The organism is Agrobacterium sp. LMR679 (assembly GCF_027157905.1).
Classification (GTDB): domain Bacteria; phylum Pseudomonadota; class Alphaproteobacteria; order Rhizobiales; family Rhizobiaceae; genus Agrobacterium; species Agrobacterium leguminum.
Window position 1 is genome coordinate 772,501 of the sequence record NZ_JAPVOJ010000002.1, and the last position, 57,671, is coordinate 830,171.

Sequence of the window (57,671 nt, forward strand, 5' to 3'; positions counted from 1 at the left end):
ACTATTATAAAGCGGTCATCGCCAACCTGCTCGCCGACATTATCCGCGACGGTATCGATGCGCGAATCTACGCGCCGGCCGAGATTTCGCCCCTCGCCGAAACCGTGCTCCACGCGCTGACCAGCGTGATTCATCCCGTCCTCATTGCCCAGGAAGATATCGGCAATTTAGCAACACGTTGCGATCAACTCGTCGATTTAATCGACGCGGGATTGCGCAATCCGCTTGCTAAGTGACGATTCCCAATTTACGTCACCTTCTCGCAATTGCTTGCGAAGCGCAAAAGCCTGCGCTTCTATGCGCGTGGCGGTCCGGACAGAATGAGCGAATCGGGTCCTTCCAAGGCCTTCGCCTGTCGTGTCTGCTTCCGGACGCGCATCCGCCGAGCGACATTGCGCTTATAGTTGAATGCGATCGATACGCAGGGAAGAACAATGAGCCGACGTATTTTACCCCTATTTGCTTCTCTGTGTGTAACCGCGCTTCTGGCGGGTTGCAGCGATGGCGGCGAGAGCAGCCAGAACGCCGCCCAGAGCGCCGAGCGTCCGCCGTCTCCGGTCAGCATCATCCTGATGAAGACCAGCGAGTATCCCTTGACCACCGTTCTGCCCGGCCGCGCCAGCGCGTTCCAGACAGCGGAAATCCGCCCGCGCGTCACCGGCATCATCCGTGAAATTCCCTTCAAGGAAGGCAGTGAGGTCAAGCAGGGCGATGTTCTCTACCAGATCGAGGACAATACCTATCTGGCGGAGGTAGCACAGGCCAAGGCAAGCGTGGCGAAAGCGGAAGCCAGCATTCCGAGCGCCCAGGCGAACCTTGCCCGTTACGAACGCCTGGTCAACAGCGGCGCAACGCAGATCGAATATGAAAACGCCAAGGTGACGCTGCTGCAGGCGCAAGCCGATGTGGCCCAGACCAAGGCGGCGCTGGAAACGGCGGAAATCAACCTCGATCTCACCAAGGTCCGCGCCCCCTTCGACGGCATCACCAGCGCAACCGCCTTCAGCATCGGCAATGTGGTGACGGCCAACCAGACGACAGCTTTGACGACGCTGCGCCGCATCGATCCGATCTATATCGACCTGATGGAATCCAGCATCAATCTTCTGCGTCTGAAAAAGGCGATCTCGTCAGGCCAGCTCGGCGGCGATACGAAGGAGACCGGCATTCACCTGACGCTGGAAGACGGCACGGAATACAAGCATGACGGCAAGATCGACATGTCGGACATGGCCGTGAGCGAAACCACGGGCACCTTCTCCATCCGCGCCCTCTTCGGAAACCCGGACGATCTTCTGCTTCCCGGCACCTATGTCCGCGCCACGCTGACCATCGGCAAGGAAAAAGGCTTCCGCATTCCGCAGCGCGCCGCGAGCCGGAACGCCAATGGCGAACTGACCGCGAAATTCGTGACGGCGGAAAACAAGGTGGAAACCCGCACCTTCCCGTCCAGCCAGCAGTCGGGCAATGCCTGGCTGGTGACGGAAAACGTCAAGGATGGCGACAAGCTCATCGTCGACGGCTTCCAGTGGATCGCCGACGGTGCGACGGTCGCACCCGTTGAAGTGACCATCGATGATCGCGGTATCGTCGTTCTGCCGCAGCAAGCTCAGCCTGCCGCCGCCCCCTCGAAATAAGCATGAGCACGAAACCCTCGGTCGAAGCTCGTAAAAGGTAAGGCAGGACTGCCATGGCCCATTTCTTCATCCGGCGCCCCGTTTTTGCATGGGTTATCGCCATCGTCATCATGCTGGGCGGCGCATTGGCGATCGCGACGCTCTCCATCTCGCAATATCCCGATATTGCGCCGACGACGGTGCGTGTCAGCGCAACCTATAACGGCGCGAGCGCCGAGACAGTCGAAAAATCGGTGACGACCATCATCGAGGACGGCATGACCGGCCTTGACGACCTCACCTATATGACCTCGTCGTCCTCAACGGGCAGCGCCGAAGTGACGCTGACCTTCGGCAATACCATCCTGCCGGACATCGCGCAGGTTCAGGTGCAGAACAAGCTGCAGCTTGTCCAGTCACAACTGCCTGACACCGTGCAGCAACAAGGTCTTCAGGTCAGCCGATCCACATCCAGTATTCTGATGGTTGGCGCGCTGATCTCGACCGACGGCAAGCGCAACTCCGCCGATCTCGGCGACGTGTTCTCCTCGCGTGTCGAAGACCAGATCAAACGCCTCGAAGGCGTGGGCAGCATCAACGTCTTCGGTTCAGAATATGCGATGCGCATCTGGCTGGATCCGTTCAAGCTCAACAAGTACCAGCTGACCACGGCCGACGTGACCAGCGCCATCGAAAGCCAGAACACCCAGGTTTCGGTCGGTTCGCTTGGCGCGGTGCCCGCCGTCAAGGGTCAGCAGCTTAACGTAACGGTGACGGCGCAGAGCCAGCTCACCACTGTTGCCGATTTCGAATCGGTCATCCTGAAAGTCGAGAAGGATGGTGCTACCGTTCGCCTCAGCGATGTAGCCCGCATTGAAATCGGCCAGGAAACCTATGGCGGCGATTCCCGTTCAAACGGCCGTCCTTCGGCCGGTTTCGCGGTCAACCTTGCCACGGGTGCCAACGCGCTCGATACGGCAGCGCGCGTAAAGTCGGCGCTTTCCGCTGTCGAAGGTTCGCTGCCCGAGGGTGTTTCGATCGAATATCCCTACGACACGACGCCCTTCGTGCAATTGTCGATCGAGAAAGTGGTGCACACGCTGATCGAGGCTATCATCCTCGTTTTCGTCGTGCTTCTGGTGTTCCTGCAAAACCTCAGAGCCACCTTCATTCCGATGATCGCGGTCCCCGTCGTACTGCTCGGCACCTTCGGTATCCTTGCGCTGACAGGATATTCCATCAACACGCTCACCATGTTCGCCATGGTTCTGGCCATCGGCCTTCTCGTCGATGACGCCATCGTCGTCGTCGAAAACGTCGAACGAATCATGTCGGAAGAGGGCTTGTCGCCGGTCGAGGCGACCGAAAAATCAATGGGTGAAATCACCGGTGCGATCATCGGCATCGCGCTCGTGCTCACCGCCGTGTTCATTCCGATGGCCTTCTTCGGTGGATCGACGGGCATCATCTACCGCCAGTTCTCGGTCACCATCGTTTCGGCCATGCTGCTTTCGGCAGTGGTCGCCATCGTTCTGACGCCGGCGCTCTGCGCCACGATGCTGAAGCCGATCGACCATCACAAGAAGCAGCGCGGACCGGGCGCCTGGTTCAACCGCGGCTTCGGCAAGACGACGGATGGTTATGTTTCCTCCATCGGCTACCTGCTGAAACGGCCTCTCCGCGTAATGATTATTTTCGCGATCGTGATCGGCGGCTGCGCATGGTTCTTCAGCAAGCTGCCCAGCTCGTTCCTGCCACAGGAAGACCAGGGCGTGCTGTTGACGATCATCCAGACGCCGACCGGTTCGAACATCGAGCGCACCAACGAGGTGGTGAAGCAGGTCGAAAGCTACTTCCGTGAAAAGGAAGCCGCCAATGTCGAATCGGTTTTCGGCGTTCTCGGCTTCAGCTTCAGCGGTTCGGGCCAGAACAACGCCATCGTCTTCACCAAGCTCAAGGATTTCGCCGAGAGAACGGCGCCCGACCAACACGCCGGCGCCATCGTGCAGCGTGCGATGGGCACCTTCTTCGGGTTCCGCGATGCTCAGGTGTTCCCGCTTCTGCCGCCGGCAATTCAGGGCATGGGCACATCGAGCGGTTTCTCGATGTATCTCGTGGATAGCGGCCGCAACGGCACCGAGGCACTGACCGCCACGTCCAAGGAACTGATCGCGCTGGCGACCAGCAATCCGAAGGTCAGCTCGCTCAGAAGCGACAGCCAGGACAACGAAACGCAGATGAAGATCATTCTCGATCAGGAAAAGATGGGAGCCATGGGGGTCGATCTCTCCTCCGTGAACCTCATGCTGTCGACGATCTTTGCCGGCCGGGATGTCAACGACTTCACGCTGAACGGCGAGCTCAAGCCCGTTTACGTTCAGGGTGATGCGCCCTACCGCATGCAGCCGGACGACCTGAAGTTCTGGTATGCCCGCAATACCAGCGGCGAGATGGTGCCTTTCTCTTCCTTCAGCGAAGTGAAATGGATCAATGCTCCGCCGTCTCTCGCCCGCTTCAACGGCACGGGCGCGATCTCGCTCGAAGGTACCGCTGGTGCAGGCGTTGCATCCGGTGACGCCATGGACGAGATGGAACGGCTGACGGCGAGCCTGCCGGGCGGTTACACCGTGGCATGGCAGGGCATCTCCTATCAGGAGCGGCTTTCGGGTTCACAGGCGCCGATGCTCTATGCGCTGTCGGTTCTGATCGTGTTCCTTTGCCTTGCCGCTCTTTATGAAAGCTGGTCGATCCCATTCTCGGTCATCATGGCCGTGCCGGTGGGCGTCCTCGGCGCATTGACCGCGGCGCATTTCTTCGGCCAGTCGAACGACGTCTACTTCAAGGTGGGCCTGCTGACGACCATCGGCCTTGCGGCGAAAAACGCGATCCTGATCGTCGAATTCGCCAAGGAAAGGCAGGAGCATGGACTGAGCCTGATGGAAGCGACGCTGGAAGCGGCAAAGCTGCGCCTGCGTCCGATCATCATGACGTCGCTGGCCTTCATCCTGGGTGTCGTGCCTCTCGCCATCGCAACCGGAGCGGGTTCAGCCGCGCAAAATGCAATCGGTATCGGGGTGCTGGGTGGTATGCTTTCTGCAACACTGCTCGGAATTTTCTTCGTTCCGTCCTTTTTCGTCATCATTCGTCGCCTTTCAAGGCGTTAACAAAACAAAAATGGGCTGTGCCAACCGTTAATACGCTGCTAGAAATGTTGCCGATTTGGCAAATGCACGTTTCTACGGCATATCGACCGCGCAGCCCATTTGTCAGCAAGCCGCGCTCGGTAAGCCAACCAGAGAATTGGGAAAATTACATGCTGTCTATTCGCGCTACTCTTCCCCTGACAATGCTGCTGCTCTCAGGCTGTGTTGTCGGGCCCGACCACAAGACGCCGGAAATTCAATTGCCGGGAAAGTTTGCGGAAGCCGGAAAAACCAGTAATGGCGACATCAGCAGCGTTGCGTGGTGGACAGCCTTTAACGATAGCCGCCTCAATGGTTACGTTTCCACTGGCCTGAGCCAGAACCTGACCGTGATGCAGGCGATCGAGCGCATCAATCAGGCGGAAGCCCAGGTTATCTCGGCCGGCGCGGGCGGTCTGCCGAGCCTGACGGCAAACGGCAGCCACACGACCAGCCAGACCAAGGGCAGCTACCGTGATGTTCCCGTCACCAACGTGTCGTCGGGCAGTCTCAGCGTCTCCTGGCTGCTCGATCTCTTCGGCCGCTATCGCCGCGCCACGGAAAGCGCCAATGCATCGCTCGATGCCGCTTACTCCACCGTCGATGTTCAGCGCCTGACGCTGATTTCCTCGGTCGCCGCAGCCTATATCGACGTGCGCTATTATCAGGAGCGCCTGGCGATTGCCCGTCAGAACCTCAGCTCCCGCCGCGAAACGCTGGACCTGACCAAGCTGCAGCTTGAAGCAGGCGCGGCCTCCCGCCTCGATGTCGTCCAGTCCGAAGGTCTGGTCAACTCGACGCTGTCCGACATTCCCGGCCTCGAAACCAACTTCCGCAAGGCGGCGCATCGCATCGCCACGCTTCTCGGCCTGCCGGCCTCATCTCTGATTTCCGAATTGCAGAAGGGCGCACGCCAGCCGGTTGCCCGCAGCATTCCGCGCACCGGCATCCCGGCCGATCTCATCCGCAACCGTCCGGACATTCGTGTCGCCGAACGCAATCTCGCCGCCGCAGTTGCCTCAATCGGTGTCGCGGAAGCGCAGCTCTATCCAAGCATCGAGCTCGGCGGCTCGATCACGCCAAGCTACAATTTCCTGAGCGGTGGCGGCAGGGGAACGGCCAATAGCTGGTCCTTCGGTCCGAGCCTCGTTCTGCCGATTCTCGATGGCGGCAGCATCCGCGCCAATATCGATCTGGCCAACTCCCAGGCGCGTGAGGAATATCTCGTCTGGAAGCAGACGGTGCTGACCGCTGTGGAAGAAGTCGAAAACGCTTTGGCCGCTGTCACCCGCGATCAGCGCACGGCCGATGCATTGCGCAAGACCGTGGCGTCCTATCAGGAAGCGTTGCAGCTTTCGACGGCCAGCTACCGCGACGGCGCCTCCTCGCTGCTCGACGTTCTCGATGCGCAGCGCCAGGTTTCCACCGCACAGGCAAGCCTTGCACAGGCTGTTCAGCAGACCGCGCAGGACTACGTCTCGCTGAACGTAGCGCTCGGTGGCGGTTACGCCGTTGGCCAGACCACGGCTCCGAAGAAGGCGCCCGGCCCAACCCGGACCGCGGCAAAGGCCATGTAAGATACGCCGCAAGGCAAAGAAAAAGCCCGCGTCTCGACGCGGGCTTTTTTATTATTCGTGACACAAAAAAAGCACCGGTCTCCCGGTGCTTCTGTCTAACCGGCCGTCAGGCTCAGTTCTTGGCGCGCTCGACGTAGGAATTGTCTTCCGTCGCGATGACCACGCGGATACCAGCATCGATATGCGGCGGCACCATGGTGCGGATGCCGTTGGAAAGAATGGCCGGCTTGTAGGAAGAAGACGCCGTCTGGCCCTTAACGACCGGCTCGGTTTCCGTGATTTCCAGCGTGACGTGGCGCGGCAGTTCGACGGCCAGCGGATTGCCTTCATGAATGGAAAGAATGCAGGTCATGCCTTCCTGCAGATAGGCCTTCTGATCGCCCATCGTTTCGGCATCGACCACAACCTGATCGTAGTTCTCCGGGTTCATGAAGTGGAAGCCTTCGCCATCTTCATAAAGGAACTGGAAGTTCAGGTCTTCAACGAAAGCGCGCTCGACCTGCTCGGTGGTGCGCCAGCGCTCGGAGACCTTCACGCCGTCAACGATGCGGCGCATGTCCACCTGCGTGACCGGCGTGCCCTTGCCGGGGTGAAAGTTCTGCGCGGTAAGAACGACGTAAAGCTTGCCGTCCACGTCGAGAACATTGCCCTTGCGGACGGATGAGGCGATAACCTTGACCATATGACTTCCTTGTAACTCGATGAAATGCGTCGTAAAGGACTGCGCGGCAGCACCGGCCCCGGCAGACGTTTTGTCTTTTTTCTGGGGCGCAACTACCTTAAATCCGCACGAATTGCCAGCCTTCTACAGCAATTCGCGGAAGAGTGCCTAGCGGTTTTCCGCCCGGAATAGCTTTAAATGACGCGATAAGGCGTTTTGCGGGCCGTTTATCCGCAATTGAGCGCCGCAGAGAAGACGGAAAAGAACAGAGAATGCGCGCAAGCAACGAGACAATGTCGCCATGGTGGACGCCGGACGTCCACGCCGACCGCCGCGCATTTCTCATTGGGCGCAATGCGATCCAGTCGGCTTTTCGCGGCTATTTCGCCAGCGCCGATTTTCTTGAGGTCGACACTGCTGCATTGCAGATTTCCCCCGGCAACGAAGCGCATCTGCATGCTTTCGCCACACAGGGCCTGACGCCGGCCGGCGACGCCGTGCCGCTTTATCTGCACACCTCGCCTGAATTCGCCTGCAAGAAGCTGCTCGCCGCCGGCGAAAAACGCATCACCTGTTTTGCCCATGTTTACCGAAACCGGGAACGAGGCCCCCTGCACCATCCGGAATTCACCATGCTGGAATGGTACCGGGTCGGCGAAACCTATGAGAGCCTGATGAAGGACAGCGCCAATCTTCTGGCACTGGCAGCCGAAACCGCAAAGACGAAGAATTTCACCTATCGCGGCCGCAGCGTTGATCCCTTCCTCGAGCCGGAACGGGTCAGTGTCGCCGAAGCCTTCGAGCGATATGCGAGCGTCGACCTGCTAGCCACCATCAGCCGAAACGGCGAAACCGACGCTCGCCATCTTGCGGCGAACCTCACCGATGCCGGCATCCGCGTGGCCGATGACGATACCTGGGCGGATATGTTCAGCCGCGTCATCGTGGAGCGGGTGGAGCCGGAACTGGGTTTCGGCAGGGCGACCATTCTCGATGAATATCCGACCTGTGAGGCGGCCCTTGCCCGCAAGTCACCCAAGGATGCGCGCGTGGCGGAGCGTTTCGAGCTATATGCCTGCGGCGTTGAACTCGCCAATGCCTTCGGCGAATTGACCGACGCCGCCGAGCAGAGGCGGCGTTTCGAAATGGAAATGGCCGAGAAGCAGCGGGTTTACGGCGAAACCTATCCGCTGGACGAGGATTTTCTGGCCGCGCTGGCAATCATGCCGCCGGCAAGCGGCATAGCGCTTGGTTTCGACCGGCTGGTGATGCTGGCAACCGGCGCGCCCCGTATCGATCTCGTCATGTGGGCCCCAGTCGCGGAATATGGACGATGACAGGGCTTGAGACCATCAAGACAGCCGAAGCACTTCTCGAAGCGGGGCTTATCGAAGCCGAAGCGCTCGAGACGCTGCGCACTGTGATGCAACGTTACGCCCTCGCCATCACGCCATCGATTGCCGGGCTGATCGACAGCCGCGACCCGCGGGATCCCATCGCCCGACAATTCGTTCCTGACCCGGCCGAACTCGTTCATCTTCCTGAAGAACGGGACGATCCGATTGGCGACGACGCGCACAGCCCCGTCCATGGCATCGTCCACCGTTATCCCGACCGGGCGCTTTTAAAGGCAGTGCATGTCTGCCCCGTTTATTGCCGCTTCTGTTTCCGCCGGGAGATGGTCGGACCGCAAGGCAACGGCATGATGAGCCCGGCGGAACTTGACGCCGCATTCGGCTATATAAAGGCCAATCCCGCCATCTGGGAGGTCATCCTGACCGGTGGCGATCCGCTGGTGCTTTCCCCACGGCGCTTGTCCGACCTGATGACGCGCCTGAAAGACATACCGCATGTGAAGATCGTCCGCTTCCACACCCGCGTGCCGGTTGTCGATCCCGACCGTATCGACGCGGCGCTGATCGATGCGCTGAAGGCCAGCGGCAAAACCACCTATGTGGCCCTGCACGCGAATCATTCCCGTGAACTCAGCGAAGCCGCAAGGCAGGCTTCGGCGCGCCTGATCGATGCCGGCATCGCCATGGTCAGCCAGACGGTCCTTTTGAAAGGCGTCAATGACGACCCGGCGGTTCTTGCCGAGTTGATGCGCGCCTTTGTCGAGACCCGTATCAAGCCTTATTACCTGCATCATCCCGATCTTGCGCCCGGCACCAGCCATTTCCGGCTGACGATAGAAGAGGGGCAGCGAATCGTTTCCGCTTTGCGGGGGCATGTCTCCGGCCTTTGCCAGCCGACCTATGTTCTCGACATTCCCGGCGGCCACGGCAAAGCGGCAATTGGCAGAAATGCGGCCGAAAAAACCCGCGATGGCTGTTATTCCGTTTCCGACTTCAACGGAAACGATCATGTTTATCCGCCGCCAGCCACCGGCGACGATTAAAAAATACATAAAAAGCCTGCTACAGCGGGCTTTTCGCGGCGGCAGCCGACGAAAACAAAAATTTCACATTTCCGCCCCTCTCCTGTCATCATAAAGAAAAATATTCTACCTATAACAATCAGCATTGATTTTAGTGCTGGTCTGGATTATCAGTATGGAACTGGAGAACGAGTCTCCTGATTCCGGGCCAACACCAATACAGGGAGTGTGTCATGTCAAAACATATCAACATCAACGCAATCCTTGGTTTTGAGTCCTGGAACGCTGGATTTAAATCCACGTGTTCCCGCTGCTGTCGAATGTGACTTAACGGTCTCAATTTACTGAAAATCAGTTCGACAACATGCTGTGTGAAGTAGCCACAGCGGGAGTATATCTATGCAGAAGCAAGTTATTGAATTCGCTGGCGAACCCGTCGGCATCGTCATCCCGGATAATGACCGGTTGAAGTTCATCGCGGTGAAGTTCCACGTTCACGACCTGGACGAACAGAAGTTCGACAGCGCCGACGACGTGCGGATTGCGATCCGCGATCTCGTGCGCAACCGGAATCTGGCCGCGGTCGCCTGATGCGGGAAAACTTTCGCCCGCTCACAGAACCGTCAAAATCAGAGCGCGCCAAATATCGGACCCCGAACAGCGGCCCGATGGCGCGCTTTTTTCTCGGTTGACAAGCCATCTACCCGCCTGGCACCAGCCATTCAGGGTGTATCAAAAGCTCTGATGCACTAAGCGAAAAAGCGCCTGAAAATCAGGACTAGAGCCGAACGCCACGTACGCGATCTTCCTGACGCACCCAACTCTTCCCTCATTCCTGTGCTCGTCACAGAAATCTAGCCAGATCAAGTCCTTGGGCTGAGAAGCCTCTCCCTCCGCGCAGACGCGCGTCGACTGGATTCCTGTCACAAGCACAGGGATGAGGGCCGAGCTTGTATCGAAGGTTCGAATTGCGGGTCAGAATGCAGTAAAGGTCAGCGTCGTCAGAGAACGCACGATTCCCGGAATATTGACGATGTTCTGGTTGATGAATTTGCCGATGTCTTCTTCCTGCGGCAGATAGATTTTCAGCAGCAGATCATATTCACCGCTGGTGGAATAAAGCTCGGAAACCAGTTCCGTTTTATAGATGGCGTCGGCGACATCATAGGTCTTGCCGGGCTCACATTGAAGCTGAACGAAAATGGGCTTCACGGACATCTCCCGTATTTGAACTTTCGGTGCATGGCTGCTCGCGCCACGCGTCATGGCGCACTATTGGCTGAGCAGCGTCCGTCTTGCAAGGCCGCTTACCGGTTTACGCCGAAAACTCCGCGGTACTGCCGTTCGCGCCAGTTGCGGCCTCGGAAACGATCCACCGCCGAAAACTTTCGAGCGGCGCGTAACCGGCGCGATCCGGCATGCAGGCGAGGTAATAGGCTTCCTCGTTCTCCACTTCCCCCGCAACGGCCGCTACCAGACGACCACTTCGCAACTCCTCCTCGATCATGAAAGAAGGAATGAGCGACGCCCCAACCCCGGCGCTCGCCGCCTCGGCAATCGTCGTAAACTGATCGAAAAGCATGCCATGCACATTGTCGAAACCAACGTCATGGCTGCGAAACCATTGTTCCCAGGCATCCGGCCGTGTCGTCATGTGCAGCAACGGGACATGCAGCAGATCGTCCGGCCTTGAAAGCCCGTGTCGCGCCTTGAAGGCGGGGCTGCATATCGGAATGACCTTTTCATGCATCAGGAAAACCAGCTCGGTACCCGGCCAATGCGGCAATCCGAAATGGATGGCCGCATCGACTGTGTCGGTGCGGAAATCGAACAGCGATGACCGCGTCAGAAGATTGACCGAAACGCCGGGGTGTCTGGCGATGAAATCGGGAAGGCGCGGCACAAGCCAGCGCGTGCCGAAGCTCGGCAGAACCCCGAGGTTGAGCGTGCCGCCATCCGGATTGGCGCGCAGATTGAGCGAGGCCGTCGATATGCGCCGCAACGCCTCGCGGATTTCCCGCGCATAGCCCTCCCCCGCCCTTGTCAGCCGGATCGTCTGCCGCTCGCGCAGGAACAGCGCCACGCCAAGCTGCTCTTCGAGCGCCAGGATTTGACGGCTGACCGCACCCTGCGTCAGCCCCAGTTCCCGCGCCGCAGCGGTGACGCTGCCCGTCCGGGAAGCAGCTTCGAAAGCCGCCAGCAGCGAAAGCGACGGCAGAAAACGACGTGGCGGCAGGACCATATTCCCTCACGGAATGAACTCTTGACGATATGTCGATATTCAACAGGCAAGACCGCTTGTAAAGTCTTATAAACAAGGGCTTGTCACTCATACGAAGAACAAATGAACTGGCCCGGAACATGGTGGAACGATGTATGATGACCCCCGCTCGCACGGCCTCTGGGAAAAGACCGCGCCGCAACCGCCCGTAACGCCCGCCTTGCAGGGCGCAGCGACTGCTGATGTCGTCGTCGTCGGAGGTGGCTTCACCGGCCAGTCCGCCGCCCTTCATCTTGCCGAACGCGGTGTGGATGTCGTTCTTCTCGAAGCAAGGGAAATCGGCTTCGGCGGCGCAGGCCGCAATGTCGGCCTCATCAATGGCGGCATGTGGGTCATGCCGAAAGAGCTGCCCGGCGTGCTGGGCGAGGTTTACGGCGAACGCCTGCTCGATCTTCTGGGCAATGCCCCGCTTCTCGTGCGTGAACTGGTGGAAAAACACGCAATTCCCTGCGAGATCGAAAAAAACGGCACGCTCCATTGCGCCGTCGGAGAAAAAGGGCTCGCCGAAATCCGTGAGCGCTGCGAACAATGGGCGGAGAGAGGCGCACCCGTCCGTATCCTCGATGCCGAAGAGACAGCGAGACGTACCGGCAGCACGGGCTATTCCGGTGCGCTTCTGGACACACGCGCCGGCACGATACAGCCGCTTGCCTATGTTCGAGGCCTTGCCGCAGCCGCCCAGAAAGCGGGCGTGCGCCTGCACACCGAAAGCCCCGTGATAGCGACCGAACGCAGCGACGGAAAATGGGTGGTGAAGACGCCGCAAGGGTCTGTAACCGCCAACTGGATCGTTGTAGCCACCGAAGCCTATAGCACCGGCCCATGGCAGATCGTTCGCGATGAACAGGTCTACCTGCCCTATTTCAATTTCGCGACGAGACCACTCGGCGATAACCTGCAAAAGAGCATCCTGCCCGGTCGTGAGGGCTGCTGGGATACGAAGGAGATTCTCTCATCCTTCCGCATGGACAAAGCCGGCCGGCTGATCTTCGGTAGCGTCGGCGCCCTGCGCGGCACCGGAGCCGCCATTCATCGTGCCTGGGCGAAGCGCTCGCTGAAGCGGCTTTTCCCGCAGCTCAGGGATACGGAATTCGAATGTGAATGGTACGGCCAAATCGGCATGACGGACAATGCCGTGCCCCGCTTTCACAAATTCGCTGAAAATGTCGTCGGCTTTGCAGGCTATAACGGCCGCGGCATCGCGCCGGGCACGGCCTTTGGCAAGGTCATTGCGCAGCATATTCTCGGTCAGATTGCTGAAGCCGAATTGCCGCTGCCTTTGACGGAGCCGAAAGCGCAAGCTTTCCGGGCGGTGAAGGAAGCCTATTATGAGGCAGGCGCACAGATCGCCCATTTCGCCGGCGAGCGTTTTTGATCCGGACACAGAGCCGCTTCTAGGGAACGACATCATCCTTGGGCTTGTCCCAAGGATCTAATCACGTTCAATAAAATGGAAACGTTGCAGATGCGCGGGACAAGCTCCAGCATGACGAGGAGAGCCTTTCGAGCTTAACAACCCCTCTACACAGACACCCCGGCAACCTCTTTTCCCCATCCCATCGATATATCCTTGAAAATATAATGATTGCCCTATAGGCCTATCGATATATTCACCAGAATATCTCGAACCGGGGGTAACAGACCATGAGACTTTTGCGTCGCAGCTTCTTCAAAACCATTGCCGCAGCCACATCCTTCTGGATGGCGGCCTCATTCGCAGCCGTTCCGGCCCATGCAGCCGAAAAAGTCACGGTGTTTGCCGCCGCGAGCATGAAAAACGCGCTCGATGCCCTCAACGCCGAATGGGCGAAGGAAAGCGGTAACGAAGCAACCGTTTCTTATGCAGCAAGCTCGGCGCTGGCCAAGCAGATCGAGCAGGGCGCACCGGCGGATATCTTCGTTTCGGCCGACCTTGCATGGATGGACTATGTCGCCGAAAAAAAGCTGATCAAAGCTGACAGCCGCTCCAATCTTCTCGGCAACCGCATCGTTCTCGTCGCTCCCGCAGACAAGGCAAAGCCGGTCGAGATCAAGCAGGGCTTCGATCTTGCCGCTCTGGTGGGCGATGGCCGTCTGGCCATGGGTGCGGTCGATTCCGTGCCGGCGGGCAAATACGGCAAGGCCGCTCTGGAAAAGCTCGGGGTCTGGTCCTCCGTCGAACAGAAGGTCGCCGGCGCGGAGAGCGTGCGTGCGGCCCTGCTGCTCGTCTCGCGCGGCGAAGCACCCTATGGCATCGTCTACCAGACCGACGCCGCCGCCGATCCGGGTGTGAAGATCGTCGGCACCTTCCCGGAAGACAGCCATCCGCCGATCATCTACCCGGTGGCCATTCTTTCGGAAGCCAAGTCTCCGGCAGCAAAAGCCTATCTGGATTTCCTGAAATCGGCCAAGGCAACGCCCTTCTTCGAAAAGCAAGGCTTTACCGTTTTGAAATAAACTGCCTTTCGTGGCCCCAACCTATGGGCCGCGAGAGATGACGATTGCAGGATATGGCATTGCATTGGTGGACACTCAGCCCTGAAGAATGGACGGCGATCAGGCTCAGCCTGTGGGTGTCGTCCATCGCCATGCTTGCCAGCCTGCCTTTCGGCATTCTGGTCGCCGTGGCGCTGGCGCGCGGCCGCTTCTGGGGCAAGTCTCTCCTCAACGGCATCGTCCACCTGCCGCTCATCCTGCCGCCCGTCGTCACCGGCTTTCTGCTGCTCGTCCTGTTCGGCCGCAGGGGCGCGATCGGGCACTTTCTCGATAGCTGGTTCGGCATCGTCTTTTCCTTCCGCTGGACCGGGGCGGCGCTCGCCTGCGCCGTCATGGCCTTTCCCCTGATGGTGCGTTCCATCCGTCTCTCCATAGAAGCGGTGGACCGCAAGCTGGAAGAGGCCGCGGGAACCTTGGGCGCAAGCCCGGTCTGGGTGTTCCTCACCGTCACCCTGCCCTTGACCCTGCCTGGCATCATCGCCGGCATGATCCTGGCTTTCGCCAAGGCCATGGGCGAATTCGGCGCGACCATCACCTTCGTGTCCAATATTCCTGGCGAGACCCAGACTTTGTCCGCCGCCATCTATACCTTCACCCAGGTTCCGGGCGGCGATGCCGGCGCCTTGCGGCTAACCATTGTCTCCGTCGTGATTTCCATGCTCGCTTTGCTCGTCTCGGAGTTTCTGGCCCGCATCGTCGGCAAACGGGTAAGCATGGAATGACGCTTTCGGTCGCCACCCGCCATCGCCTGGGTTCTTTCGAACTCGATGCGTCATTCACCTCCGAAGGCGGCGTCACCGCGCTGTTCGGACGCTCCGGCTCCGGCAAAACCTCGATGATCCGAATCATAGCGGGCCTGTTGCGGCCGGATGAGGGACAGGTTTTGCTCGATGGAGAAGTGCTGGCCGATAGCGGAACACGGCTGTTCCTGCCGGCTCATAAACGCCGCTTCGGTTATGTTTTTCAGGAAGCGCGGCTTTTCCCGCATCTCAGCGTGGCGCAGAACCTGCATTACGGCCGCTGGTTCGCCGTGAACAAAACCGGGAGCGTGAATGAAGACCGCATCGTCGACATGCTCGGCATCGGCCATCTCCTGCAGCGCCGGCCGGACAAGCTTTCCGGCGGCGAAAAACAGCGTGTCGCGATTGGCCGCGCGCTCCTCTCATCACCCAGGCTGCTGCTGATGGACGAGCCGCTCGCCTCGCTCGACGAGGAGCGAAAAGCCGAGATCATTCCCTATCTCGAACGGCTGCGCGACGAGACAAAAATCCCGATCGTCTATGTCAGCCATTCTATTCAGGAGGTCGCCCGCCTCGCCGACCGTATCGTGGTGATGAAGGACGGCAAGGTGGAAGCGCAGGGAAAAGCGGCCGACGTGCTTTCCAGACCGGACTTCAGCACGCATCTCGAACGACGCGAAGCGGGCAGCATTCTTTCCGGGCACATTGAAAGCTTTGATGAGCGACATGGCCTTGCCGCCGTAAGGCTAAAGACCATGCTGCTGCATGTTCCGGCAAAGAAGGGAGTGGCTGGCAGCCCGGCGCGGGTGCTCATACCGGCGCGCGATGTGATGCTGGCAACCGTAAAGCCCGAAGGCTTAAGCGCGCTCAACATTCTTGAGGGCCATATCGCGACTGTTTCTGCCAGCGAAGACGGCATGGTCACGGTTCATGTGGATTGCGGCGGCGACATCATCCAGTCGCGCATCACCGATCTGTCACGCGAGAGGCTGCAGCTGGAGTCCGGAAAACCGGTGCACGCGATCATAAAGTCGGCGGCTCTCGATCCTTATTGAGGGCCGCATCGGGATTGCGGTTGGCCTCCAGCCAGTCGATATCCGCGCGCAAGGCCTCGTTCATCCGTTTTTCCATGCCGCGATAACGCTCCAGCACCTCAGTGCCAAAAGCGGTCAGCGCAGCACCGCCGCCCTGTTTGCCGCCGCGCTGCGATTCAATGACCGGTTGCCTGAACATATGGTTCAGTGCATCCACCAGCAGCCATGCGCGGCGATAGGACATGTCCATCGCCCGCCCGGCGGCGGAGATGGAGCCGGTCTCGACAATCAACTCCATCAATTCGATCTTGCCATGACCGAGACGTTCCCCGGGTGGAAAGTCGATACGAAGAACAGGCTTCAGTGGAGAAGGGGCCTCACTCATCCTTCAAAGGCTCCGTCCATGAAGATCGCGATAGGCCTTTTGCGCTCCATGCACCGGTAACGCCGTCGCCTCATAGACGCCACGTGCGACCGCGCGCGCCATCACCATGGTCGCCAGATGGCAGAGCTCGGCGAAATGAACACCGCCCTCAAGCGGCTTTTCACCGGTCGAGGCCGCGAACATGGTGTCGCCGTCGCTTGGCAGATGGGCGGGCAGAACGGCGCGCGCCAGCCCGTCATGCGCCATGATGGAAAGGCGATGCGCCTGCGCCTTGGTCAGCGCTGCATCCGTCACCACCGCACCGATGGTCGTTGCCGTGAGATTGACCCCCTTGAGGCGCAACGCGGTATGATCGGGCTCGAAACGAACGGGAAAACCGCAATCGCCGTATTCACCCTGCACTTCAAACGGCGCGGACCAGAAATGGCGGCTCGTTCCAACAGTTGCCGAGCCGAGCGCATTGACGGCAACGATGGCCGCCACCTTATAACCGCTGGAACTGACGGCGCTTGCCGAACCGAGCCCGCCCTTGGAGGTCGCGGTCGTCGCCCCCGTTCCCGCACCGGCCGTTCCAAGTTCGAAAGGCTCCGCACGCGCCGCCTTGAAGGCCGCATATCCCATCTCGCGATAGGGCGAATGCAGGCCCCAATCCTTGTCGCCGCCATTCAGCAGATCCATCAGGATCGCCTGCGGCACGATGGGAACGCGGGTGGACCCCACCTGCAGGCCGCGTCCGATTTCGCGCAGCCCGGCCTGAACGCCGCCCGCCGCATCCAGCCCGAAGGCAGAACCGCCCGACAGCACGAAGGCATCCACCGTTTCCACCGTCATCGCGGGGTCGAGCAGGCCGGTATCGCGCCCGCCCGGCGCACCACCCAAAACAGAACCGGAAGCGATGGCGGGTTTTTCGAAAACAATCGCCGTAACACCGGAGCCAAGGGCAAGATCGGTGATATTGCCGACCGAAACGCCGCCGATATCCGTCAGAAGATTGGTGAGTGCCGCCATGCCGTTTCCCTTTTCTCCCGGTATCCCGCCACCATCAGGCACTGTCAACGCAAAACGTGACGCGCCTGATGTCGACGACAGGCCGTGATCAGGAAAAAACAGCCGTTCCAATCACCGGCGTCGAGGGAACGGCCATATCCCTCGGCTCCAGCGGCCCGCAGAGATATGCCTGATGGCCGGCTTCTATCGCCCGGGCGAAAGCCTCCGCCATGCCGACCGGGTCTCCCGCGCCCGCCACCGCCGTGTTGAGCAGAACGGCATCGTAACCGAGCTCCATCACCGTGACCGCATGCGACGGGCGGCCGATACCGGCATCGACAATCAGCGGCACATCCGGGAAACGCGCCCGCATGGATTTCAGCGCCGTCAGATTGAGCGGCCCCATGGCGCTGCCGATTGGCGCGCACCAGGGCATCAGCACCCTGCAGCCTGCCTCCAGCAGCTTCTCGGCCACGACCAGATCGTCAGTCGTATAGGGAAAGACCTCGAAACCATCGTCGCAGAGGATTTTCGCCGCCTCGACAAGTGCGAAGACATCAGGCTGCAACGTGTCGTGATGACCGATGACCTCCAGCTTGATCCAGTCGGTGTTAAAAACCTCGCGGGCCATCCTTGCCGTCAGCACCGCTTCCTTGACCGTATGGCAACCGGCGGTATTGGGCAGAATCTGGCGATCCAGCTCGCGGATAAGTTCGAAAAACTGACCGCCCTTCTTGCCACCCGCTGTTTCCCGGCGCAGTGAAATCGTCAGAATATCCGTGTTGCTCGCCCGCACGGCATCGGCAAGCACGGCGGGGGACGGATAGCGCGCCGTGCCGAGCAGGAGACGGGACGAGACCTCGCGGCCATAAAGCGTCAGCATGGTTTCAGCCTCCCTGCATCGGTGAGAGGATTTCGATACGGTCGAAAGCCTTCAGCTTATAATCGGCGCGCTCTTCCGAATGCACCAGATCGCCATTCACCGCCGTTGCCAGCCACTCACCCTCGTATTCGAGGCTGGCGAGCAGGCCGGCCAGCGTCTCGGCGACGAGATCAAGCTCGTCGCCATTCACCAGAAATTTCATGATCCCGTTCCTTTTGAGAGAGAGTTTGGCAGACGATTTCAGCCGCCTGCCGCGCCATCGCCGGCGACAGCAGAAAGCCGTGCCGGTACGCGCCGTTGATGAAAATTGTCCGGCCATCCTGCGTGACCTTCGGCAGATTGTCGGGATAGGCGGGGCGCACGCCGGTGCCTGTCTCGATGATTTCCGCTTCCGCGAAAGCCGGATGCACGGCATAGGCGGCATTCAGGAACTCCATCATCGAGCGGGCGGAAATGGCGCCCGCATCTTCCGTCTCGATCATCGTCGCGCCCACCATGAAACGGCCGGGCTCGCGCGGCACGATGTAAAGCGGAATACGCGGATGCAACAGCCGGACGGGGCGAGACAGGGAAACCTCCCGCGTGGCGAGATAGAGCATCTCTCCCCGCACACCGCGAAGATCGGAAATCCCGCCGATTGCCGCAGAACCAGTACAATCCACCACGCGGTCGAACAGCTCTTCATCCAACGGGATACCCATATGGAACTGCACCCCCATGGTGCAAAGCCGCTCATGCAGTGATTTCAGTGCAAGACGCGGATCGAGATGCCCCTCGCCCGGAAAGTAAAGCCCGGATCGGAACCGCCCGGCAAGATCTGGCTCCAGCGCGGCGATTTCGCCCTCATCCACCCAACGATAGCCAGCGGTCCGCGATGCGAAACGCGAAAGCTCCGCCTTATCGCGTGCTGGCGCGACAACCAGCGTGCCGTTACGGACGACAAGGCCGGGTGTCGCTTCATCCCACCAGTCGAGCGCCGCCCGACCAAGCGTCACAACCGGCTCTTCAGCGCTTTCACGCTCGCACCAGGGCGCCAGCATGCCACCCGCATACCAGGATGCGCCGCGAGAAGGTTCGGCACTGCGCTCGCAAACCTCAACGGTAACGCCGGTCCGCGCCAGTTCGAAGGCCGCCGTCAAACCAGCGACCCCCGTTCCCTTGACCAGAACGCGCATGCTATTCGGCATCCGCAGTGGTCGCGAGCGGCATGTAAAGCTCACCGCCTTCCTTGAAGCGTGCGGCCATGGCCTCCAGCCCCTCCTTCTGCGCCTCGGCGCGGATATCATGGGAAATTCGCATCGAGCAGAATTTCGGCCCGCACATGGAGCAGAAATGCGCGACCTTGTGCGCTTCCTTCGGCAAGGTCTCGTCATGGAAGGAGCGCGCCGTATCCGGGTCCAGCGACAGGTTGAACTGATCCTCCCAGCGGAACTCGAACCGCGCGCGCGACAGCGCATCGTCCCGCACCTGTGCCGCCGGATGGCTCTTGGCAAGATCGGCAGCGTGGGCAGCGATCTTGTAGGTGATGACGCCGACCTTCACGTCGTTGCGGTCCGGCAGGCCGAGATGTTCCTTCGGCGTGACGTAGCAGAGCATCGCGGTGCCGAACCAGCCGATCATCGCCGCACCGATACCGGAGGTGATGTGGTCGTAACCCGGCGCAATATCGGTGGTGAGCGGCCCGAGCGTATAGAAGGGCGCCTCACCGCAGGTCTTCAACTGCTTGTCCATGTTTTCCTTGATCTTGTGCATCGGCACATGGCCGGGGCCTTCGATCATCACCTGGCAGTCCTTCGCCCAGGCGATCTGCGTCAACTCACCGAGCGTCTCCAGCTCCGCGAATTGTGCGGCGTCATTGGCGTCGGCAATCGAGCCGGGACGCAAGCCATCGCCCAGCGAGAAGGAGACGTCGTAAGCGCGGCAGATGTCGCAAATCTCGTCGAAATGCTCATAGAGGAAGCTTTCCTTGTGGTGATGCAGACACCACTTGGCCATGATCGAGCCGCCGCGCGAGACGATGCCGGTGACGCGGTTGACGGTGAGCGGGATGTAATGCAGCCGCACGCCGGCATGGATGGTGAAATAATCCACACCCTGCTCCGCCTGTTCGATCAGCGTATCGCGGAACACTTCCCAGTTGAGGTCTTCGGCAATGCCGTTGACCTTCTCAAGCGCCTGATAAAGCGGCACCGTGCCGATCGGCACCGGCGAATTGCGGATGATCCATTCGCGGATATTGTGGATGTTGCGACCGGTAGACAGGTCCATGACGGTATCCGCACCCCAGCGGATCGCCCAGACCATCTTTTCCACCTCCTCCGCCATGGAGGAGGTGACGGCGGAATTGCCGATATTGGCATTGATCTTGACGAGAAAATTGCGGCCGATGATCATCGGCTCGAGTTCCGAATGATTGATATTGGCGGGAATGATGGCACGGCCGGCCGCCACTTCCTGACGCACGAATTCCGCCGTGACGTAGTCGGGGATATGCGCACCGAAACTTTCGCCGTCACGCGCCAGCTTTTCCCTGGTCGCCTCGCGCCCGAGATTTTCACGGATGGCGATGAATTCCATTTCCGGCGTGATGATACCTGCCCGCGCATAGGCAAGCTGGGTCACGGCTTTACCGGCCGTGGCTCTGAGCGGCTGGTGGCGCACCGAAAATTCTGGCGTCAGGCGTTCCCCGGTGGCAAAGCCGTTATCCTCCGGCTTGACGTGTCGGCCGTCATAGGCCTCGACGTCGCCGCGGGCCACGATCCAGTCATGACGCGGACGCGGCAGGCCCTTTTCAATCAGAACGGGATGCGAAGGATCGGTGTAGGGACCGGAGGAATCGTAAACCGTCACCGGCGGTTCACCCGCCGTCGGATGAACGGCGATCTCGCGCATCGGCACGCGGATATGGGGATGTAAAATGCCGGCTTTGTGGATTTTGGTAGAGGCGGCATGCGGCCCGGTGGTGACGACAAGCGGGATATTCTTGGCAGCGATATTCATCTTGAGGCTCCAAAGTTTGACAGTGGAGACCCAGTTCGAGCCGGAATGATGGAAAATACCGAATTGCCGAAACGCGACGTCATGCGCCCGCCCGACCTTCGGTCTTTGCACCGTCCCTACGCCAGTATGAACTGGATCAGGTTCAACGGGTCACTGCGCATGAAAGCAGAATCTCAGCCCCTTGACGGGACACCCCTGGTGAATGGCCACAGCAAAAAACACCGACCGGCATTTGTCAAGGCCGACGATCGATGCTTGGCAAAGGTGCGGGAATGGCGCATGCTGCCGTTAGTTGTAATTAACCTAACGGTTTAGGCGAATATTATCGTTTGCAACGTAACGATAAGCACAAACCATCCTGATGTGAAATTCATGGGAGATACGTCGGAATGAACGCGACTATTCGTGAAATACTGGCCAAATTCGGCCAGCTTCCAACCCCAGTCGATACGATTGCAGATGAAGCCGATCTTTATGCGGCAGGCCTTTCTTCCTTTGCATCCGTGCAATTGATGCTCGGCATCGAAGAAGCATTCGATATCGAATTCCCCGACAATCTGCTGAACCGCAAGTCCTTTGCGAGCATCAGGGCCATTGAAGACACCGTTAAGCTCATTCTGGATGGTAAAGAGGCAGCCTGATGAACGTCACCGTAGCGCCGCAGGATGAAACGCTGTCCGCGCGCGCGGGCCGCGTCGCGGCAATTGCCGCCAAACACGCGGATGATGTGGATGTCACCGGCCGCTTCCCACAGGAAGCCGTCGACGCCTTGCGACAGGAACGCCTGCTCGGCATCCAGGTCCCCTCTTCGCTGGGCGGCGAAAGCGCTTCCTTACAGGAAATCGCCGATATCTGCGCCCGGCTCGGCCAGGCCTGTTCGGCAACCGCGATGATTTTCGCCATGCACCATATCAAGGCATCCAGCCTGGTGGAACACGGCGAGACGAGCGCATGGCATGCCGGCTTCATGAGCCGCATCGCCGGCGAACAGCTTCTGCTCGGCTCCGCCACCACCGAAGGCGGCATTGGCGGCAATCTGCGCAACTCCATCTGTGCAATCGAAGTCGAAGGCGATTTCTGCCGGCTGGAAAAGGACGCCACCGTCATTTCCTATGGCAGCAATGCCGATGCGATCCTCATCACCTCGCGCGCCCACAAGGATGCCGCGCCCGCCGATCAGGTGATGACGGTCTTTCTGAAAAACCAGTACACGCTCGAAAAGACCCATGTGTGGGATACGCTCGGCATGCGCGGCACCTGTTCGGACGGCTTCCTGTTTCGTGGCGAAGCGCCGGCGGCGCAGATATTCCCGAAACCTTTTGCGGAAATCGCCGCACAATCCATGCTTGCAAGCTCGCATCTCCTGTGGAGCGCCGTCTGGTACGGCATCGCCTCGGATGCCGTGCTGCGCGCCCAGTCTTTCGTCAGAGCCGCGGCGCGCAAATCGCCCGGCACCGCTCCTCCCGGCGCGATCCGCCTTGCCGAGGTTTCTACCAAGCTGCAGGTCGTGAAATCCAACATCATCGCCGGCATCAAGGCTTACGAGGACACCAAGAGCGACCCCGAAAAACTGATGTCCATGGCCTTTGCCGTCGCCATGAACAATGTGAAAATCTGCTCTTCGGAAACCATTCTCGAGATCATCGACCATGCCATGCTGGTCTGCGGCATCATGGGTTACAAGAACGGCACGCCCTACAGCCTCGGCCGGCATCTGCGTGACGCGCATTCCGCCCGCCTGATGATTTCCAACGATCGCATTCTCGGCAATTCCGCCAATCTCCTGCTGGTTCACAAGCAGGACACCAGCCTCTTGGGATAAGACCATGGACATGCAAACATCGTTTCTCGATCGACTGTTCGAAGAAGGCCTGCTGATTGAAACCGGTGTAGACGGTCTTTATGGACGCAGCGGCCAGTTCGAGGATGTCATTGCCGCATTCGAGCGGCTGATCGACCGCACGGGCGGCGCTGACGGCGCCGAAGCGATCCGCTTTCCGCCCGGCATCAACCGCGCCTATTTCGAAAAGAGCGGTTATATGAAGAGCTTCCCGCAGCTCGCCGGCACGGTCCATTCCTTCTGCGGCTGTGAGCTCGACCATGTCAGCCTGCTGAAAACCATGGATGAGGGCGGCGACTGGACCAAGGACCAGAAAGCGACAGACATCGTCCTGACGCCGGCGGCCTGCTACCCGCTTTATCCGACGATTGCCAAGCGCGGCGCGTTACCTGCCGGCGGCGGTCTCTATGACATCCAGTCCTACTGTTTCCGTCATGAACCTTCCAAGGACCCGGCCCGCCAGCAGCTTTTCCGCATGCGCGAATATGTTTGCATGGGCACCGAGTCCGACGTCACCGAATTCCGCCAGACCTGGATGGATCGCGGCGTGGAGATGATGAAAGCGGTCGGGCTCGACGTCACCATCGATGTGGCCAACGATCCCTTCTTCGGCCGCGCCGGCAAGATGCTGGCCAACAACCAGCGCGACCAGAACCTGAAATTCGAACTCTTGATCCCGGTCACATCCACAACCAGCCCGACGGCCTGCATGAGCTTCAATTATCATCAGGATGCCTTCGGCCAGAAATGGGGCCTCAACCTCGACAATGGCGATGTCGCACATACCGCCTGCGTCGGTTTCGGCCTTGAGCGCATCGCGCTGGCGCTGTTTGCACATCACGGTCTCGACGTGAAGAAATGGCCTGCGAAGGTCGTGGAAACGCTCTGGGGCTGATCATTCATGCGGCAGATTTTTCCCGGTCTCGATCCCAAGAACTATGTGCAGCATCCGCTCCATTCCTCCGAGAGAATGTGGCCGGAAACCAATTGCTACATCGATTTGTGGATCGAGGTGCTGGCCTCGAAAGGTCTGCCGCCGGAAGCCATGTTCGGTTTCACGCTCACGCAGGATTTCGAAGGCGACCAGTTCACCTTCTTCAAGGTGCCGCTGGAGGACCTCGAGGCGCTTTATGGCGTTCGCGCCACCGAACTTGCGATCTTCGACAGCGTGGAAAACCACATCGAGGCGCAGCTCGCACGCGGCCGCATCTGCCTGATCGAGATGGACAGCTTCTATATGCCGGATACCCATGGGGTGGGCTACCGGAAGGAACACGGCAAGACCACCATCGCCATCAACCGGCTTGATCTCGCGAAGCGCGAACTCGACTATTTCCACAATGCCGGCTTCTTCCATCTGTCCGGCGAGGACTTCGACGGTCTGTTCCAGCATCATCTGGCCGAGACCGACCCGCCTTTCCTGCCCTATACCGAATTTGCGAAATTCGCGAACAGCAACCCCTCGCCCGCACATATTCGCAAGACGGCCGAACGGCTCCTGAAATTTCATTTTTCCAGACGGCCCTCCGCCAACCCGGTCCGCGCTTTTGCCGGCGTTTTTCCGGCGCAGGTGGAAAAGGTCGCCGACCGACCCTTCGGTTTTTTCCACAAATATGCCTTCAACACGCTGCGCCAGCTCGGCGCCAATTTCGAACTGGCGGCAAGCCACTTCGAATGGCTGGACGCGGACGGTTTTTCTGAAGCAAGAGACCACGCGCTCAAGATTTCCGAGGTTGCCAAGACCGTGCAGTTCCAGCTCGCCCGCGCCGTCACCCGCCGCAAATTTGATGCACTGGCCACCGTGCTCGATCCAGCAGCGGATGCGTGGGATGGCATGATGGAAGCGCTTTCGACTAAACTCACTGATGCCAGCGAGGCCGCGTGAGGACTTATCTTCCCGGCGAAAGCGAGGAATTGCTGAGCGAAGGCTGGACGCTGACGCTGACGCCTGCCGATGCCTGTGAGACGCCGTCCGATATTCCCGCATCGCTCGAAAGCCTTCACGTCTCCGTTCCCGGCACCGTGGCGCAGGCTCTGGAAGCGGCTGGAAAATTCGACCGCCTTGCCCCGGCGCCTCTCAATGACAGGGATGCCTGGTATCGGCTGACGATGATTTCCGATACGCGCGAACGCGCCACCCTGCGCTTCGACGGTCTCTCCACCATTGCCGAAATCTTTTTCAACGGAGAGCTGATCGCCGCAAGCCAAAGCATGTTCGAAAGGCTGGAAGTGCCTGTTGAACTCACGGGCGCGGACGAGCTTTGCATCTGCTTCCGGGCGCTTGCGCCGAGGCTTGAAAAAACCGGTCCCCGCGCCCGCTGGCGGCCGCAGATGATGAATACGCAGGGGTTGCGGCTGATCCGCACCACTGCACTCGGTTACATGCCCGGATGGTGCCCGGAAATCCACGCCGCCGGCCCATGGCGCCCCATCAGCCTGATAAGGCACGACGGAGTGCTCTGCACGCTCCGATCTTCGCTGGACGAGGCAGGAACGGGAACGGTCGCCATCGCGCTGGAAACCAACCGGCCCATAAAATCGGCACGGCTTGGCTGCGCGGGTTATAGCGCCGATCTTTCCAGGGATGAGAACGGCAAGTTTTCCGGCAAACTCCACATACCCGAAGTCGAACCATGGTGGCCGCACACCCATGGCAGGCCTGCGCTGCACGACACGCTTTTGGAACTGGACGGCGAACAACATAGGCTCGGGCGTACCGGCTTCCGGCGGGTCGAGATCGATCATGGCGAAGACGGTAATGGTTTCGGCCTCAAGGTGAATGGCCAGCCGGTCTTCTGCCGCGGTGCGGTCTGGACGACGGCCGATATTGTGCGCCTGCCGGGAACAGGGGCGGACTACGAGCCATGGCTTAGAAAAGCCGCGGAAGCCGGCATGAACATGATCCGCATCGGCGGCACCATGGCTTATGAGACTCCGGAATTTTTCGCACTTTGCGACGAACTCGGCATCATGGTCTGGCAGGACGCCATGCTCGCCAATTTCGATTACCCGGCAAAGGACGAGAGCCTGCGCCAGCATATCGTCACGGAAATTTCGCAGTTCCTCGAAGCCACCGCGCTTTCTCCATCGCTCACCGTCTTCTGCGGCGGCAGTGAAATGTACCAGCAGGGCGCGATGCTCGGTCTGCCGGAACAGATATGGAAGGGAACGCTCACCGAGGAGGTTCTGCCGGAACTCCTTGCAGAGAAACGCCCGGACACAGCCTATGTCGCCAATTCCCCCTCCGGCGGTGCATTGCCCTTCTTTCCCAACGTCGGGGTCGGCCATTATTACGGCGTGGGCGCCTATTGCCGCCCGCTGGAAGATGCGCGCCGCGCCGATCTGCGCTTCGCCGCCGAGTGCCTCGCCTTCGCCAATATTCCCGAACAGGAAACGCTGGACAGATATCTACCCGGCGTGGCCGTGCACGATCCGCGATGGAAGGCACGCGCACCGCGGGATCGCGGGGCATCCTGGGACTTCGAGGATGTTCGCGACCATTATCTGAAGCTGCTCTACGACGTCGAACCGGATGTTCTGCGTCGCGAAGACGGCGGCCTTTATCTCGACATGTCCCGGGCCGCCACGGCCGAGGTCATGGAGGCGACTTTCGCCGAATGGCGGCGCAGCGGTTCCTCCTGTCAGGGCGCTCTGGTCTGGACCCTGCAGGATCTCGTTCCCGGCGCCGGCTGGGGTATCATCGATGCCACTGGCCGGCCCAAATCCGTCTGGCATGCCCTGAAAAGGGCGTTCCGCCCCATTCAGGTTACTTTTTCCGATGAGGGCACGAACGGGCTGGATATCCATCTCGTCAACGAGACCGGCGGCGGCCTCGAAGCCATGCTGGAACTGACCTGCCTGCGCGAAGGTGTGCAACCCGTCGTCCACGCCAAACGACCGCTCACGCTTTCACCCCGACAGAGCCAGATCATTGCCGCAACAGATTTGTTCGGCGCCTTTTTCGATACGACCTATGCCTATCGTTTCGGCCCTCCGTCCCATGATGTAACGGTCGCCCGGCTTCGCGACGTTGCGACAGGACACGTCATCGCCGACGCATTCCATTTCCCTCTCGGCCGTAAAAAGGCGCTGCACGCCGCGAACCTTCAGGCCACGATCAGTGAAACGAGCGGCAACTGGTCTCTTGAAATCGGCACGGACCGGCTGGCGCAGTCCGTCCATGTCGAGGTGCAGGGTTATTGCGCCTCGGAAAACTGGTTCCATCTCGGCCCCGGCGAAACCAGAAAAATCAGCCTCCTGCCGGAGACCCCGACGACGGAAGCTCCTCCTTCCGGAGAGGTCGTGTCACTGGGTTCCAGCCGGCGATTTTCCTTCTAGGGTATGACGGCCAGGCATTTTTACTGCAAATGCTCGAGAGCCAGCCGCTTCACCGCGTCGATATAGATTTGTCTGGCTTCCGGCGTTGAAAGATTGTGATCGGCATCGGGAATAATGGTCAGCGACACGTTCTTATAGGCGGCCAGTCCTTTGCCATTGGCGTCGAAGTAATATTGGAAATGTTCCAGACCATCGTCGTTGTCGCTGTAGAGCAGATGAACGGCGGTATCATTCGCTTTCAATTTGTCGAACGCACCATAGACGGCACGCCCTTCCTCGCTGCCCCTGCGGAACAGCCTCGCCGTTTTTGTCGAAAGCCTCTTGATCGTCGCCTTGACGATGTTCAGCCCCGCACTTGCCACATCGACATCGCCGCTGATGAGACGCTTGAATGTCGCGCCCTGTCGGAAGCGCTGGCTGTATTCGCCGAAGGAACGCGGGCGTTTATGCAGGGCCTCATCCACCGAGCGGCCTTTGCGCCAATGGAAGACGACCGGATTGACCGCGACCACGGCGCCGATCCGCTCATCGGCGATTGCGCCGTTGAAGGCGAGATAAGCGCCGCTGCACCGGCCCGCCGCAATGAAAGGCCCCTTGCCACGCTTGCCGAGAAAATCGAGCGCGGCAGCCACGTCGTCATTCTGCGCGGCATCGTAAAGAACCTGCTCGGGCACGTTTTTGACCGGAGGGCTGTCGGCAATATTGGCCGCGTCGAAGCGAAGCGATGCCACCCCCTCGCGCGCCAATGTACGGGCCATCTGTACGGAAAGCCTGCCCCAGCCCGCATGCCGGTCATAGGCGGCGCCAAGCAGAAGAACCGAAGAAACCGCCTCCCGATCATCCGGCCCGCAAAAAATACCAAAAAGCCGTCCGCCGTCTCCAAATTGCACCGGCTGCTCGACAAAACCGCGTCCACGCTGCGGGGCATTGACTGTGAAATCCTCCTGGGGGGCACCGCACCCTCGGCATGGGTCTGGGAGAGCACCCAGTCGACCAGCCGGTTGACCACACCGTCGGATATTTTCGAGAGCGTAGGGCTGGAGACGAGATCGTCGTAACCGGAAAACTCCGCCTCCTCCACCGCACCGCCGATCGCAACGAGATGCCTGGCGAAATCGGCATCGGTTACGCGGCCCGGCCGGGAGAGCGCCAGAATGGTGCGCGCCGGAGCAGCGGTCAGATTTGAAAGATTGGCCTTCCTGATCGCATCCGCAACACCGGCAGGCATGGCCATGCCGGCAATCGATCCTGCCTCCGCCATCCGTTGCGGGGGCCGAAGACCGAGGCCATCGTCGATCATGGAGGACCACATCGCCAACTCACGCAGATAGGCGCGGCCGGAAACGACAGGCGCCAGAAGCGCCATGGAACCCACTTCGGCCTCATCGGCAAACGCCTGTGCAGCAATCAGGCAGCCGAGGCCCTGAGCGACAACGACCACCTCGGCGCAGCCGGAAAGACGCTTCAGACAGTTGAGCGCTGCGCGCGCGTCGGAAATCCAGTCCGCTGCACGGCCCGCATCATCAGGGTTGAAGGCGTCACCCGCGCCCAGATAGTCGAAGCGCAGGCTGGCGACACCGCAAGCGGCCAGCCGCTCGGCCAGTACCCGTTGAAACTTGCGGCTGCACAGCTCCTCCATGCCCCATGGGCTGACGAAAAGAACGGCATGGCGCTGTCTGACGTCCTTGCGCGCCGGATGGAAAATCCCGGTTAGCCCATCAAAAGAGACCGGATGCGCAACCGCCCCATTCGAGGCAATGCCGGAAAGCGACAATGCATCAAGAGACGGATCGCTGCCTGTACGCTCTGAAATATCTATCGCCATCGACCTTGCCATCATTGCGCCAGTGTCTGGCTCAACCATTACGGGATCATTGTATCGAAGCGTCTTACCGCCTGATCTACAATAAAAACAACAACATTAGAGAAGTCTAAAAATATAGTCGCATTTATATCCATTGCCGCCCGCACGTTGCAAAAACAAACGCCGGGGTGACGGAGAAGTCCCGGCGGGGCCGCTATTTTGCTCGAAACCGCTTGAATATACTGATAAATAGCGAGTCCCATACCTATTTGCAGGAGGAGGTTGCGCCACCCGGCCACCGGATCGTCTAGACACCGCGCAAACCAACACGCCGGGCCACGCCCGGCAGTTCATAGAAGTTTTATATGGAACAAAGCCTTACGCGTTATATCTGGTCGCACACGAGGCGGCAGCAGCTTTTCATTCTGCTGATCGTGGCCCTGTCGATGATCCCCTATTTCCTCGCCTTCGATCTGCCCAAGCAGATCGTCAACGGCCCAATTCAGGGGGATGGTTTCGAAGGGGCGAATGCGACGCAGCTTTTCATGCATCTCACGGTCGATATTCCCTATTGGGGCACCGTGACGTTATTTCCCGGGCTCGAGCTCAACCGCATGTCGATGCTGATGGCGCTCAGCCTGACGTTCCTTGCGCTTGTCATCATCAACGGGCTCTTCAAATATTACATCAATACCTACAAGGGCCGCCTTGGCGAGCGGCTTCTGCGGCGCATCCGTTTCGAGCTCATCGACAAGATTCTGCGGTTCCCACCCTCCCATTTCAAGCGGGTCAAAGGTGCGGAAATCTCCAGCATGGTGAAGGACGAGGTGGAGCCGCTCGGCGGCTTTACCGGCGACGCCTTCGTGCAGCCGGCCCTTCTCGGCGGCCAGGCACTCTCCGCGCTGTTCTTCATTCTCGTGCAGAATTTCTGGCTCGGCCTGATCGCGGCTTTCATGGCCGCCATTCAGGTGGGCATCATTCCCAAAATGCGCCGCCGCCTCATCGAGCTTGGCCGCCAGCGGCAGCTGAGCGCCCGCCAGCTTGCCGGACGCATCGGCGAAATGGTTGACGGTATCGGCACCATCCATGCCTATGACACGTCCAATTACGAGCGCGCGGATGCCTCGCACCGGCTCGGCGACATCTTCAAGATCCGCTACGATCTCTACCAGTGGAAGTTTCTGGTCAAATTCATCAATAACTTCCTCGCACAGCTCACTCCCTTCTTCTTTTATGCGCTCGGCGGTTATCTCACGCTGAAGGGCAGCCTCGATGTCGGGCAGCTGGTCGCCGTCATCAATGCCTATAAGGAACTGCCCGGACCGCTGAAGGAACTGATCGACTGGGATCAGGCGCGTCAGGACGTGCAGGTGAAATATGAGCAGGTCTTCGAGCAGTTCGATGCGCCGAACATGATCGATGAGAAGGTGCAGAAACTGTCTCCCGGCGCAGTCGCGGCGATCAGCGCCCCGATCGTTGTCGCCAATCTGACGCTGGAGGACGATAGCGGCAGCCGGCTTCTGGAACAGGCGTCGCTGAAGGTCGATCCGGGCGAGGTGATCGCCATCGTCGGCGGCTCGGGCGCCGAGGCGCTGGCGGATGCGATCGGCCGCACGCTCTGGCCGACCTCTGGCAAGATCAGCATCAACGACGTCGACATATTGGAATTGCCGGAATCGATGACGGGACGGCGCATTTCCTATGTGTCCTCGGACAGTTATTTCTTCCACGCCAGCCTGAAGGACAATCTGCTTTACGGCCTCAAACACGCCCCGCTTGCGGACAGGGACTATGAGGGGGCGGCGCTGGAACATCGCAAGTGGGAAATCCGCGAAGCCAAGATGGCGGGCAATCCGCTGATCGATATCAATAGCGAATGGATCGATTACGCTTCGAGCCCGGCTGGCGACGGCAGGCCGGAAAATCTCATCCAAGCCATTCTGGCCGTCCTCGACAGCGTGGAACTGTCGCAGGATATTCTGGAGTTTGCGCTGCGTTCGTCGATCGACCCTTTGACCGACCTGCATCTTGCCGCCCGCATCGTGGAACTGCGGCATGTGCTGCGTGCGGAGCTCGAAAAGGAAAATCTGAGCGGTCTCATCGCGCCCTTTGAACTGGAGAGCTATAACAGCGAGGCGACGGTGGGCGAAAACCTGCTGTTCGGCACCATGCGCGATTCTTCCCAGACGATCCGAACCGTCATCGAAAGCGACTATTTCCGTTCGCTGATGCGCGAAACCGGCCTCGTGAAAACCCTGTTCGAGATGGGTTACACGATTGCCGAAAACATCGTGGAAATCTTCGCCGACCTGCCGGGAGACCACCCCTTCTTCCAGCAGCTCACCTTCATGACGCCCGATGACATTCCGGTCTATCAGCAAATGCTGCAACGCCTTCAGAGCCGGAGTTTCGACGAGGCCAATGAAAGCGAAAAGCGCGCAATGCTGCGGCTCAGCTTCTTCTACATCGAGCCTCGCCAGCGTTTCGGCCTGCTGTCGCCGGAGATCATGAACCGGATCGTCGAAGTCCGGCACATGTTCCATGAGAACCTGCCCGACAGCCTGAAAAACGTGATCGAAATCTACGATCCGACCAAATATATGAGCGCCACCAGCCTGCTGGACAATATCCTGTTCGGCAAGGTCAGCCATCGCTACACCGACGCCTCGCGGCGCATCACCCGCATCGTCGCCGATGTCATGCGCAAGCAGGGTGTCTATGAACGCGTGCTGGCCGTGGGCCTGGACTTCAACCTCGGCGCCGGCGGCAAGCGGCTTGGCCCGCTCCAGCGCCAGAAGCTCAATCTCGCGCGGGCGCTGATCCGCAAATCCGATTATTACGTCTTCAACCGCCCTCTTCCCGGCCTCGATCCCCGACAGCAGGAGGAAATTGTCGAGCGGGTCATCACACTCCTGAAACAGAACAACAATAACCCGTCGATCATATGGGTTCTGTCGAATGCGACGCTCTCCCGCATGTTCGAGCGGGTGATCGTTGTTCATCAGGGCCTGATCACCGCCGACGGAAGTTACGAGACTCTCGCCGAGGAAAACGGTACATTCAAGGACATGGTCGCAACATAAATCCAAGAAGGTGACCGAGGTGGAACAAGAACAGGGTAAGTCAATGCTGTTTAAAGACGAAATTCAGATGCTGAAAAGGGTGCCGTTTTTTTCGGAAATGGAACCGTCAAAGCTCAAACTACTGGCATTCGCATCCGACCGGGTGTCCTATCATGCTGGCGACGTGCTGTTTCATCAGGGAGATGTCGGCGATGCGGCCTATGTCGTCTTGACCGGAAAAGTCGATGTTCTGGTCGATTCCCCTTCGGGCACGCTGAAAGTGGCCGAAATGACCGGCAACGCCATTGTCGGCGAAATCGCAATCCTCTGCGATAGCGTCAGAACCGCGACCGTTCGCGCCTCCACCAATGTGGAAGCCCTGCGCATCGGCAAGGAACAGTTCTTCAAGCTCATGTCCGATTTCCCCGACATCACCATCAAGGTCATGCGCGTTCTGGCCGAACGCCTTACCCAGACGACGGCGGAACTGAGCAAAGCGCGGGCGGGCGCCCGGACATAAACGACAATTCCTTGCTACCGTGAATGGCGATATTGGAAAAATAAATGTCGTACTATTGCAATATAAATGAAATGCTGACTGAATAAGGGGTAAAGGCGTCCGCCAGAAACGAGCGGATATAAGAATCTATAGAGACAACGGGCTTCATGGGAGGAAAGCGTGCAAGATTCCGTTGTTATTGGGGTGTGTCATGGCGTTCGATTCCGACACAGCAAGTCGGGAAAGTAATAGAAATTTTCGGGTAAAGATCTGGGGTGCGCGGGGAACGCTTCCTGTTTCAGGTGAAAACTTCCGAAAATACGGCGGAAATACCATCTGCATCGAGGTGAGATGCGGCGATCACGTTCTTTTGTTCGATGCGGGTTCGGGCTTGCATCCCGCTGGCCTTGCCCTGCGGGCGGAAGGCATTACCGACGTCAACCTGTTCTTCTCGCATTGTCATTACGACCACATCGTCGGCTTCCCCTATTTCAAGCCCTTTTATAACAGCTCCAACGATGTGGCGATCTGGTCGGGTCACCTCGCCGGTACCATGACCACCCGGGAAATGCTCAAAGACTTCATGAGCCCGCCCTGGTTCCCTGTGCCGCTGGAAATCTGCTGCGCAAAAATCGACACGCGGGACTTCATGCCCGGAGATGTTCTCGATGTGCATCCCGGCCTTTCGATCAGAACCGGAATGCTCAACCATCCCGGCAACGCCATCGGATATCGGCTGGACTGGGAAGGAAAGTCCCTCGCCATCATCACCGATACCGAACATGAGCCGGGCAGCATCGACGAAACCGTGCTCGACCTGATCAGGGACGTCGACCTTTTCCTTTATGACGCCATGTTCACCGATGAGGAAATGAGCCTTTATCGCGGCTATGGCCATTCATCCTGGCAACAGGCGATCCGCCTTGCCAAACGCGCCGGCGCAAAAAATGTCGGCTTCATCCACCACGCCCCAAGCCGCAGCGACGAAGAACTGGACAATATCGAAAAACAGGCGAAAGCCCAGTTCAGTGGGGCCTTCGCGGCCATGGACGGCCAGATCATCGAACTCTGACGCAATCTGGCTCCAGCGAGGTCGACCTGTCCGACCGCTTTTTTGAAACCCTGATTTCGACATCCCTTGCCATACGGGTGTTCGAACACGCAGAATTGACCGTTTCCGATCCATTGCTCCACGATATTGCCACGAGACAGCCTGCAATAAGAGTGCCACCACATACTACATGATGATTCTGCGCTGAATGACCACATGATGGGATTTGCATGATCCGTTTCTTTTCGGAGACCAATTTGAGACGCGCCCGGATTTTATCCGGCCTCATCATATTTGCTTTCGTATTTTCCCATCTTTTCAATCACTCCCTCGCACTCATCTCCATCGATACCGCCGAACGGGCACGAAAATGGTTCAGCCTGATCTGGCTCAATCCCGCCAGCAGCCTGCTTTTTTACGGTTCGGTTCTGGTGCATGTCTGCCTTGTTCTGCGCTCGCTTTATCTGCGCAGAACGCTGCGCATGCCGCTCCGCGAAGCGCTTCAGGTCATCTTCGGCCTGTCGATCCCGTTCCTGATCGTCGGCCACGCCGTCAATATCCGCGTGTCGCACATGCTTTATGGCATTGATGTCGGCTATTATTCCGTCATCCGCAGGCTGTGGATCAACAACCCGATACAGGGCGCCTGGCAAAGCCTCGCCTTGATCGTGATCTGGGTCCACGGATGCATTGGCCTCTATTTCTGGCTGCGTTACCGGGACTGGTATCCGCGGATAGCCGGGTTGTTCATGACGGTGGCCGTGATGCTGCCGCTGCTGGCGCTGCTGGGCTTCAGCGATGCCGGCCGCTGGCTGGCGGAAATCGATGAAAAATATGCGCTTCCGCCCGGACTTTCCGACAATACTATCCAAAAGGACGAGCTGCCTCTGCAGCGGGAAATGGAAACACAGATCCGTTTCATCACCGGCACAGCAGAGACGTTGTTCGTCGGCGCGGTAATGCTGGTTTTCGCCATGCGTGGCGTACGCAGCTTTCGACAACGATTGACGGCGATCGAAATCCGCTATGAACATGGCGCGCAGGCACATGTGCCAGCCGGGCTCAGCATTCTGGAAGCGAGCCGCCTTGCAGGAATTCCGCATTACTCCGTCTGCGGCGGCAAGGGGCGCTGCTCAACCTGTCGGGTCAAGGTTCTGAACAGCAAAGGCCCGCTACCGCCACCGGGAGACATCGAGCAAACCACATTGAGGCGAATCCATGCCGATTCGGATGTCCGGCTCGGCTGCCAGCTACGCCCCACCAGCGATATTGATATCGCCCTTCTCGTTTCGCCGCCCCAGCAGAGCGACCTGCCGGCCGATGCACAACCGGCCCGCCCCGGCCGGGAAGAAGAAATCGCCATTCTCTTTTGCGATCTGCGCAACTTCACCACGCTTTCCGAAGCGAAGCTGCCCTATGATGTCGTCTTCCTTCTGAACCGCTATTTCACCATCGTCGGCCAGGCCGTCGAGCAGGCGGGAGGCCATCTCGACAAATTCATCGGCGATGGCGCCATGGCGCTTTTCGGACTTGGCGAGGACGCGGAGCATGCCTGCCGCAACGCCATGAAGGCGGCCGCGACCATATTGCGGGATATCGCAATCCTGAACGAGGGGCTGGAGAAACAATTCGCCGTCCGCCTGGAAGTCGTCGTCGGCATTCATTCCGGTCCGAGCATCGTCGGCGTCATGGGATATGGCGCGGCCAAAACCCTGACGGCCATCGGCGATACCGTCAACGTGGCAAGCAGGCTCGAATCCAAGGCCAAGGAATTCGGCGCAGCCATCGTTGTTTCCGAACCGGCCATCATTCAGGCGGGACAGGAGATTGCCGATCTCAGAAGCGAAGAAATCGCCATTCGCGGCCGCAACTCGCAAATGAAGGTCTTCCTGCTCTCGAAAGAAGAGAGCGAGCGCTATTTATGAGATAGCCCCGACACACCTGTCGGGGCGTCCAATCTCAAATCTTGCGATAGAGAAAATAACGGTCCGTCGGCACGCTTGCCGGCACCGGCAGCGGCTTCAGCATGGGATGATCCAGAGGCAGGCCGCTGACCGCGAGACCGCCTTTCGCCAGCATGCCCGCCGCAAGATCAGGCAACCAAGTAAGGGTGACCGCATCCTTTTCAGGATAGCCCGTACCGATATCGGCATGCACGAACGCTGCTTCCGCACCGACGAAAGCCGGAGCGGTTTGCGATATCTCACCGATCACCAGATCCTCCTGCGCCGGAACGGAGGAGGCATGCGCACCCATGGCCCTGTCGAAAGCGATGATGCGACGGTTGGGGAACAGCTCCCGCAGGTGATTGAACGTGCGCCCGTTGCCAAGGCCGATTTCCATAAGCGCGCCTTCAGCCGGCAGATCGAGATCGGCTGCAACATGGTTGAGGATATCCCGCTGCGCGGTCAGCCGGCGAATGAAACTATCGAGTCTGCTCATGTTATCAGGCCTTGATGATGTGTTTTGCGGCTATATCCCGACGCGCGAAAACATTGCGCGTATCGATGATAAGCGGCGCCCATTCGCTTAGAGCGGCATAATCGACATTGTCATGATCGGTCGCAACGAGAACGGCGTCGAAGGCTCCGATCGCCTGCCTGTCCCACGGCACGGATTTCATGCCCATCAGGTGGCTATATTCCCGGGTTTTCGGGATTTCGGCCACGTGGGGATCGAAATAGGCCGCTTCGCCACCACGCTCCTGAATAAGCTCGATGAGCTTCAGAGAGGGACTTTCGCGAATATCCGGCACATTCTTTTTATAGGCGAGGCCGACGACCAGCACCTTCGAGCGGCTGAGCGCTTTGCCGGAATGAATATCGAGCGCCTCTGCGACCCGCCCGATGACGTGACGCGGCATACCGGTATTGATCTCGCCGGCCAGTTCGATGAACCGCGTCGGCAGTTCATATTCGCGTGATTTCCAGGTGAGGTAGAAAGGGTCGATCGGTATACAATGGCCGCCAAGGCCCGGGCCGGGATAAAACGGCATGAAACCGAACGGCTTGGTCTTCGCCGCATCGATCACTTCCCAGATGTCGATACCCATCGCCTCGTAGACGACCTTGAGTTCGTTGACGAGCGCGATATTGACGGCGCGGAAGACGTTTTCGGTGATTTTCACCGCCTCGGCCGTGGCGTTTGTCGAGACGGGAACGATCTTTTTGACCACCGAACCGTAAAATGCCGCCATCAGCTTTCCGGCCGCTTCGCCATCGCCGGCGACAACCTTGGGAATGGTCGAGGTCTCGAAATCGCGATTGCCGGGATCTTCCCGTTCGGGTGAAAAGCCGATGAAGAAATCGACGCCGGAGACGAGCCCCGTGCTTTCCAGAATGGTCTTCACCACACCGTCCGTCGTGCCGGGATAGGTGGTCGATTCCAGAACCACGAGCTGTCCCTTGCGCAGATGGGCGGCAATATCGCGGCAGGTCTTTTCGACATAAGAAAGGTCCGGCTCGCGATATTTCGTAAGGGGTGTGGGCACGCAGATGGCAATGACATCGCATTCGGCCAGCCTGGAGAAATCCGAGGTGGCGACAAAGCCCTCATCCTGCCGCACACTTGCCAGCACCTCGTCCGAAACGGCCTCGATGTAGCTGCGCCCGGCCTCGATCGCGGTAATTTTACCGGGATCGATATCGAAACCGACAACCTTGAAACCGCCCCTGGCGATCGTCATGGCAAGCGGCAGACCGACATAGCCGAGGCCGATCACCCCCGCTTTGGCGCTTTTGTTTTCAATGCTGGAAAGCAGGTTCCGGGAAATGTCTGGAGAAGTCAAAGCGTGTCACGCTCCGCGCATGTGCAAAAGATGCCTTTCAGTTGGGCAAGAATGACGGACCTGTCAAGGCTCGGCCCTTTCAAATTCCGGTTGACGCCCAAGCCACCGGCAACGCACAACCATCGCCATGAAGATCGCCTTTTATGCGCCGCTCAAATCTCCTAACCATCCCGTTCCCTCCGGCGACCGGCTGATGGCCCGCCTGTTGATGAAAGCGATGACGATGGGCGGTCACGATGTTTCCGTCGCTTCGGAACTGCGCAGTTTCCTGAAACAGCCGGATGACCCGGCAAGGGCCTTGCTCGCCGATGAGGCCGAGCGCGAAATCGAGATCGTCACACGGCGCTGGCGACGGGATGGCGTGCCGGATCTCTGGTTTTGTTACCACCCCTATTACAAGGCGCCGGACTTGCTCGGACCGGAACTGAGCAAACGTTTCGACATCCCCTATGTCAGCGCTGAAGCGTCCTATTCGCCGAAGCGAAATGGGATGGGCTGGCAGGCGGTTCAGGATGGGTTGCTGGCCGCATTGAACGCCGCCGCCACCAATATCTGCTTCACCGCGCGGGATCGTGAAGGGCTTGTGCGGGCCTCACCCACCCTTCGCTGGGCCATGCTGCCGCCCTTCATCGATGCCGGGGCCTTTCTCAAAAACACGCCCCAGCCGACACCTGCAAGGCTCATCACCGTCGCCATGATGCGGGCAGGTGACAAGCTCGACAGCTACCGCGCCCTTTCCGAAGCGCTCGCCCTGTTGCCGCAGGATCTCGACTGGGCGCTGGATATCGTCGGCGACGGACCGGAACGCCCGGCCGTACAGGCCATGTTCGGCGCGTTTCCCAACCACCGCCTCATCTGGCACGGGGAAAAAACTGCGGCCGAGATCGCAATGCTCCTTTCAAAAGCCTCTCTCTATGTCTGGCCGGGCCATGGCGAGGCCTATGGGCTTGCCTATCTCGAAGCGCAGGCTGCCGGCCTGCCCGTTGTGGCCGAAGAAGTGGCTGGCGTCCCCGAGGTGGTAAAATCCGGCGCCACAGGATTACTGACACCAGAAAATGATAGAGCCGCCTATGCCGACGCGATCAAAACCCTGCTCGGCGACGACAGACAGCGCGAAGAACTGGCACGGGCGGCCCGGCAATTCGTGAGGAATGAACGGTCTCTGGAAAATGCCGCAAAAGAACTGAACCATATCCTGCTGCAAGCAAAGGCGCGAAGATCATGAGTCTGGAAAAACTCGTTGCGGCACTGGACGAATGCGGGCGGCGCGGCATATCCGCCGACCTCTGGCTCCGGGACGACGATGCGGTGGAGCCGACGCCCGCGCTCGACACGTTGCTCGATCTTTGCGGCGGCTTTTCCGCTCCGGTCACGCTCGCGGTCATCCCCGAGATGACAAACGATAGGCTCGCACGCTATCTGGATGTGTCGGACATTGCCCAGGTCGCCGTGCATGGCTGGTCCCATACGAATTATGCCGGCGAGAAGGAAAAGAAGCAGGAACTCGGATCGCATCGCGATCCGGCTGTCGTTCTCGATGAATTGCAATCCGGACTGGATAAACTCCACGACCTGCATGGCGGGCGTCTGGTGCCGATGCTCGTGCCGCCGTGGAACCGCATAGATGCCGGTATCGTGAAGGCACTGGCGGGCCTCGGATATCGTGCCCTATCCGTTTTCGGCCCGGAGAAAAGCACCCTGCCGCCCTGCCTGAACACCCATGTCGATGTGATCGACTGGCACGGCAGCCGCGGTGGCCGCAACGACGACGTGCTCTTCGCGGAGACCGCCGCCCGCATATTGAGTGCCGCCGAAAACGGCACCACCACCGGCATCCTCACCCACCATCTCGTCCATGACGACAATGTCTGGCGCTTTCTGAGACGGCTTTTCGAGGTGACGGCCGATCATCCCGCCGCCCGCTGGCGTTCTTCGAAAGACCTTGTCCACGACATCTCACCATGATTTCCAGGCGATCAGCAACCCGCTCGCCTCAGTGGAAAGTTTCCGCCTGACCGCTTCCACCGTCTCAAGAGGGGCGCGGTCGGGAAGGGACGCGGCAACGAACCCCGCCGGCGCGAGGCTGATGCTCCCCGCCCGGGCGATGATGGTGAAGATCAAGGGGCCGGTCGACCACCAGGCGGGTGCGCGCGGCATGTCTTCGATGATCCCGGGAAAGGCATTCAGCATCCTGCTGAAAACGGGATGTCCGGCAGGCGCGGCGATGAAGGAATTGGCAAGCAGCATGCTGCCCTGCCCCGTGTCCCGCGGCGTTTTTTCGTCAAACACCGTCAGCCCCGCCAGAGGCAGGAATGTATCGAAACTCACATCGTCCCGCGCCGGATACCAGTCGCAATCGAGATAGATGCCGCCAAACCGCTCCAGCAGGATATAACGGGCCACATCCACTGCGCCCGGATAATCGCCCTTGTCCAGCATTGTTTTGAAGACGCCATTCGAAAACACGCCTTCCCGCTCAAGATCGGCCTCCCGCCAGAGCCGATAGTCGTAACCATGGTTCGAGGCGTGGGCGGCCCATGCCTTAACCGAGACCGGCGGTGCTTTTCCCCCGATCCATATCTGGTGGATGAGCCTTGGCACATCCTCACGGCTTTTGAGGCTGATCGTGCGACGTTCTTCCGTGGAAAACCGCGCATATTTCTCCAGCACCTGCGGGGGTGGAACAAGCGTATATTGATAACCGATCTTGGCGACCATATCGCCCTCGGCCTTGGCGAGGCGCAGCCGTGCGGCATGCAGCCGGCGCGGCAGGCCGAGCACCGTTTTTTCACCCATCAGGTGGCCGTCCTTTGCTGCAACCAGCGATAACAGAAGCGCATTGGCTTCCGCATACTGGCCGCCATTTTGCAACTGCCGGGCCTTATCCAGCTGGGCATCATAATATTTCTTGTCGGACATGGATCCTCATCCAGAAACGCTCGTTAACATATCGCCAAACAAAAGCCGTCAGGCAAGCCGTCGTGTTTCGGAAGCCGGCTTTGAATTCGCTAAACAATTCGATGTTTCAGAGGCATAGACAGACAACAAACCCTGCGATAACGTGGATTTAAGCCCTCCTGAGCAAATTGTCACAAGGCAACGATAAAGAGACGGCAAGGAACCCTTTGGCATGAGCGCAGGCGCAGATTTGCTCCGTATTGAAAATCTGCGGGTCTCGTTTTCTCTCATGGGCGGCACCATCGATGCCGTCAGGGGCGCGAGCCTTCGTATTCTTCCGGGAAAAGTCACTGCTCTTGTCGGCGAGTCCGGCTCCGGAAAATCCGTCATCGGCCAGACCATCATGGGCATCCATCCCAAAACGGCGCGCGTGAATGGCCGTGTACTGTTCACCGATCCGGAAAATGCTGCAGCCGGCCCCATCGATCTGCTGCAATTGCCGAAGGACGGCCGGGAAATCCGCTCGATACGCGGAAATCGCATCGGCCTGATCTTTCAGGAGCCGATGACGTCTTTCTCGCCGCTGCACACCATCGGCAACCAGATCGACGAGGCGCTCAGGATTCACAGCATCCTGTCACCGGCCGAACGTGCGGAAAAAATGCATGAAACGCTCGACCTTGTGGGGTTTTCCAAACCCAAGAAGGTCGTGAACATGTATCCCTTCGAGCTGTCGGGCGGCATGCGCCAGCGCGCGATGATCGCCATGGCGCTGATCTGTCGTCCCGCACTTCTGATCGCCGACGAACCGACGACCGCGCTGGATGTGACCATACAGGCGCAAATCCTCAAGCTACTGCGCGACCTCCAGAGCCGTCTGAACATGAGCATGCTGCTCATCACCCACGATCTCGGCGTGGTGGCCAATATCGCCGACGAGGTCGCAGTGATCTATCAGGGCGAGATCATGGAGGCCGGCACGGTCGACGACATTTTCAAGTCGCCGAGCCACCCCTATCTCAAGGGCCTGATGGCCGCCGTGCCGCATTTCGACATGAAGCCCGGCGAAAGGCTGAAGGCGCTTCGCGAAATCAACATTGACCACGAAAGCCTCGTCGGCAAAAAAAACGCCACAGTGAACAAGACCCCCGGCCCGCTTCTGACCGTGGACAATATCAGCAAGACGTTCACGACCCGGAAGTCCAGCTGGTTCCGCAAAGGCGACGCCAACGCCACCAAGGCGGTCAACAGCGTCAGTTTTGAAATTCGTCGCGGAGAATGCCTTGGGCTGGTAGGCGAAAGCGGCAGCGGCAAAACCACCGTCAGCAAAATCCTCATGCGCGCCGTTCGCCCTGATGAAGGCTCGGTAACCTTTCACCGGCCTGAGGGAGACATCGATGTCCTCAATGCCAGGGACGGAGACCTGAAAGAGCTGCGGTCGAAGATACAGATGGTCTTCCAGGACCCGATATCGTCGCTGTCTCCACGCATGACCGTGGGCAATATCCTGAGCGAGCCGCTGGAAATCCACGGACGGGGCGATGCGAAATACCGCGCGGAGAAAGTACGCAATCTCGTCAGGGCCATCGGTCTCGGGGAAAGCGCGCTCAACCGTTACCCGCACAGTTTCTCGGGTGGCCAAAGACAGCGTATCGGCATCGCCAGGGCATTGGCGCTCGGTCCCGAACTTCTCATCTGCGACGAACCCGTTTCCGCGCTCGATGTCTCCGTGCAGGCGCAAATCCTCAATCTGCTGAAGGATTTGCAGCAGGATCTCGGGCTGACCTATCTCTTCATTTCGCATAATCTGGCGGTGGTGGACTATATGGCCGACCGCGTGGCCGTGATGTGCGAAGGCCGCATCGTGGAGCTGGCGCCGCGCGAAATCCTGATGCGCTCTCCGGTCCATCCCTATACGAAATCCCTGCTGGCGGCCGTGCCTTTCCCCGATCTCGACCGCCCGCTCGATTTCCGCACCATCGGCAAGATCAGCGCGACGGGCAAATTCGACTGGGGCAAACAGTTCCGCGACGAGGGTGATGGCGACATGATCTCCGCCGATCTCGGCGAAGGCCATTTCGTGCTTGCAAACGGCAATGCCGATATCCGGGAGCTTCGCCCTTGATCACGCGTCGCACCACCCTTGCCCTCCTGGCCTCCGTCTTCCTGCCGGCCTATGCGCGGGCCGCCTATACCGACCCCTCCTATTTCAAGGAAAAACGGGAAAAGGGCGAATTACCCGACGTGGCCGAACGCCTGCCGAAAAACCCGCGCGTCATCGACATGAAAGCACTTGGCCGCGAGCCGGGAAAACATGGCGGCACGGTGCGTATGCTCATTGGCGGCCAACGAGACATTCGCCTGATGCCGATCAGCAGCTATGCCCGCCTTGTCGGTTATGACGAGAAATTCGAGCTTCATCCGGATATTCTTGAAAGCTACGACGTTCAGGAAGAACGCATCTTCACTTTCAAGCTGCGCGAAGGCCACAAATGGTCCGACGGCAGCGACTTCACCTCTGAGGATTTCCGCTATTTCTGGGAGGACGTCGCCCTCAACAGGGAAATTCACAAGGGCGGCCCGCCGATCGAACTTCTGGTCAACAGCAAGCCGCCGCTTATCGAAGTCATCGACCGGCTGACCGTGCGCTACACCTGGGACGGTCCGAACCCGGATTTTCTGGCGAAGCTCGCAGCGGCCTCACCGGCCCGGCTGTTCCTGCCCGCCGCCTACATGAAACAGTTCCACGTCAAATATCAGACTGCGGAAAAGCTCGCCAAGCTGATCAAGAAAAACAAGACGGATGACTGGAGCGGGCTGCATATCAAGATGTCGCGGCAGGTTCGGCCAGAAAATCCCGATCTGCCGACGCTGGATGCCTGGCGCAACACCACCGCGCCGCCGGCCGAACAATTCGTCTTCGAGCGTAACCCCTATTATCACCGGGTCGACGAAAACGGCCTGCAACTGCCCTATCTCGATCGTTTCCTGCTCAACGTCACTTCGTCCGATATCATCTCGGCCAAGACGGCGTCCGGCGATAGCGATCTGCAATATTTCGGCCTCGATTTCGCCGATTACACCTTTCTGAAGGATGCCGAAAAGCGCTTTCCCCTGAAGGTGAACCTCTACAAGCGCTCTCAGGGTTCGCGCATCGCGCTGCTGCCCAACCTCAATTGTGCCGACCCGATCTGGCGCAGCACTTTTCAGGATGTGCGCGTGCGCCGGGCGCTGTCGCTCGCGATAAACCGGCACGAAATCAACATGGTCTGCTTTTACGGGCTGGCAAAGGAAAGCGCCGATACCGTTCTGCCGGAAAGCCCGCTTTACCGGCAGGAATTTGCGGACGCCTGGAGCGCTTTCGACCGGGCGGCGGCCAACAGGCTGCTTGACGAAGCCGGTCTCGACAAGCGCGACAATGCCGGCCTTCGGCTCCTGCCGGATGGCCGCCCGGCCTATATCATCGTCGAAACGACTGGCGAAAGCACGCTCGAAACCGACGTGATGGAACTGGTGACGGATCACTGGCGACATATCGGCATTGCCGTTTCCGTCCGTCCCACCCAGCGCGATGTCTTCCGCAAGCGCGCCATGGGCGGCGAGGTGCTGATGTCGGTATGGATGGGCATGGACAACGGTGTGCCGACGCCGGACATGCTGCCTTCCGGCCTCGCGCCCACCGGCGATGACCAGCTGCAATGGCCGGTCTGGGGCGTGCATTATCTTTCCGGCGGCCGCGAGGGCAAGGAGCCCGATCTGCCAGAGGCGGCGCATCTGCTCGATCTCCTGAAAAAATGGCGCAGAAGCGTCACCGAACAGGAGCGCGAAGCCATCTGGCTGGAAATGCTGGGTATTTATACGCAGCAGGTGTTTTCCATCGGCATCGTCAACGGCGCGCTGCAACCCGTCGTTCATGTCAAACGCATGCGAAACGTGCCGGACAAGGCGCTTTTCGGTTACGAGCCCACATCCTATCTCGGCGTCTATATGCCGGATAGCTTCTGGTATGACGGAGACGCCTGATATGCTGCGGTATATTTTAAAGCGCATCCTCGTCATGATCCCGACGCTGATCCTGATCTCGATGCTGGTCTTCACCATCATCGAGCTGCCGCCGGGCGATTATTTCGAAAGTTATGTCGCCGAGCTGCGCGCCATGGGCGAGACGGCAAACCTTGCCGAAATCGAGGAGCTGCGTGTCCGCTACGGTTTCGACCAGCCGGCACCGATCCGTTATTTCCGCTGGGCGACCGGCATGCTGGTCGGCGATTTCGGTTATTCCTTCGAATATCAGCTGCCGGTCAGCGATGTGGTGGGAGACCGCCTGTGGCTGACGGTTCTGGTCTCCTTCGTCACCATCATCGTCACATGGCTGCTCGCCTTTCCGATCGGCATCTACTCCGCCACGCATAAATACAGCTGGGGCGATTACGGGCTCACCTTCCTCGGCCTGCTCGGCATCGCCATTCCCAACTTCATGCTGGCGCTGATCCTGATGTATTTCGCCAACATCTGGTTCGGCATTTCCATCGGCCATCTGATGGATCGGGAATATCTGAACCAGGCGATGAGCTGGGCGAAGTTCAAGTCGATCCTCGAACATATCTGGATCCCTGTCCTCATCATCGGAACGGCGGGCACCGCCGGTATGATCCGCCGCCTGCGCGCCAACCTGCTCGATGAATTGCAGAAACAATATGTGGTCACCGCCCGCGCCAAGGGGCTGCATCCCTTCAAGGTGCTCACCAAATATCCGCTGCGCATGGCGCTGAATTTCTTCATATCGGATATCGGCTCGATCCTGCCCGCGATCATCTCCGGCGCGGAAATCACCGCCGTCGTGCTGTCGCTCGAAACCACCGGTCCCATGCTCATCAGGGCGTTGCAGAGCCAGGACATGTATCTGGCCGGCTCGTTCCTGATGTTCCTCGCATTCCTGACGGTGATCGGCGTTCTGGTGTCGGATATCGCCCTTGCCATACTCGACCCGCGAATCCGCTTCGGAGGTGGTAACGTCAAATGACTTCATCCATTCCGAAACCCGGCGAAGCGCTGCCCCATTACGTCTCGACCGCGCCCTTCGACCCGTCGCTGATCGAACCCAACACATCCGGAATGGCGGCCTTCAGCAAGGCCTCGCAGCTGCGCCTCATGTGGTGGCAGTTCCGTCAGCACAAGATCGCGGTGTGGTCCGGCGCCTTTCTGGTGGTGCTTTATCTTTCGATCCTGATCTGCGAATTCCTCGCACCCTATAATCTCCACACCCGCAATATCGAGCATATCTACGCCCCGCCGCAGGCCATTCACCTGTTCAATGATGGAAAATTTGTCGGACCCTTCGTTTATGGCCGGGAAATGACGCTCGACATGGACAATCTGAGACGAGTCTACCGGGATGTGCCGACGGATATCCAGCCGCTGCGTTTCTTCTGCAAGGGCGACACCTATCGCTTCTGGGGCATGTTCGAGGGCAGAACCCATCTCGTCTGCCCGGCGGAGGGCGGTGAATTGTTCCTGCTTGGCACGGATCGCCTCGGTCGTGACGTGCTATCCCGCATAATATATGGCGCGCGCATTTCGCTGACCATCGGCCTTCTCGGCGTCGCCATGAGCTTCGTTCTCGGCATTGTGATCGGCGGTCTGGCGGGTTATCGCGGCGGCACATTCGATCTGATTGTCCAGCGCATCATCGAGGTCCTGCAATCCATCCCGAGCATTCCGCTCTGGCTGGCGCTTGCGGCGATCATGCCGGTGACCTGGAGCCCCATCCTCGTCTATCTTGGCATCACCATCATTCTCGGCATGCTGGACTGGACGGGCCTTGCGCGCGCCGTGCGCTCGAAACTTCTGGCGCTTCGCGAAGAAGACTATGTTTTGTCTGCACAATTAATGGGTGCCGGCACGCCGCGCATCATCGGCAGGCACCTTATTCCCGGCTTCATGTCGCACTTGATCGCATCGGCCACCCTGACGATACCGGGCATGATTCTCGGCGAAACCGCACTGAGCTTCCTCGGCCTCGGTCTCAGGCCACCGATCACAAGTTGGGGAATTCTGCTCACGGAGGCGCGCAGCGTCAGCGTCATTGCGCTATATCCATGGCTTCTCATCCCGACGATCCCGGTCGTTCTCGTCATTTTGGCCTTTAATTTCTTCGGTGACGGACTACGTGATGCTGCGGATCCCTTCAGATAAAATGGAACACCCTTTGATAAACTGCCCTTCCGCCATCGCCTTTTTTGTGAAAGGCAAAAAGAGGTGTGGCCCATGACCTCCCGTTTGAACGACGCGCGTATCCTCATGTACAGCCACGATTCCTTCGGGCTCGGGCATCTGCGGCGGTGTCGCACCATCGCGCATGCTCTGGTGGAGGATTATCGCGGCCTCAACGTCCTCATCATTTCAGGCGCGACGATTGCCGGCGCTTTCGATTACCGCGCGCGCGTCGATTTCGTGAAAATCCCAAGCGTCATCAAGCTGCGCAACGGCGAATATACGTCCATGGACAGACATATCGATCTTCAGGAAACGCTGAAGATGCGCCGCTCCATCATCTACCACACCGCCGAAAGCTTCCAGCCGGATATCTTCATCGTCGACAAGGAGCCCATGGGCCTGCGCGGCGAGGTGGAAGAAACGCTCGCCTATCTCAAGGGACAGGGCACCAAGCTCGTCATCGGCCTGCGCGACGTCATGGATGCGCCGCAGCTGCTCGAAGCGGAATGGAAGCGCAACAATGTCATGACCAAGATCGGCCAGTTCTATGACCACGTCTGGATTTATGGCCCACCCGATTTCCACGATCCGCTGACGGGGCTCGACGTTCCGCACACCGTTCGCGACAAGATGGATTTCGTCGGTTTCCTGCAAAGATCCAGGACGCAGGCCGAGACCGTATCGCATCGGCCGGAAGGCGATTACCTTCTCGTCACCACCGGCGGCGGCGGCGATGGCAGCGAATTGATCGACGACGTCATCAACGCCTATCGCCATGACAGCGAACTGACGCACAAGGCGCTGGTGGTGCTCGGCCCCTATATGCCGGCGGATCAACGCCAGCGTTTCATGAGCAGCGTTGCCGATATTCCGCATATCGAAATCATCGAATTCGACAACCGCATGGAAGATCTCGTCGCCGGCGCGCAGGCCGTCGTCTCCATGGGCGGATACAACACCGTCTGCGAGATATTGTCTTTCGACAAACCCGCCCTCGTCGTGCCGCGCACGGTGCCGCGCGAAGAGCAGCTTATCCGCGCCAGCCGCGCCTCGGAGCTTGGTCTTTTCGATATGCTTCTGCCGGAAGATGCCGAAAACCCGGCAAAAATGGCGGCAGCTTTGAAAGCGCTGCCGAACCGCGCGCCGCCTTCCGTCAATGCGCGCGGGTTGAAGCTGGACGGTCTGGAAAACATATCGCGCCGGATAGCCGAATGGCTGCCGCCCGAGGGCGACAAGGCGCCGATCACGCTGACCGCGTGACCGGTTCCCCGACAAACACCGCTTCAAAAGAGACACGCGCAACGTGACCGATACAAAAAAATCGTGGTGCTCCTCAAGGGATATCCGCGCCTGTCGGAGACTTTCATCGCCCAGGAACTTCTGGGGCTGGAGAAAGCCGGACTGAAACTCGAACTCATGTCCATGCGCCGGCCGACGGATAAAAAACGCCATCCCGTTCACGATGAAATCCGCGCGCCCGTCACCTACCTGCCGGAATATCTGCACGAGGAGCCGTTGCGGGTTCTGAAAGCCCTATGGGCCTGCCGCAAAAAGCCCGGTTTCACCAGGGCACTTCGCCACTTTTTCAACGACCTGCCGCATGATCTCAGCCGCAATCGCTTCCGCCGTTTCGGGCAAGCTGCGGTGCTCGCGCATGAATGGCCGGCGGATGCCGAATGGCTGCATGTCCATTTCATCCACACGCCCGCCTCCGTCGCCGCCTATACCCACCTCATCACCGGCACGCCCTGGACGATTTCAGCCCACGCCAAGGACATCTGGACCTCCAGCGACCGCGACCTTGCCGCCAAGCTGCAAAGCGCCCGCTGGGCGGTGACCTGCACAGCCGGCGGCTTTCGGCATCTGCAGACCCTTTCCGGGTCAAGGCAGAATGTGCATCTGAGCTATCACGGCCTCGACCTCACCCGTTTCCCGCATTTCGACACGCCACGACCGGCGAGAGACGGTTCAGATGCCGATGATCCGGTCAGGATTTTGAGCGTCGGCCGGGCGGTCAAGAAAAAGGGCATCGATATTCTCCTGCGCGCCCTCGCCTCGCTGCCGCAGGATATCCATTGGCGCTTCACCCATATCGGCGGCGGCGATGAACTGGCCTCCCTGAAGAAACTTGCAGACGAACTCGGCGTCGCCGACAGGATCGTCTGGACCGGGGCCATGGACCAGAAGCAGGTGCTGGAGAACTACCGGGAAGCGGACCTCTTCGCCCTTGCCTGCCGCATCACCAGCGATGGCGACCGCGACGGCCTGCCAAATGTGCTGGTCGAGGCCGCGAGCCAGGCGCTAACCTGCATCTCCACCAATATTTCCGGCATTCCGGAGTTCTTCGTCAGCGGTGAAAACGGCTTGCTGACGGAACCGGAAAATCCGACAGCCTTCGCAGAGGCCCTGCGCACGGCCATCACCGATCCGCAATTGCGCCAACGTCTTGGCAGTGCCGCCGAAAACCGTGTGCGCACCGCCTTTGACCATCGCACCAGCATTGTCGAGCTGAAGGCCCTGTTCGAGACCGAGTGGGAAAAAACGCCATGACCGATACGGAAAAACGCCCCTGCGTCTTCTTCTACGTCCAGCACCTTCTCGGCATCGGCCATATCGCCCGCGCCAGCCGCATTGCCAACGCCCTTCAGGCGAACGGTTTCGATGTCGTGCTGGTTACGGGCGGCACCCCGGTTCCGGGCTTTCCGGGCGAGGGCATCCGCCATGTCGAATTGCCGCCCATCGCCGTCAGCGACGGCAGTTTTGCCGGCCTGGTCGACAGTTTTGGCAAACCGGTGGACGACGACTTCAAGAGGCTGAGAACCGACATGCTGATCGGGGCCTATCACGGCGCCAAACCCGATATCGTTATCATCGAGGCCTTCCCGTTCGGTCGCAGGCAGGTGCGTTTCGAATTGTTACCGCTTCTCGATGAGATAGAAGACAGCGAACCGCGCCCGCTCGTCATGGCTTCGCTGCGCGACATCTTGCAGGAAAAGACCAAACCGGGCCGGGACGAAGAGACCGTGTCGCTGGTGAAGAAACATTTCGATGCGGTGCTCGTCCATGGCGATCCGGATTTCGCCCGGCTGGAAGACACGTTTCCCCTCGCAGGCGAAATCAGCCAGCGCATCATCTATACCGGCCTCGTCGCCCCCTTCCGCCGCCGGAACCGGCGGAGAAATTCGATATCGTGGTTTCCGCAGGCGGCGGCGCCGTTGGGGCCGCACTCATACGGGCTGCTCTCGAGGCTGCCCCCCTGCTGGATGGCATCAAGAGCTGGTGCCTCGTGACCGGTCCAAACATGCCGCAGGCGGATTTCGATGCGATATCGGCGCGGGCGGCGGGCAATGTGTCCGTCTTCCGTTTCCGCAAGGATTTCGCAAGTTTGCTCGCCGGCGCACGGCTTTCGATTTCACAGGCAGGTTACAACACCGTCTGCGATATTCTTCAGGCAAAATGCCGCTCGCTTCTGATCCCCTTCGCAGCCGGGGGCGAAACCGAACAGAGCGCCCGCGCCGAACGGCTGGCGCGGTTGGGGCTGGCGCATGTGCTGGAGGAGAAGGATATTTCGGCGCAAGCGATGGCCGATGCCATCAAGACGGCATTGTCCCTGCCGGCTCCCGGCACGATCACGCTCGATCTCGATGGCGCAGCCGGAACCGCTAGAGCGTTGCGCCGCCTTTATGATGAGCGCTGAGGATCGTCTTCAACTCGCGAACCGCCGCCTCATCGGTAACCTTGCGCCCTGCGCCGGTGAAACCGAGCTTCGCCACCCTGCTGTCCGGATCAAAGGATGGAACGGCGGAACAGGATGCGTGGATTTCCGAGATCGGAAAGCGATCCAGCAATGTCTGAACGCTCTGCGGACGCACGCCGGCACCGGGCATGATGACGATCCGGCCTGCGGCCATCTCGGACAGGTGTGCCAGGGCCTCAATCCCCTCAAGCGCCGAACGCGCGCCGCCGGAAGTGAGAATTCTTGGAAACCCCAACGCGATGGCGGCTTCCAGCGCCTCTTCCATGTCAGGCACGACATCGAAAGCGCGATGCAGCGTCACATCCAGCCCGTCGGCGTGACTGCGCAGTTCTTCAAGCAAGCAGATATCGAGCGAACCATCACCACGCGATGCGCCGAGCACCACGCCGGAAAGGCCGGCGGCACGCGCCGCGTCGATATCGCGTTTCATCACATCCGCTTCGTCGCGCGTGAAGACGAAATCACCGGCGCGCGGCCTGATCATGACGCTCACCGGCAACCCACAGGACGCCGCGCGCTGCATGAAACCCGCCGATGGCGTCACACCGCCGCCCGAAAGCGCCGCGCACAGCTCGATCCGATCGGCCCCGCCGCTGACCGCCGCTTCCAGACCGGCGACATCGTCCACGCAAATTTCGAGAATCATCGTAACCTCTTTCATTTGAGTGGCCGTTACCTGCGGCGGCCCTTTCCATCAAGCGCGTAAAGCATATAAACGCCGCCGAGCCCCACGATCGCCCCCAATATGGAGGTTCCCGAATAGCTGGAGACCAGGGTTCCAACGGCAAAAATCAACGCACCCAGACCAGCGCCGAGGAAGATATTGACCGCAATCAGCGAGCTTCCGAGTCCCGGCCGGTCCGCGATCAGTTCCTGCAGATAGGTAATTGGAATGCTGATGATCGCGGCGGCGCCCAGCGCACTGATGACCGTTTGGGCGTAGATATGCCACGGCGCTGAAGCGAGCCCCTGCAGAATAAGATAGATGGCGTAAAGCCCCGCTCCCGCCGCAAGTGTCAGCGTCTGCGGAACCTTTTTCTCGATCCAGCCCCACAGGAGAATGAAGACGATTTCCAGCGCAGCGACGATACCCGCAACAATACCGATATCCGCCACCGTGCCCTTGGCCTGTCCGGTTATGATGAGCGAGCGCACGGAATCGTTGAGATGCAGCATCGAGCAGATGAGCGCGATGGCGATGATCCGGAGCAGCACCCGCCGCGATCCGATTTCCGCAAGCGAGGCGCGCAGGCCGAACCGCGCTTCGGTATTTGCCGAAGCCGGCGTGGCGGCCCGCGGCAGGCAGAAGGCGACAAGCAGAAAGCAGACAAGCGCGCAGATGCCCGAAAACAGGAATGCCATCAGCATATTGTCGGAATTCACCAGAAAAACACCGACAATGCCCGGCACCAGCACCCAGGAAAGCGAGATGGTTGCCCGCATGATCGAATTCACCGCGATCATCTCACCCGTCGAAAGGTTGCGCGCATCGGCGCGCACATGGGCGAAGATCAACGAATTCATCGCTCCGAAAATCGGCAGAAGCACCAGCTTCGCGGCCACGAAGGCGGTGGCGTTGCCGGCCAGATAGACCAGCAGATAACCGCTGACGCCGAAGAGCGCGATATAGAGCATTGGCTTGCGATATTCACCCAGCCTGTCTGCGACAATGCCCATCAACACGCTGGCGCTGACATTGATGACGGCGGCAAACAGCATCAGAAGCGAATAGACGCTGTTGCTCAGCCCGATTTCGCGAATGCCGATGACCGCCTGATAGGGGGCGGTCGCCGCATTCGAAAAGCCGAAGAACAGAATGGCGAGCGCCCCGATACGGATCGACGGATTGTTGATGACGATGGAAAGAGCCGACGGCATGGATATTCGCCTGAGATGATCCGGCACCGCCGGATCGCTGGGTAAAAGCTACCGAACCGCTGTCATCGCCAGCGGGCCGAAAGGATGGGTTGAGGGGTATAATCGAAATGCGGCTTCCATGGGTAAAAATCGCCGTCCCGGCGGCGATTGGGAAGGTTTTCGATATCCTGATTGATGACCCCTTCCGTCAGCGCCATGAGGTTGGGGTTGGCGATAGGCGCAAGCTCCGGTGAAAGATAACCGGACTTGACGACCAGTAGCCGCACCTCCTTTGGATTAAAGCCGAGACGGGTGAAATCGGAAATCATGTGATAGGGCCTGCGCCGCGCGGCCAGAATGACCGTGATACCGCCGATGGCGACCACAGCCTGCCGCTGATCCGCAGCACCTGGATCGTCCAGCTTCACAACGCGGGCGTCGACGGTCACGGACGGGCTCTGTGGATCGAGACTGCCGCCGATCTTCAGGGAAAGCGCAGCACCTTCGCCGGCCGCAAAGCAGGCTTCGACCGCCGGCCTGTCGGTGATGCCGCCCAGCAGCGCACCCTGCCAGTTGCGCGCAATCAGTGCAGCCAGAACATCGGCGCGATCGCCAACCCCGCCGCCGGTTGGGTTATCGCCGGAGTCGGCCAAGATGATCGGCCGCGTTGCCGTGTTTTCGGCGACATCCAGAATGGCCGCGAGCGGCTCGGTCACGGGGCCGAAACGAAAATCCTGCCGGGCATTCCAGTAGGATTGCGCGATCTCGGTCGCGACCGCCTGTGCGGCTGCTTTGTCCATTCCCGTCACGACGGCGCAGGCCGTCGCCCGGGGTTCGTCCGCCCAGACGTAGCCGATCATGAAATTCGCATCCCAAATGCCGGGCCGCGCATCGTGATCCGGCAGAACGGCGTAAAGGCTTTTGGCAGGTTCGTCTTCCGTGGATGTCTTCTCCCCCGGCAGCAGAACCGGAATTTTCGCCCAGGCCACGCCGGGCTTTTCGCCCGTCTTCAGGGCCTTCAGCAGCATCGTCCACGCCCGCACCATCGTCTCGCGCACATCGATATGCGGTGCAGTTCGGTACCCGGCAAATATGTCGAGCTGATCGATGATCGTCTGGCTGACATTGCCATGCAGATCATAGCTCGCAGAGACCACGACATCCGGCCCGACGACGGCGCGGGCACTTGAAATCCAGTCACCTTCCGCATCGTCCATGCCTTCGACATTCATCGCGCCGTGCATGGCGAGATAAAGCCCGTCCAGCGGCAGGCAGGCCTTAAGGCGTTCGAGAAACTCCGCCTTGAACGCCTCATAGGCCACGCGCGAAACCGGTCCGCCCGGCACCGCCCGCGCATGCAGAAGCGGCAACACCTCCGCCCCGCCTTCACCGAGGAAATTGAAATACTCGGCCTCCAGCAGTTCCGCGCCGCGAAAGACGCGAAAATCCTGCTCGCCCATCAGCACCGGCGAATAGGTGCTGCATTCGGTATGAATTCCACCCACGGCAATACGCATGTCGGTTTCCCCCTCAATAAACCGGGTTCAAGGGGACGATGGCCGCAAAACGCAGCCAGTCCTTTTGCGCCTTTGGCGTCCACGCCGCCTCGGCAATCGCCGGCAGACGGGGGAAAACCAGATGGTTGAAATAGGCACGATTGAGGAAATGTTCGGACCAGATGCAGGCCTGAACGCCCTTCATCCGCTCCTTCAACTCCTCGGGAAATTCGCCGACAGCCTCATAGGCATAGGTATGCGAAGGCGGAACGGTGCCGGCCCAGCTTGCGCCCGGCTCCTGCCATGCTTCATCCTGCACCATGTCGAGATAATAGGCCTGGCCCGGTGTCATCACCACGTCATAGCCTTGGCGTGCAAGCTCAAGCCCGACTTCCGGCTTCTGCCACGCCATCAGCAATGTTCCGGCCGGATCGACGCCGCCGCCATGGGAAACCTCGTCCCAGCCGGCAAGCTGGCGGCCGCGCTCATGCAGCATCCCCTGAATGCGCTTCATGAAATAGGACTGGATGCCGAAGGTGCCGTCGAGCCCTTCCTTTTCCATCAGCGCCTTGGCAAGCGGCGAGGCCAGCCACGACCCATCCGCAACCTCATCGCCGCCGATATGGATCAGCCGCGACGGGAAAAGCTCGACCATCTCGTCGAATATCCTGCCGAGAAATTCATAGGTCAGCTCGATGGCCGGGTTGAGCGCATTGTTCGGATATCCCTGCACAGAGCGGTAGCTGTCCGGCGCTTCCTGCCCGTCCGTCAGCTCCGGATAGGCCACGAGAGCCGCCGTGCTGTGGCCGGGAATATCGACTTCCGGCACGATTTCGACGTTCAATGCCGCCGCATGCGCAACGACCATGCGCACCTCATCCTGCGTGTAATAGCCCGACACCGGCTCAGCCCCGTTACCGAGCTGCGGCAGAAGCGGCGCATCCGGGCCGCGCGTGGCACCAACGGTGGTCAGCAGCGGATAGGCCTTGATTTCGAGCCGCCATGCCTCGTCATCCGTCAGGTGCCAATGGAAGCGGTTCATGCGCAGCCATGCGAGAATATCGATAAGCCGCAGGACATCGCCTGTGGGATAGAATTGCCGCGAGACATCGAGATGGCAGCCGCGCCAGCTGTAACGGGGCGCATCGCTGATGGCGCCGGAGGCCGGGAAGCGGAATTGGGGATCGATGCGCGCGCCATGCAGCAGCTGCGCCAGAACCGTCAGGCCATATTGCAGACCGGCAGCGGCCGAATATTCCACGACCACCGCTTCTTTTGAAAAAGTGAGGCGATAACCTTCCGCTTCCAGCCCGCTATGCCGCTTGAAACGAAGCGGTTTTCCCTCATGAACCGGCGCAAGGCTGAAAGGCACGTGTCCGACGGCAAAGAGCCGGCGGAACAGCGAAAGCACGGTTTCCACCGCAAGCACTTCTTCTGCACCCGCATCTTGCGCCGGGAAGAGCGCGACGGGAAAACCCTCGCCCGGTTCGGCGTCGATTTCAGCGGGCCAGGGCTGAATGGAAAAGGGCAGATCGAGCTTGCCTTCGGGAAGCAGCACCGGTGCCGGCTCGCTGTGACGCCCATCCAGCATCAGGTCACCGACATCGACGGCGCGATGCGTTCCATCGGCAAGGCTGACATAGGCGGATTTTGCGCCATCCGTGCGATGCCGGGCCGGCCGCAGCAGGCCATCGACGGTGAAGCGCCAGGATTTCCCCGGCTCGAGCACGAAGCCCGCCGGCGGTGCAAACTCATGGAAATTGGCGTTGCGGCGCAGATAAATAGCATTGTCGCAAATGGGCTTGTCTACCGTCCGCGTCAACGACGTGTAGACGATGCGAAAATCCTTCAGCGGCTCGCGCGAAAGATTGACCAGAGTAAAGGTAAAACCGCCCGAGGCGGAATCTTTGAGCGGATGCCAGGAATTTTCGAGACGATAATGTGCGAGCGCCATGATGCTCCCCTTTATTGCGCATTGAGCCCTCAGGAGGGCTTCGGTCAGTAATGTTCGGATTGCGAGAAGGTCCGGGCCAGCGGCGCCTGCCCCGCCGTCAGTCCGCAATCGACCGGCAGGCACACGCCGCTGATCGCCTCCGCCTGTGGGCCGGCCAGAAAGGCGACGGCGTTGGCCACATCTTCGGGCCTCACGATGCGTTGCAGCGGATACCAGTGCTTCGCCTCTTCGAAGACCTGAGGATTGGCGGCGGCCCGCGCCTCCCATGCCTGGGTGCGCACGGTGCCCGGCGCAACGGCATTGGAACGGATGCCGAATTTGCCATATTCCACGGCGATCAGCTTGGTCAGATGGATCAAGCCGGCCTTTGCGGCGCTATAGGCCGGATGACCGAAGACCGCCATGCCGTTGACGGACGTGATATTGACCACCGACCCCTGGGTCCGCTTCAGCGCCTCTTCGAAAGCCCTGAAGCAGAGAAACGGCGCTTCCAGATTGAGGGCATTGTCTTTGCGCCATATATCGGCGGTCGTGTCGTGCAGGCTGACCGCTCTTGCCGCGCCCGCATTGTTGACGAGGGTTACAACATCGCCCAGCTCCGCGACCTCGGCGGCCAGCCTCGCAAGGTCCTGCGGATCCGTGACATCGCAGGTTTTCGCAACGAAGCGGGGACTGGAAAGCAGGGATAGCGCGCTCGAAAGGGCGCCGGGGTCGATATCGACCAACACGACCTTTGCATGGTTTTCAGCGAGCGCCGTGGCAATTGCCCGGCCAATATCACCTGCCGCGCCGGTAACGACGGCGAGCTGGTCTTTCCTGTCCTTCATCTCCTGCAACTCCCTTGAAGCTTTCCGACCCGCCACAAAGCGGGTCTCAGGCAAACCAGCCTGTATTTTTCGTCAGCCCGCCTCAGTCACCGAGCAATTGCTTGTCATCCGGGTCACGATGTTCCACGAGCTGCTGCTTGATATGACGCAACGTCACCATCGACCGTTGCCGTTGGTGATAGGCAGCAAGCGTCGCCAGAACATCGACGGCGGCCAGATAGGCGTAGCGCGATGAGGTGGGGCGGAAGATATTGTTTCCCTCGGGCACATTGACAGCCACCACCATGTCGGCAGCCGCAGCGACTGGCGTGTCGCTTTGGGTGAGCGCAATGGTGGTGACCCCCATTTCCCGCGCCAACCTGAAACACTTCACCAGTTCCATGTTGCGGCCGGAAAAGGACGAACCGATGATGACGTCTTCCTTGCGCGCCGCAGCCGTCATCATCAGCTGCATGCTGTGATCGGCGCTGGTCGAAACGCGCAAACCCAGGCGGAACAGCCGGTTCTGAATTTCCGAAGCGATCATCGAGGAATTGCCGCCTGCGCCGAAGGCATAGATCATGCCGCTACTGGCGATCCTGATCGCCGCTTCATCGGCAAGGGCGGGATCGAGCGTCCTGTGCAGCAGGAAAAGCGCTTCCTGCGCCTTGGCGAGCACCTCTTCCGCGACATCCGAGGGACCGGTGCTGGAGGGTTCGGAGGTGAGGTATCGAATACCCACATAGGCGGTCTTGGCGAGGCTGACCTTGAAATCCGAAAAGCTCTGGCACCCCAGCCTGCGGCAGAACCGCGTCACGGTCGGCGGAGACACTTCGGCGCGGGCCGCAAGCTCGATGATCGAGGCATTGACGGCGAATTCGAAGTCCGAAACCAGAATATCGGCAATCCGCCGCTCCGACTGCGAGAATTGTCCCCTGTCTTCCTGTATTCTTGCGAAAATATCCATGTTCACCGGGTCTCCGTTCCGCCAAAACTTAAGGCTTGGCCCCGTTTCCGATGCACCCTAAGAAAGCGCGCCCGTCAACCGCATAGATCCATGAATCGAGGATGTTTCGTCTTGCTGACGACACCGCGCGCACCTTTGATT

General features: G+C 59.7%; 46 protein-coding genes, 2 pseudogenes and 1 riboswitch (1 of these 49 running past the window's edge). Of the genes and pseudogenes, 29 read left to right on the top strand and 19 right to left on the bottom strand.

The window, feature by feature from the left end; genetic code table 11:
• From O3W47_RS14565 to O3W47_RS14580, 4 genes are all read left to right on the top strand, one after another.
• Positions 1-236, top strand: partial view of a TetR/AcrR family transcriptional regulator gene (locus O3W47_RS14565; protein ID WP_269314019.1) — the end only. It extends 424 nt beyond the left edge of the window; 236 of the gene's 660 nt are visible here — the last part of the coding sequence; its start codon lies beyond the left edge, outside the window; it ends in the stop codon at positions 234-236.
• Between the two features lie 198 nt (positions 237-434).
• Positions 435-1,637, top strand: coding sequence for an efflux RND transporter periplasmic adaptor subunit (locus O3W47_RS14570; protein ID WP_269314020.1), 1,203 nt, complete (start codon positions 435-437; stop codon positions 1,635-1,637).
• Positions 1,638-1,690: 53 nt separating this feature from the next.
• The gene (locus O3W47_RS14575; RefSeq protein WP_080815784.1) at positions 1,691-4,780 is read left to right on the top strand and encodes an efflux RND transporter permease subunit; all 3,090 of its coding nucleotides are present in this window, start codon (positions 1,691-1,693) and stop codon (positions 4,778-4,780) included.
• 149 nt (positions 4,781-4,929) lie between these two features.
• Positions 4,930-6,375 (top strand): efflux transporter outer membrane subunit, encoded by a 1,446-nt coding sequence (locus O3W47_RS14580; protein ID WP_080815782.1) that lies wholly within the window; start codon positions 4,930-4,932, stop codon positions 6,373-6,375.
• A 112-nt stretch (positions 6,376-6,487) separates the two neighbouring features.
• On the opposite strand, the gene efp is transcribed toward O3W47_RS14580, so the two are convergent.
• On the bottom strand, positions 6,488-7,057 hold the full coding sequence (efp, locus tag O3W47_RS14585; protein ID WP_003504809.1) for an elongation factor P: 570 nt from the start codon (positions 7,055-7,057) through the stop codon (positions 6,488-6,490).
• Positions 7,058-7,308: 251 nt separating this feature from the next.
• Between efp and epmA the strand changes: the two genes are divergently transcribed.
• The 3 genes from epmA (at position 7,309) to O3W47_RS14600 (ending at position 10,004) form a co-directional block, all read left to right on the top strand.
• Complete coding sequence (gene epmA / locus O3W47_RS14590) at positions 7,309-8,373, top strand: EF-P lysine aminoacylase EpmA (RefSeq protein ID WP_137452694.1); 1,065 nt, start codon at positions 7,309-7,311, stop codon at positions 8,371-8,373.
• Positions 8,370-9,434, top strand: a complete 1,065-nt coding sequence (locus O3W47_RS14595; protein ID WP_137452693.1) for a lysine-2,3-aminomutase-like protein — start codon at positions 8,370-8,372, stop codon at positions 9,432-9,434. The genes epmA and O3W47_RS14595 overlap by 4 nt, the downstream gene beginning before the upstream one ends.
• 378 nt (positions 9,435-9,812) lie before the next feature.
• The gene (locus O3W47_RS14600; protein WP_003492264.1) at positions 9,813-10,004 is read left to right on the top strand and encodes a hypothetical protein; all 192 of its coding nucleotides are present in this window, start codon (positions 9,813-9,815) and stop codon (positions 10,002-10,004) included.
• 384 nt (positions 10,005-10,388) lie between these two features.
• On the opposite strand, the gene O3W47_RS14605 is transcribed toward O3W47_RS14600, so the two are convergent.
• A complete protein-coding gene (locus O3W47_RS14605) occupies positions 10,389-10,625 on the bottom strand; it encodes an Lrp/AsnC ligand binding domain-containing protein (protein ID WP_003521320.1) in 237 nt (78 codons plus the stop codon).
• Between the two features lie 103 nt (positions 10,626-10,728).
• Positions 10,729-11,655, bottom strand: coding sequence for a LysR family transcriptional regulator (locus O3W47_RS14610; protein WP_269314021.1), 927 nt, complete (start codon positions 11,653-11,655; stop codon positions 10,729-10,731).
• Positions 11,656-11,785: 130 nt separating this feature from the next.
• On the opposite strand from O3W47_RS14610, the gene O3W47_RS14615 reads away from it, so the two are divergent.
• The 4 genes from O3W47_RS14615 to modC all read left to right on the top strand — a co-directional run bounded on the left by O3W47_RS14615 (position 11,786) and on the right by modC (position 15,964).
• Positions 11,786-13,069: an NAD(P)/FAD-dependent oxidoreductase gene (locus O3W47_RS14615; RefSeq protein ID WP_269314022.1), complete on the top strand. Its 1,284-nt coding sequence runs from the start codon at positions 11,786-11,788 to the stop codon at positions 13,067-13,069.
• Between the two features lie 269 nt (positions 13,070-13,338).
• Positions 13,339-14,130 (top strand): molybdate ABC transporter substrate-binding protein, encoded by a 792-nt coding sequence (gene modA / locus O3W47_RS14620; RefSeq protein WP_127756602.1) that lies wholly within the window; start codon positions 13,339-13,341, stop codon positions 14,128-14,130.
• Positions 14,131-14,183: 53 nt separating this feature from the next.
• Positions 14,184-14,891 carry a molybdate ABC transporter permease subunit gene (modB, locus tag O3W47_RS14625; RefSeq protein WP_269314023.1) on the top strand — a complete coding sequence of 236 codons (708 nt, stop codon included), beginning with the start codon at positions 14,184-14,186 and terminating at the stop codon, positions 14,889-14,891.
• The gene (gene modC / locus O3W47_RS14630) at positions 14,888-15,964 is read left to right on the top strand and encodes a molybdenum ABC transporter ATP-binding protein (protein WP_269314024.1); all 1,077 of its coding nucleotides are present in this window, start codon (positions 14,888-14,890) and stop codon (positions 15,962-15,964) included. Before modB ends, modC begins: the two co-directional genes overlap by 4 nt.
• Here the strand turns inward: modC and O3W47_RS14635 are convergent.
• The 6 genes from O3W47_RS14635 to thiC all read right to left on the bottom strand — a co-directional run bounded on the left by O3W47_RS14635 (position 15,933) and on the right by thiC (position 21,198).
• Positions 15,933-16,328, bottom strand: a complete 396-nt coding sequence (locus O3W47_RS14635; RefSeq protein ID WP_269314025.1) for a winged helix-turn-helix domain-containing protein — start codon at positions 16,326-16,328, stop codon at positions 15,933-15,935. The genes modC and O3W47_RS14635 overlap by 32 nt on opposite strands.
• Before the next feature lie 3 nt (positions 16,329-16,331).
• Positions 16,332-17,336: a P1 family peptidase gene (locus O3W47_RS14640; protein ID WP_269314026.1), complete on the bottom strand. Its 1,005-nt coding sequence runs from the start codon at positions 17,334-17,336 to the stop codon at positions 16,332-16,334.
• Between the two features lie 88 nt (positions 17,337-17,424).
• Positions 17,425-18,198 (bottom strand): thiazole synthase, encoded by a 774-nt coding sequence (locus O3W47_RS14645; RefSeq protein ID WP_269314027.1) that lies wholly within the window; start codon positions 18,196-18,198, stop codon positions 17,425-17,427.
• Between the two features lie 4 nt (positions 18,199-18,202).
• Complete coding sequence (thiS, locus tag O3W47_RS14650) at positions 18,203-18,400, bottom strand: sulfur carrier protein ThiS (RefSeq protein ID WP_137452686.1); 198 nt, start codon at positions 18,398-18,400, stop codon at positions 18,203-18,205.
• The gene (gene thiO, locus O3W47_RS14655) at positions 18,369-19,373 is read right to left on the bottom strand and encodes a glycine oxidase ThiO (protein WP_269314028.1); all 1,005 of its coding nucleotides are present in this window, start codon (positions 19,371-19,373) and stop codon (positions 18,369-18,371) included. Before thiO ends, thiS begins: the two co-directional genes overlap by 32 nt.
• Before the next feature lies 1 nt (position 19,374).
• Positions 19,375-21,198, bottom strand: coding sequence for a phosphomethylpyrimidine synthase ThiC (thiC, locus tag O3W47_RS14660; protein WP_269314029.1), 1,824 nt, complete (start codon positions 21,196-21,198; stop codon positions 19,375-19,377).
• A 95-nt stretch (positions 21,199-21,293) separates the two neighbouring features.
• Positions 21,294-21,405: riboswitch (TPP riboswitch) on the bottom strand.
• A 182-nt stretch (positions 21,406-21,587) separates the two neighbouring features.
• Between thiC and O3W47_RS14665 the strand changes: the two genes are divergently transcribed.
• The 5 genes from O3W47_RS14665 to O3W47_RS14685 are packed head-to-tail and all read left to right on the top strand — an operon-like array spanning position 21,588 to position 27,376.
• The gene (locus O3W47_RS14665; protein ID WP_003521307.1) at positions 21,588-21,839 is read left to right on the top strand and encodes an acyl carrier protein; all 252 of its coding nucleotides are present in this window, start codon (positions 21,588-21,590) and stop codon (positions 21,837-21,839) included.
• Positions 21,839-23,020, top strand: a complete 1,182-nt coding sequence (locus O3W47_RS14670) for an acyl-CoA dehydrogenase family protein (RefSeq protein WP_065657002.1) — start codon at positions 21,839-21,841, stop codon at positions 23,018-23,020. Before O3W47_RS14665 ends, O3W47_RS14670 begins: the two co-directional genes overlap by 1 nt.
• A 4-nt stretch (positions 23,021-23,024) precedes the next feature.
• Entirely contained in the window at positions 23,025-23,933 is a 909-nt protein-coding gene (locus tag O3W47_RS14675) for an amino acid--[acyl-carrier-protein] ligase (protein WP_003504856.1), read from the top strand.
• A gap of 6 nt (positions 23,934-23,939) precedes the next feature.
• Positions 23,940-24,923, top strand: a complete 984-nt coding sequence (locus tag O3W47_RS14680) for a DUF1839 family protein (protein WP_269314030.1) — start codon at positions 23,940-23,942, stop codon at positions 24,921-24,923.
• Positions 24,920-27,376, top strand: a complete 2,457-nt coding sequence (locus O3W47_RS14685) for a beta-mannosidase (protein WP_269314031.1) — start codon at positions 24,920-24,922, stop codon at positions 27,374-27,376. Before O3W47_RS14680 ends, O3W47_RS14685 begins: the two co-directional genes overlap by 4 nt.
• A 20-nt stretch (positions 27,377-27,396) precedes the next feature.
• Here the strand turns inward: O3W47_RS14685 and O3W47_RS14690 are convergent.
• A pseudogene (locus tag O3W47_RS14690) lies at positions 27,397-29,201 on the bottom strand (serine aminopeptidase domain-containing protein).
• 344 nt (positions 29,202-29,545) lie between these two features.
• Here O3W47_RS14690 and O3W47_RS14695 point away from each other — a divergent pair.
• From O3W47_RS14695 to O3W47_RS14710, 4 genes are all read left to right on the top strand, one after another.
• Entirely contained in the window at positions 29,546-32,263 is a 2,718-nt protein-coding gene (locus tag O3W47_RS14695; RefSeq protein WP_269314032.1) for an ABC transporter ATP-binding protein, read from the top strand.
• 43 nt (positions 32,264-32,306) lie between these two features.
• On the top strand, positions 32,307-32,762 hold the full coding sequence (locus O3W47_RS14700) for a cyclic nucleotide-binding domain-containing protein (protein WP_003521299.1): 456 nt from the start codon (positions 32,307-32,309) through the stop codon (positions 32,760-32,762).
• A gap of 190 nt (positions 32,763-32,952) precedes the next feature.
• Positions 32,953-33,813 carry an MBL fold metallo-hydrolase gene (locus O3W47_RS14705; protein WP_080815747.1) on the top strand — a complete coding sequence of 287 codons (861 nt, stop codon included), beginning with the start codon at positions 32,953-32,955 and terminating at the stop codon, positions 33,811-33,813.
• Between the two features lie 209 nt (positions 33,814-34,022).
• Positions 34,023-35,717 (top strand): adenylate/guanylate cyclase domain-containing protein, encoded by a 1,695-nt coding sequence (locus O3W47_RS14710; RefSeq protein WP_269314033.1) that lies wholly within the window; start codon positions 34,023-34,025, stop codon positions 35,715-35,717.
• Positions 35,718-35,751: 34 nt separating this feature from the next.
• Here the strand turns inward: O3W47_RS14710 and O3W47_RS14715 are convergent, their stop codons facing one another.
• Together O3W47_RS14715 and O3W47_RS14720 are read right to left on the bottom strand one after the other, a co-directional pair.
• Positions 35,752-36,234, bottom strand: coding sequence for a class I SAM-dependent methyltransferase (locus O3W47_RS14715; RefSeq protein WP_080815743.1), 483 nt, complete (start codon positions 36,232-36,234; stop codon positions 35,752-35,754).
• A gap of 4 nt (positions 36,235-36,238) precedes the next feature.
• Entirely contained in the window at positions 36,239-37,579 is a 1,341-nt protein-coding gene (locus O3W47_RS14720) for a nucleotide sugar dehydrogenase (protein WP_269314034.1), read from the bottom strand.
• 127 nt (positions 37,580-37,706) lie between these two features.
• Between O3W47_RS14720 and O3W47_RS14725 the strand changes: the two genes are divergently transcribed.
• Together O3W47_RS14725 and O3W47_RS14730 are read left to right on the top strand one after the other, a co-directional pair.
• A complete protein-coding gene (locus tag O3W47_RS14725; protein ID WP_269314035.1) occupies positions 37,707-38,804 on the top strand; it encodes a glycosyltransferase family 4 protein in 1,098 nt (365 codons plus the stop codon).
• Positions 38,801-39,544, top strand: coding sequence for a polysaccharide deacetylase family protein (locus O3W47_RS14730; protein ID WP_137452679.1), 744 nt, complete (start codon positions 38,801-38,803; stop codon positions 39,542-39,544). Before O3W47_RS14725 ends, O3W47_RS14730 begins: the two co-directional genes overlap by 4 nt.
• Here the strand turns inward: O3W47_RS14730 and O3W47_RS14735 are convergent.
• Positions 39,536-40,498: a glycosyltransferase family 32 protein gene (locus O3W47_RS14735; RefSeq protein ID WP_269314036.1), complete on the bottom strand. Its 963-nt coding sequence runs from the start codon at positions 40,496-40,498 to the stop codon at positions 39,536-39,538. The two genes, O3W47_RS14730 and O3W47_RS14735, sit on opposite strands and share 9 nt — an antisense overlap.
• A gap of 211 nt (positions 40,499-40,709) precedes the next feature.
• On the opposite strand from O3W47_RS14735, the gene O3W47_RS14740 reads away from it, so the two are divergent.
• The 7 genes and pseudogenes from O3W47_RS14740 (at position 40,710) to O3W47_RS14770 (ending at position 50,390) form a co-directional block, all read left to right on the top strand.
• Positions 40,710-42,602, top strand: a complete 1,893-nt coding sequence (locus tag O3W47_RS14740) for an ABC transporter ATP-binding protein (protein ID WP_137452678.1) — start codon at positions 40,710-40,712, stop codon at positions 42,600-42,602.
• Positions 42,599-44,500, top strand: coding sequence for an ABC transporter substrate-binding protein (locus O3W47_RS14745; RefSeq protein WP_269314037.1), 1,902 nt, complete (start codon positions 42,599-42,601; stop codon positions 44,498-44,500). Before O3W47_RS14740 ends, O3W47_RS14745 begins: the two co-directional genes overlap by 4 nt.
• A gap of 1 nt (position 44,501) precedes the next feature.
• Entirely contained in the window at positions 44,502-45,500 is a 999-nt protein-coding gene (locus tag O3W47_RS14750) for an ABC transporter permease (RefSeq protein ID WP_059759955.1), read from the top strand.
• Entirely contained in the window at positions 45,497-46,672 is a 1,176-nt protein-coding gene (locus tag O3W47_RS14755; protein ID WP_080815729.1) for an ABC transporter permease, read from the top strand. Before O3W47_RS14750 ends, O3W47_RS14755 begins: the two co-directional genes overlap by 4 nt.
• A gap of 72 nt (positions 46,673-46,744) precedes the next feature.
• Positions 46,745-47,953 carry a glycosyltransferase family protein gene (locus O3W47_RS14760; protein WP_127756583.1) on the top strand — a complete coding sequence of 403 codons (1,209 nt, stop codon included), beginning with the start codon at positions 46,745-46,747 and terminating at the stop codon, positions 47,951-47,953.
• Between the two features lie 60 nt (positions 47,954-48,013).
• Positions 48,014-49,243: a glycosyltransferase gene (locus tag O3W47_RS14765; protein ID WP_442864635.1), complete on the top strand. Its 1,230-nt coding sequence runs from the start codon at positions 48,014-48,016 to the stop codon at positions 49,241-49,243.
• Positions 49,240-50,390 (top strand): annotated as a pseudogene (locus O3W47_RS14770) (glycosyltransferase family protein). Before O3W47_RS14765 ends, O3W47_RS14770 begins: the two are co-directional and overlap by 4 nt.
• Here O3W47_RS14770 and O3W47_RS14775 read toward each other — a convergent pair.
• The 6 genes from O3W47_RS14775 to O3W47_RS14800 all read right to left on the bottom strand — a co-directional run bounded on the left by O3W47_RS14775 (position 50,356) and on the right by O3W47_RS14800 (position 57,530).
• Complete coding sequence (locus tag O3W47_RS14775; protein ID WP_269314038.1) at positions 50,356-51,096, bottom strand: copper homeostasis protein CutC; 741 nt, start codon at positions 51,094-51,096, stop codon at positions 50,356-50,358. The pseudogene O3W47_RS14770 and the gene O3W47_RS14775 sit on opposite strands and share 35 nt — an antisense overlap.
• A gap of 26 nt (positions 51,097-51,122) precedes the next feature.
• The gene (locus O3W47_RS14780) at positions 51,123-52,328 is read right to left on the bottom strand and encodes an MFS transporter (protein WP_269314039.1); all 1,206 of its coding nucleotides are present in this window, start codon (positions 52,326-52,328) and stop codon (positions 51,123-51,125) included.
• Between the two features lie 62 nt (positions 52,329-52,390).
• Complete coding sequence (locus O3W47_RS14785; protein WP_269314040.1) at positions 52,391-53,824, bottom strand: M81 family metallopeptidase; 1,434 nt, start codon at positions 53,822-53,824, stop codon at positions 52,391-52,393.
• A 13-nt stretch (positions 53,825-53,837) separates the two neighbouring features.
• Positions 53,838-55,757, bottom strand: coding sequence for a beta-N-acetylhexosaminidase (locus O3W47_RS14790; RefSeq protein WP_269314041.1), 1,920 nt, complete (start codon positions 55,755-55,757; stop codon positions 53,838-53,840).
• Positions 55,758-55,801: 44 nt separating this feature from the next.
• Positions 55,802-56,584, bottom strand: a complete 783-nt coding sequence (locus tag O3W47_RS14795; RefSeq protein ID WP_269314042.1) for an SDR family oxidoreductase — start codon at positions 56,582-56,584, stop codon at positions 55,802-55,804.
• 82 nt (positions 56,585-56,666) lie between these two features.
• Positions 56,667-57,530 carry a MurR/RpiR family transcriptional regulator gene (locus tag O3W47_RS14800; RefSeq protein WP_137004028.1) on the bottom strand — a complete coding sequence of 288 codons (864 nt, stop codon included), beginning with the start codon at positions 57,528-57,530 and terminating at the stop codon, positions 56,667-56,669.
• Between the last annotated feature and the right edge of the window lie 141 nt (positions 57,531-57,671).

Excerpts from the sequence above, each read along its gene's own strand:
- modC (WP_269314024.1), top strand. The coding sequence starts at position 14,888 with ATGACGCTTTCGGTCGCCACCCGCCATCGCCTGGGTTCTTTCGAACTC.
- efp (WP_003504809.1), bottom strand. The coding sequence starts at position 7,057 with ATGGTCAAGGTTATCGCCTCATCCGTCCGCAAGGGCAATGTTCTCGAC.
- modA (WP_127756602.1), top strand. The coding sequence starts at position 13,339 with ATGAGACTTTTGCGTCGCAGCTTCTTCAAAACCATTGCCGCAGCCACA.
- O3W47_RS14635 (WP_269314025.1), bottom strand. The coding sequence starts at position 16,328 with ATGAGTGAGGCCCCTTCTCCACTGAAGCCTGTTCTTCGTATCGACTTT.
- thiO (WP_269314028.1), bottom strand. The coding sequence starts at position 19,373 with ATGCGCGTTCTGGTCAAGGGAACGGGGGTCGCTGGTTTGACGGCGGCC.
- O3W47_RS14725 (WP_269314035.1), top strand. The coding sequence starts at position 37,707 with ATGAAGATCGCCTTTTATGCGCCGCTCAAATCTCCTAACCATCCCGTT.
- O3W47_RS14580 (WP_080815782.1), top strand. The coding sequence starts at position 4,930 with ATGCTGTCTATTCGCGCTACTCTTCCCCTGACAATGCTGCTGCTCTCA.
- O3W47_RS14670 (WP_065657002.1), top strand. The coding sequence starts at position 21,839 with ATGAACGTCACCGTAGCGCCGCAGGATGAAACGCTGTCCGCGCGCGCG.
- O3W47_RS14735 (WP_269314036.1), bottom strand. The coding sequence starts at position 40,498 with ATGTCCGACAAGAAATATTATGATGCCCAGCTGGATAAGGCCCGGCAG.
- O3W47_RS14610 (WP_269314021.1), bottom strand. The coding sequence starts at position 11,655 with ATGGTCCTGCCGCCACGTCGTTTTCTGCCGTCGCTTTCGCTGCTGGCG.
- thiS (WP_137452686.1), bottom strand. The coding sequence starts at position 18,400 with ATGAAATTTCTGGTGAATGGCGACGAGCTTGATCTCGTCGCCGAGACG.
- O3W47_RS14615 (WP_269314022.1), top strand. The coding sequence starts at position 11,786 with ATGTATGATGACCCCCGCTCGCACGGCCTCTGGGAAAAGACCGCGCCG.
- O3W47_RS14715 (WP_080815743.1), bottom strand. The coding sequence starts at position 36,234 with ATGAGCAGACTCGATAGTTTCATTCGCCGGCTGACCGCGCAGCGGGAT.
- O3W47_RS14645 (WP_269314027.1), bottom strand. The coding sequence starts at position 18,198 with ATGCTGACGCTTTATGGCCGCGAGGTCTCGTCCCGTCTCCTGCTCGGC.
- O3W47_RS14760 (WP_127756583.1), top strand. The coding sequence starts at position 46,745 with ATGACCTCCCGTTTGAACGACGCGCGTATCCTCATGTACAGCCACGAT.
- O3W47_RS14595 (WP_137452693.1), top strand. The coding sequence starts at position 8,370 with ATGACAGGGCTTGAGACCATCAAGACAGCCGAAGCACTTCTCGAAGCG.
- epmA (WP_137452694.1), top strand. The coding sequence starts at position 7,309 with ATGCGCGCAAGCAACGAGACAATGTCGCCATGGTGGACGCCGGACGTC.
- O3W47_RS14680 (WP_269314030.1), top strand. The coding sequence starts at position 23,940 with ATGCGGCAGATTTTTCCCGGTCTCGATCCCAAGAACTATGTGCAGCAT.
- O3W47_RS14600 (WP_003492264.1), top strand. The coding sequence starts at position 9,813 with ATGCAGAAGCAAGTTATTGAATTCGCTGGCGAACCCGTCGGCATCGTC.
- thiC (WP_269314029.1), bottom strand. The coding sequence starts at position 21,198 with ATGAATATCGCTGCCAAGAATATCCCGCTTGTCGTCACCACCGGGCCG.
- O3W47_RS14800 (WP_137004028.1), bottom strand. The coding sequence starts at position 57,530 with ATGGATATTTTCGCAAGAATACAGGAAGACAGGGGACAATTCTCGCAG.
- O3W47_RS14795 (WP_269314042.1), bottom strand. The coding sequence starts at position 56,584 with ATGAAGGACAGGAAAGACCAGCTCGCCGTCGTTACCGGCGCGGCAGGT.
- O3W47_RS14780 (WP_269314039.1), bottom strand. The coding sequence starts at position 52,328 with ATGCCGTCGGCTCTTTCCATCGTCATCAACAATCCGTCGATCCGTATC.
- O3W47_RS14640 (WP_269314026.1), bottom strand. The coding sequence starts at position 17,336 with ATGGCGGCACTCACCAATCTTCTGACGGATATCGGCGGCGTTTCGGTC.
- O3W47_RS14675 (WP_003504856.1), top strand. The coding sequence starts at position 23,025 with ATGGACATGCAAACATCGTTTCTCGATCGACTGTTCGAAGAAGGCCTG.
- O3W47_RS14750 (WP_059759955.1), top strand. The coding sequence starts at position 44,502 with ATGCTGCGGTATATTTTAAAGCGCATCCTCGTCATGATCCCGACGCTG.
- O3W47_RS14695 (WP_269314032.1), top strand. The coding sequence starts at position 29,546 with ATGGAACAAAGCCTTACGCGTTATATCTGGTCGCACACGAGGCGGCAG.
- O3W47_RS14705 (WP_080815747.1), top strand. The coding sequence starts at position 32,953 with ATGGCGTTCGATTCCGACACAGCAAGTCGGGAAAGTAATAGAAATTTT.
- O3W47_RS14665 (WP_003521307.1), top strand. The coding sequence starts at position 21,588 with ATGAACGCGACTATTCGTGAAATACTGGCCAAATTCGGCCAGCTTCCA.
- O3W47_RS14575 (WP_080815784.1), top strand. The coding sequence starts at position 1,691 with ATGGCCCATTTCTTCATCCGGCGCCCCGTTTTTGCATGGGTTATCGCC.
- O3W47_RS14730 (WP_137452679.1), top strand. The coding sequence starts at position 38,801 with ATGAGTCTGGAAAAACTCGTTGCGGCACTGGACGAATGCGGGCGGCGC.
- O3W47_RS14570 (WP_269314020.1), top strand. The coding sequence starts at position 435 with ATGAGCCGACGTATTTTACCCCTATTTGCTTCTCTGTGTGTAACCGCG.
- O3W47_RS14700 (WP_003521299.1), top strand. The coding sequence starts at position 32,307 with ATGCTGTTTAAAGACGAAATTCAGATGCTGAAAAGGGTGCCGTTTTTT.
- O3W47_RS14775 (WP_269314038.1), bottom strand. The coding sequence starts at position 51,096 with ATGATTCTCGAAATTTGCGTGGACGATGTCGCCGGTCTGGAAGCGGCG.
- O3W47_RS14740 (WP_137452678.1), top strand. The coding sequence starts at position 40,710 with ATGAGCGCAGGCGCAGATTTGCTCCGTATTGAAAATCTGCGGGTCTCG.
- O3W47_RS14755 (WP_080815729.1), top strand. The coding sequence starts at position 45,497 with ATGACTTCATCCATTCCGAAACCCGGCGAAGCGCTGCCCCATTACGTC.
- O3W47_RS14710 (WP_269314033.1), top strand. The coding sequence starts at position 34,023 with ATGATCCGTTTCTTTTCGGAGACCAATTTGAGACGCGCCCGGATTTTA.
- O3W47_RS14790 (WP_269314041.1), bottom strand. The coding sequence starts at position 55,757 with ATGGCGCTCGCACATTATCGTCTCGAAAATTCCTGGCATCCGCTCAAA.
- O3W47_RS14785 (WP_269314040.1), bottom strand. The coding sequence starts at position 53,824 with ATGCGTATTGCCGTGGGTGGAATTCATACCGAATGCAGCACCTATTCG.
- modB (WP_269314023.1), top strand. The coding sequence starts at position 14,184 with ATGGCATTGCATTGGTGGACACTCAGCCCTGAAGAATGGACGGCGATC.